We start from the raw sequence: 55,411 nt of genomic DNA on the forward strand, positions 1-55,411 counted from the left end.
CGATGGGGGAGGGTTGGGTGGGGGTGCACGTACGCGCTTCGCCGAACAGACACAGGAGACGCCGACGGCTGCGCCTCCCGCGCCGCATCCTCAACGTCGGCGCGAACACCCCCATCCCCGCCCCCTCCCCCATCGAGGGGGAAGGGAGACTATTTTCGCCCTCCCCACCCGCGACGAACTGAAGCGCGCGGCCCTGCTGTCGCTGATCACCACCGCCCTGTGCCTGATCTGGCCGCTGGGCGCGCTGGCGCAGGAGGCGACGCAAGGCGGATCTGCCATCAACATCGACCTGGGCAGCGGCGCGGGCCTGACGCAGCGGGTGGTGCAACTGGTCGGGCTGATGACGGTGCTGTCGCTGGCGCCGTCCATCGTCATCATGACCACCAGCTTCGTGCGGATCGTCGTGGTGCTATCCCTGCTGCGCACGGCGCTGGGGATGCAGCAGTCGCCGCCGAACGCCGTCCTGGTGTCGCTGGCCCTGTTCCTGAGCGCCATCGTCATGGGTCCGACGTGGCAGGACGCCTATGATTCGGGCATCCGACCGCTGATGGATCAGCAGATGGAGCTGCCTCAGGCCTTCGATGCAGCGTCAGAACCTGTAAAAACCTTCATGCTGGCTCAGGTGAAGCCGGACGACCTGTCGCTGTTCACCCGCCTGTCGCGCGTAGAGGCCCCTGCGGACCTGCAGGACCTGCCCCTGCGGGTGGTCACTCCGGCCTTCATGATCAGTGAGTTGAAGACCGCCTTCACGATCGGATTTCTTCTTTTTGTTCCGTTCCTTGTGATCGATCTGGTGGTCGCCAGCGTGCTGATGTCCATGGGCATGATGATGCTGCCTCCGGTGGTGGTCAGCCTGCCGTTCAAGCTGATCTTCTTCGTCTTGGTGGACGGGTGGAGACTGGTCGCAGGCAGCCTTGTCGAGAGCTTCCAGAGAGCGTCCGGCGCCGGATAAATCCCCAGCCTGCAAGGCCTGTGCGCCAATGCGGGCTTGCCAAGCCCCCCAAAACCGTCGTTGATCCCCCGGTCCTCGTCCGGCGCTTTTTTCCGGGCGACCACCACTGGGAAAATACCCTCATGACCACTCAAGCTGAACTGATCGCCGCCGTCGCCAAAGACGCGGGCGTGTCGCAAGCTGACGCCGGCAAGGTGCTGACCGCCATTGTCGAGAACATCCACAAGGCCCTGAAGTCGGGCGACGACGTCCGCATCTCGAACCTGGGCGTTTTCGACACCGCCGAGCGCGCCGAGCGCGAAGGCCGCAACCCGGCCACGGGCGCGACGATCAAGATCCCGGCCTCGAAGGCCGTGCGCTTCCGCGTGTCGAAGCCTCTGAAGGACGCCGTCAACGGCTAAGCCTTACAGGCGCGTTCGATCCTCCTTGCGGGGATAGACGCAAAAACCCCTCTCCCGCCGGGAGGGGGGTTTTTTTATTGGGCAATCGCTTCTCTCATCCGCTTATCCCGGCGGAAGCCGGGACCCAGTAAGAGCGCCGGACTGGTGATTTCCTTTATTGCGAAGAGGCTTGAAGCCAAAGCACTGGGTCCCGGCTTCCGCCGGGATGAGCGGGATTTTCGGACGGGCTGTTAACCGCAAAGGCTCAGTGCTTATTGGCCCGCGCCGCTCTTCGCCCTGAACTCCGCCTTGGTCTGGGCGATCCAGCCGGCGTAGGCGTCGGCCCCGGCGCTGAGGGCGGCGAAGTCCTGCGAGCGGCCCAAACCGTCGGCCCCGTCCAGCCCCGCCAGCGCCACTCGAATCGCGCCGGGCGAGCGCGCCCCTTCGGCGAAACGGGCGTAGTTCTTCGACAGACGGCTCAGGGCCCCGGCGTCCTGCGCCAGGGAATAGCCCGCGCCCGCACGAATCAGGCGCGTCTCCTCAACCTCGCTGAGCGGCACGGCCGTCTCCTTCCAACGATCGCCCAGACGCTGTTCGTAGAGGGCGGCGGCCGCCCCCCACTGTTGCTGCTTCCACAGGATATCGGCGCGCACGTCCCGCGCGGCGGGCGAGGCGTCCTTGCCCAGCACTTCCAGAGCGTGGTCGTAGCGCCCCAGCTCCATCAGGGCGCGGGCCTCCAGCGCGCGGCGCTCCAGGTTCATCGCCGTGGGCAGCAGGGTCGTGCGCGACGACCACAGGGCCTTCAGCGCCTCCTCCGGCTGGCGGTTCATCAGATAGACGGCGGCCAGATTGGTCGACACCTGCGCCTTGGCCACGCCGTCCAGCCGGTTCTCGGCCTGGTATTTCAGCAGCTCCGCCGCCTGATCCAGCAGGTCGACATCGATCAGGCGCCGCGCCAGACGCCGCACCATCTCGTCGCCGTCGGCGCCGACGGGCGTCAGCTCGCGGAAATCGAAGAACAGGGCCAGCGCCTGCACCGGCTGCAGGCCGTCGGCCGCGCCTTCCAGGAACAGGGCGCGGAAGGCGTTGTCGAGATCGGCCTGAAGCCGATCCCCACCCGGCAGGGTGACGATCTTCGGCCCCGCCGTCTTCAGCGTGGTCAGGGCCTCGCGATAGCGGCCCTGCGACAGATAGAGCTCGCCCAGGGTGCGGATCACCGCCAGCTCGGTCGCATCCCCGCGCCAGCGCCATTTCAGCGCCTCCAGCTGGGCGGCGGCCGCATCGGCCTTTAGCGTCCCCTTGGCCATCTCCAGCTTGATGACGCCCAGACGCGCGGGCGTGGCGATGCCGTCCAGCGGGGCGCGCGCCACGGCCTTGTATACGGCGAGGGCGCGCTCGGGCTTCTCATCCAGTTCGAACAGACGCGCCTGCACCAGACGGGCGGTCAGCTGATCCGGGGCCGAGACATTCGGCTGGCTGAAGACATAGGCCAGCAGTTCGCGCGCGGCGACCGCATCGCCGGTCTCGACCGCCGCCATGGCGTGGGCGGCGCCGAAGCGGGCGCGCCATTCAGGGGCGAAGCCGTCGACCACGCCCGCCCCCGCCGCAAACAGTCGCCGCGCATTGGTCCAGTCGCCCTGCTGGGCGGCGATGTAGCCCTGCCACACCTTGGTGGAAGGATCGCCCGCCAGCGCGCCGGAAGAGAAATCAGCCTCAGCCTCGGCGAAACGGCCGATGGAGGCGCGGGCGGCGCCGCGCAGGCCGCGCACCTCGGCCACGCCCTGCATGGCGGGCGTCTGTTTGATCAGGGCGTTCAGCACCCCGACCGCCTCGAACCCCAGCCCATGCCCGACCAGAAAACGCGCATAGGCCAGCCGCGCCTCGATCGGGGCGCGCGGATCTTCGACAGCCCGGCCGCTCTCGCGCTCGGCGGCGTCCTGAAGCGCACGGTGGCGGGCGGTGAAGCCGCCCTCGTCCGCATCGACGGACCAGTCGGCCAGAATCAGCGCCGGGCGCGACGCGGCGCGCGGGGCGTCGTCATTCCCGGCCGCCTTCTCCAGTCCGGCGGTGGGCGAGGACAGGGTCAGGCCGCGCGGGCGCGTCACCGTGACCAGATCGCCGTCGGCCGTGACGCTCAGATCATCGGTCGGCGTCTCGACCGCCAGCCCGTGAGCCGTGGGCAGGAAGCCCGCATCCACCGTGCGCCGCCCGGTCTTCAGCCCCTTGCCGGGCGCCAGGGCGGTGACGGCGGCGAAGCGGTCGCCGATCATCGGGTCGGTCAGCCAGACCGCGCGGGTCGCCCCGGCCATGCGCGCCATCAGCGACGCCTTGACCGTATCGTCGCGCTCGATGTCCACGCCGCTGGTCGCAGGCGCGGTTCCGCCTAGGGTCACGACCCAGGTCGAGCCGTCGGCGTGGGCGGCCACGGCCTGCCCCGGCTCGACCGGAATGCGCACGGCGGTGAAGTCGGGACCGGCGGCCCAGCGCGCGCCGCCCAGACCCTCGCCCTTCATCTCCATGCGGGCGGCGTGGTCGAAGACCGCCCAGACCGCCTCGCCGCGCCGGAAGACGGCGGCGCCGACCGGCCCGGTCCAGGCGAAGCGCAGCACCGTCTGCTGGCCCTTGATCTCGGCCGTCACCGGCAAGGCGCCGCCGATCGGCACGGGCGAACGACGCAGGCCGTCGCCGCGCGGGCCGGGCGCATAGAGGTTCAGCCAGACGGCGCCGTCGGCGCTGCCGCTGGTCGCGCCCGCGCCCTCGGCCAGGGTCAGGACCAGTTCGGTCGCTCCCTGCGCGGCGCGCGTCTCGATCTTTTCCAGCCCCTTGGGCGGATCGACGCGCAGACGGCTGACATCAGGGGCGGCGGTCGTGCCGATGCGGACGACGATGGTGCGTCCGTCCTGACGCACCCGCGCGCGCGATCCGACAGCCCCGGCGAATTCGATCCTGGTGAAGCCCGCATTGGCGCCGATGCGGATATCAACCGGCGCCCCGCTTTGGGCCAGAGACGGCGCGGGGGCCAGCGGCGCAAAGACGACGACGCCCGCCGCGGCGGCCGCCACGGTCGTCTGCAGAACGCGCTTCTTGGCGGAGGCCCCGGACATATTGCGCGCATGCTCGCGCGAAGGGCTTTAATCGCGGTTAACGGGGCCTGTTTCGCCGAACGGGGGGAACGCCCAGCATGGATAGGACAAAACACCCGCTTGCTTCCGTCCGCCCGAAGGCCGACACCGGCAGCCACTGTTCTTTTCAGGAACCCGTCCGTGTCCGAACCTGCCTATCCCCCGCTCAGCCCGCTCAAGACCGGTCTGCGCGGCCGTTGCCCCCGCTGCGGCGAAGGCCCGGTGTTCACGGGCTATCTAAAGCTGCGCGAATCCTGTCCGGAATGCGGTCTGGACTACAGCTTCGCCGATCCGGCGGACGGTCCAGCCTTCTTCGTCATGTGCGCGGTCGGCGTCGTCGGCATGATCGCCTTCATGATCTTCGAGTTCAGCCTGCACCCGCCGATCTGGGTCCACTTCGCCGTGACCTTCCCGATCCTGGCGGCCATGTGCCTGTGGGTGCTGCGGCCCTTCAAGGGCTGGATGGTGGCCGAGCAGTATTTCCACAAGGCGGAGGAAGCCACCTTCGTCAGCGTCGGCAAACATGGCGAAGGCTATGGCTGGCGCGGTCAGGCCGAACGCGCCGCCAAGGTCGCCGCCCGCGACAAGGACTAAGCGAATATATGGGTTCGGATTGAGTCAATCCGAACCCATAATGGCCTAAGCGGCGACCTCTTTTTTACGGCAGTCGGATCAGTCGGCGCGGAAGACCTGGCCGCCCTTCATCACAAAGCGCACGCGCTCCAATTCAGTGACGTCCGTCAGCGGGTCGCCGCTGACCGCGATCAGGTCGGCGGGCATGCCCGGCGCCAGACGACCGGCTTCGTTCTGGATGCGCAGGTGTTCGGCGGCGCCGACCGTGGCCGTCCGGATCGCCTCAAGCGGCGTCAGACCGGCGCGGACCAGCAGGGCGAACTCCTGGGCGTTGTCGCCGTGGGCCGAGACGCCCGAGTCGGTGCCGAAGGCGATCTTGACCCCGCCGCGATGGGCGCGACCGGCCATGGCCAGCATCTTGGGTCCGGCTTCCAGCGCCTTGGCCGTCTGGGCCGGGGTGAAGAAGTTGTCCGGGCTGGAGGCGATGCGCGCCACATAGTCGCCCGCCATCAGCGTCGGCACCAGCCAGGCGCCGTTCGCCTTGAACAGGCGGATGGACTCGTCATCCAGATAAGTGCCGTGCTCGATGGAGTCGCCGCCCGCCTTCAGGAAGGCGTTGACGCCGTCGCCGCCGTGGGCGTGCGCCGTGACCTGACGGCCCATGCGGTGCGCCACCTCGACGATCGAGGCCAACTCGTCCTCGGTGAACTGCTGGGCCAGACCGGCCGCCGTGTTCGACAGGACGCCGCCCGTGGCCGTGATCTTGATGATGTCGGCGCCAGAACGGACCTGCATCCGCACGGCGCGGCGGCAGTCTTCCGGACCCGAACAGATGCTCTCGGGCGACATCATGTGCATGATGTCCTCGCGATAGCCGTTGACGTCGCCGTGGCCGCCGTGGACCGAGACGGCCGAACCAGCGGCGATGATGCGCGGGCCCGGCACGTCGCCGCTGCGGATCGCATCGCGCAGGGCGAAGATGGCTTCATTGGTCGCGCCCAGATCGGCCACCGTGGTGAAACCGGCGTTCAGGGTGCGACGCGCATAGCGGGCGCCGACCATGGCCTGAGCCGCATTGGACTGGACCAGTCCGTCAAAGCGCCCGTTAGGGTTCGATTCCCCCGTCAGGTGGACGTGGCTGTCGATCAGGCCGGGCAGGACGAAGGCCGAGCGCAGGTCGACGACATTGCCCTCGCCGACGAAGCCGTCGCGGATCTCGACGATCTGGTTCCCTCTGATCACGAGAGTTTTATCGCGCAGCACCTGGCCGCTGGCCGGATCGGCCAAAAGCCGCCCCACTTGAACGAACTTAGTTGGCTGTTCGGCGGAAACCGCTGCTGGCGGCGGGGCCTGGCGCGCCTGGGCGCCGGTCGCGGCCAGAACGGCCGCGGTCACAATCAGGGCAAGCTTTTTCATTTATCCCTCCCGTTACTGAGGGGCGCAACATAACCGTTCCACGCTTCGCGCCAAGGCCAAGGTTGCGTTCCAAGGACGCTTCATGAAACAAGTCGATACAGTTGTTTAACCGTGCGAGGGGCGTCGCATGCGGCTTTCCAGACGAGGACTGATCCTGGGCGGTTCGGCCCTGTTGGCGGGGTGCTCTTCCGCCGCCTCGACTTCCAATCTTCATCTCGCCGGAGCCGTGGCTCCTGTTCTGCCCACCCTGCCCGACCGACCTGCTGCAGCCCATGTCCGCGTCGCCGAGACGGGAACGCTGATCGATCCGCATGGCGTCGTCCGCCCGGACCTGATCGAACGCGCCCGCGCTTCCATGGACGTGCACAGCCACAGGATTTCAAAGCGCGACCGGATGTATCTGGTCGATTTCCAGAAGTTCTCGGGCGAGGACCGCCTGTATGAGGTCGATCTGGAAGGCGGCTGGGTCACGGCCTATCGCACCAGCCACGGGCGCGGCTCGGACCCGGCGCATTCAGGCTTCGCCCAGCAGTTCTCGAACCGGCCCGACAGCCATATGTCGTCCATCGGCGCCTACGCCACGGCGGGCGCGAGCTGGGGCAGTCAGCAGGGGCCGAACGTCCTGCTGGACGGGCTGGAGTATTCCAACAATCTAGCGCGCGAGCGGGCCATCATCATCCACGGCGCCGACTACGCCGACCCCGCCTTCCTGGCGCGCCAGGGCAAGCTGGGCCGGTCCTACGGCTGCTTCTCGGTGTCCCACGCCGACCTGATCCCCCTGCGCGAACGCATGGGCGAGGGTCGGCTGCTGTTTGCGATGACCTGAAGCGGCCCGGGAAGTCGCCTGAGCCGCCTCAGCGCGGCTCCAGCGCCCGCCAGCCGATGTCGGTGCGGTGGAAACCGCCCGGCCAGTCGATCTTCGCAATCGCCTCATAGGCGCGCTCGCGCGCCTGCGCCACGTCGTCGCCATGGGCGCAGACGCTCAGCACCCGGCCGCCCGCCGCCGCCAGCGTTCCATCAGCCAGCAGCTTCGTCCCGGCGTGGAAGACCTGAACGTGCGGGCCGAAGTCCTGATCGGCGCCGCGAATGACCGAGCCTTCCAGCGGGCTGTCGGGATAGCCCTTGGCCGCCAGCACCACGCAGATCACCACGCCCGGCTTGAAGGCCGGCGCGGGCGCCTGGCTCAGGTCGCCGCGCGCGCAGGCCAGCAGCAGCGGCACCACATCGCCGTCGAACCGCATCATCAGCACCTGGCATTCCGGGTCGCCGAAGCGGGCGTTGAACTCGACCACCTTCGGGCCTTCGCTCGTCGCCATCAGCCCGACATAGAGGACGCCGCGATAGGGGGCGCCTTCCTCGGCCATCTTCTGAATGGTCGGCACGACCACGCGCGCGTTCGCCGCATCAGTGAAGTCCGCCGTGAAGACGGGCGCGGGCGAATAGGCGCCCATACCGCCGGTGTTGGGGCCCAGATCGCCGTCGAAGGCGCGCTTGTGGTCCTGGGCGCCGCCGAACAGCACGGCCCGCGTCCCGTCCGACAGGGCGAAGAGGGAGCCTTCCTCCCCGTCCATGAATTCCTCGATCACCACGCGCGATCCGGCCGCGCCGAACCGGCCGCCCAGCATGCGCTCGATCTCAGCCTCGGCGTCGGCGCGATCGGGGCTGATGGCCACGCCCTTGCCCGCCGCCAGACCATCGGCCTTGATGACATAGGGGGCCGAATACCGGTCCAGCGCCGCCTTGGCCGAGGCGACGTCCTCATAGACGCCATAGCCCGCCGTCGGAATGCCGTGGCGTTGCAGGAAGGCCTTGGAGAAGGCCTTGGACGTCTCCAGCTGCGCCGCCGCCTGCGTCGGGCCGAAACAGGGGATGCCCGCTTCGTGCAGACGATCGGCCAGACCCTCGGCCAGCGCCGATTCGGGGCCGACGACGACCAGATCGGCCTTCATCTCGCGCGCCAGAGCCGCCAGACCTTCGGCGTCGGTCGCCTTCAGCTCCGGGCGCATCTCGCCCAGCTTCGCCATGCCGGGATTACCAGGCGCAACGACAAGCCGCGCAACCAGCGGCGACTGGGCGATTTTCCAGGCCAGGGCGTGTTCACGCCCTCCCGATCCGACGAGCAGAATGTTCATGAGCGCGGAATGGCCGCACGCGCCGCCGGGGTCAAGCGCCGGAAGGAAACGACCCGCTCAGATCAGGGCGCCCAGGCGGGCATGGCCTTCAGCTGCTCCAGCGTCATGTTCGCCTCCAGATCATAGTCGGCGCCTTCCTTGACGGGCGTCAGACCGTCCAGCGGAATGCGGACCCAGCGCGGCCCGCCCTCGCCTTTCGGCTCGACGATCAGGCCGGTGATGACGCCCGAGGAATCCACGTCGACGCGCTGCACCTCGCCCAGATCGACGCCGCGCGGCGTGATGATATCGGCGCCTTCCAGCTGCGCCTCGGTCAGACCCAGCGCCTTGGGGCCGACAGGGGCCGAGGCGGCGTCGAACGTCGCTTCGTCCGGCTTTTCAGCGGATGGCGCCGGCGAACAGGCCGCCAGCAGCGCAGCGGCCGATGCGGCGGCGAACAGGGTCTTCATCATCACGCTCTCCTGTCTCTAGATCAGGGCCGAAACCACATAGACGCCCACGCCGATCATCAGGATCAGCCCCAGCGCCAGCCACGGGCTGAGCGCGGGATTGTTGCTGCGACGGGCCAGTTCACGCTCATCCGCCTCATCGGCGGGCGGGTCGTCTTCCGGCGCGGGATCGGGCGGCATGGTCATGACGGGCGAACGCGCGGCTGTGGCCGCCTGTTCCGCTTGCCCCATCTTTGCCGCCAGCCGTCTTTGCCCGCGCGGCGGCGGCGGCTAGGGTGGCGCCATGACCTCCGACGACGACTACGCCTTCGAGGGCGCGGCCCCGCAGCCCGCCCGCGACAACAATCCGCCGCTGTCGATCTCGGAGCTGAGCTTCGCGCTCAAACGCACGCTGGAGGAGCGCTTCGGCCATGTGCGGCTGCGCGGCGAGATCTCCAAGGTGAATCGCCACGCCTCGGGCCACGTCTATCTGACGCTGAAGGACGACAAATCGGCCATTGACGGCGTGATCTGGAAGGGCGTGGTGCGCGGTCTGGGCGTCCAGCCCGAGACGGGGCTGGAGGTCATCGTCACCGGCAAGATCACCTCCTATCCGGCGCGCTCCTCCTATCAGATCGTGATCGAGAGCATGGAGGCGGCGGGCGCGGGCGCCCTGCTGGCCCAGCTGGAGCGGCTGAAGGTCAAGCTGCGGGACGAAGGCCTGTTCGACCTGGCGAAAAAGAAGGCCCTGCCGACCTTCCCGGCGACCATCGGCGTCATCACCAGCCCGACCGGCGCGGTGATCCGCGACATCCTGCACCGCATCGCCGAGCGGTGGCCCTGCCGCGTCATCGTCTGGCCGGTGGTGGTCCAGGGCGACGCCGCCAGCGGTCAGGTCGCCAACGCCATCCGGGGCTTTGACCAGATGACGCCGGACGGCCCCATCCCCCGCCCCGACCTGCTGATCGTCGCGCGCGGCGGCGGCTCGGTCGAGGATCTGTGGTGCTTCAACGACGAGGCTCTGGCCCGCACGGTCGCGGCCGCCCGCATCCCCATCATCTCGGCCGTGGGGCACGAGACGGACACCACGCTGATCGACTTCGTGTCCGACCGCCGGGCGCCGACCCCGACCGGCGCGGCCGAAATCGCGACGCCGGTTCTGGCCGACCTGCGCTGGGCGCTCAGCGATCTGGAAGGACGGCTGTCGCGCGCCGGGGCGCGGATGCTGGAGGACCGCCGCACCCGCCTGCGCGCCGCCGCGCGCGGCCTGCCCGCCCGGCCCGAGGACCTGCTGGCTCTGCCGCAGCAGCGGCTGGACCTCGCCGCCAGCCGCCTCGGCTCCGGCCTGCACCGCAACGTCGCCGTGCATGAGCGGCAGCTGGCGGTCGCGTCCGGTCGACTGACGCCCGGCCTGCTGCGCGCCCGCGTCGAGCGCGGACAGGACCGCCTGCGCGGCGCCGCCGACCGTCTGGGCTCTGCGCTTCAGGCCGGCGTCGCCCGCAACGAGCGCCGCCTGTTGCAGACCGCGGGCCGCCTCAGCCCTGCGCCCCTGCATCGCCGCCTCGATCAGCGGCAGGCCCGGCTGGAAGCGCTCACCTTACGTCTGGACGGCGTCATGCCGCGTCGGCTGGAGCGCGCCGAGGATCGCCTCGCCGCCCTGTCCCGCGCCCTGACCACGCTGAATCCCAAGACGCCCAAGCCCGGCTTCGCCCGCATCGAAGACGCCGACGGCGCCATGATCGCCTCGGCCGCCGCCCTGTCGCCGGGGCAGGCGGTGCAGATCGTCTTCGGCGACGGCGCCAGAGGCGCGACCATCGACGGCGAGGGCGCCGCGCCGCGCCCGACGCCCGCGTCCAAACCCGCGCCACGCCCGAAGCCCTCGCCTGCGGGTCAGGGCGACCTGTTCTAACTTCCAATAACTCCGCTCATCCCGGCCCAATTCCGCTCATCCCGGCGGACGCCGGGACCCAGTGCTTTGGCTTCAACCTCCGCGCCTGGAAACTCAGCGCCAATCTTCAGAAAGCCGAGCGCGTCGCTCTCACTGGATTCCGGCGTCCGCCGGGATGAGCGGGTCTAGAAGGGCAGCGCTCTAACGGCTGGCGGTCTCGGCCAGCACCGCCTTCACCGCCTCGATATCCAGCGCCTCGACCGTCACCGTCTTGCCGTCGATCACCGAGGTCGTCGTCTGCGCCTTCAGCAGGGAGTTGAGGATGGCTTCCTCCGTCGCCTCGGCGACCGCGACGAACAGGGGCGACATCCGGTCATTGGGCCAGTCCGCGACCATCGCCTGCCCCGCCCGGCGCTCAGGCGTCCGCCGCACGCCCTCCGCCGTCGAGAAAGCGATCGCATAGTCCCCCGAGCCGTTCGAGAACGCCGCCCCCGTCCGCGCCAGACCGGCGAAGGCGCGGTTCGCCAGCCGCTCCAGATTGCGGTCCGACAGCGGCGCATCGGTCGCCACCACGATCATGATCGAGCCGTCGGCGCGCTCATTCTCCACCTCTTCGCGCAGGTAGTAACGGCCCAGCCGCACCCCGACCGGCGCCCCGTCGATGCTCAAGACCCCGCCATAGTTCGACTGGACCAGCACCCCGACGGTGAAGCCGCCCAGACTGTCCGGCAGTTTGCGCGAGCTGCTCCCGATGCCGCCCTTGAAGCCAAACGCAATGGTGCCCGTCCCGGCGCCGACCGCGCCCTGCTCGACCGGGCCTGTCGTCGCCGTCTCGATGGCCCGCACCACGTCGGCGGCCGTGACGACGCGCGCGCGAATGTCGTTCAGCCCGCCGTCGTTGGTCTCGCCCACCACGGCGTTGACCGAGCGGATGTCCTCATGCCCCGGCTGTTTCAGGGTCCAGTCCAGAACGCCGTCGATGCCCCGCGCCACTGACAGGGTGTTGGTCAGAACGATGGGCGTCTCGATCTCGCCCAGCTCCATGATCTGCGTCGCGCCCGCCAGCTTGCCGAAGCCGTTGACCACCGACAGCCCGGCCGGAACCTTGTCGCGGAACAGGGAGCCGCCGTGCGGCACGATGGCGGTGACGCCGGTGCGGACGCTGTCGCCCGAACGCAGCGTCACCTGCCCCACCTTCACCCCGGCCACGTCGGTGATGGCGTTCAGCGGCCCCGGCGACAATATGCCCGGCGCCCGGCCCAGCTCTCGGATAGTCGGGCGCTCAGCCGCCCCCTCCTGCGCCAGCGCGCCCGGCGCGGCGGCCAGAACGGCGGCGGAAACAGCGACGGCCAGAAGATCAACGGGCAAGCGGGACATGGAACTTCCGATTTTGTGAACGGCGGACGTTCAGATGACGGCGATTCGCCTCTCGTCCCGCACAGGCTTCACGCTATGATGGCAAGATGAACACGCAACCCACCCCTGCCGCCTCAGGCGAAGCGGCCACACTACACTATGGCGACGGCGAGTTCGCCGTGCTGTCCGCGGGCGCCTTTGTGCGCTGCGCCGTCAGCGGCGCGGCCATTCCCCTGACCGCCCTGCGCTATTGGTCGGTCGAGAAGCAGGAAGCCTATGTCGGGCCGAAGGAATATCTGGCGTCCGCCGCTGCCTGAGCCTTCTTCGCCGCCCCCTTCCCGCCGCCTTCAGCCCTGCCGGTCCCGATGTCCGCCCTGAGTTCGATCCACGTCCTGCTGGCCGACGACAACCCCAATATGCGCGCCATTGTCGCCGCCATGCTGAAGTCCGTCGGCGTGGGCCGCCTGACCGAAGCCGAGGACGGGGCGGCCGCGCTGGAACTGTTGCGTCAGGAGGCGGTCGACATCGCCATCGTCGACTTCCGCATGGAGCCGATGGACGGGGTGGCCTTCACCCGCGCGGTCCGCAATGAGGCCGACAGCGCCAACCCCTATCTGCCGGTGATCATGATGACCGGCCATTCCGAGAAGAGCCGCGTGACCGAGGCGCGCGACGCAGGCGTCACCGAATTCGTCGCCAAGCCGGTCAAGGCCCAGACCCTGCTGACACGCCTTGAGGCGGTGATCCTGCGTCCCCGCCCCTTCGTGCGCGCATCCGGCTATTTCGGGCCTGATCGCCGCCGCACCCGCACGGAGAACTACGCCGGACCGTTCCGCCGCGCCGACGATGGGATGGTCGACTAGGCGTCCTGCTGCCCGATCGCCGTCATCCTCGGGTCAAGCCCGAGGATGACGGCGTTATGGAATGAGGCGGCAGCGCCCTATGACCGCTCCGACGCCCGCAGCGCCTCATAGACCTGAGGCGGCCACCGCTTGTGCACCCAGAACCAGTCGACCGGATATTCACGCACCCGATCCTCAACGAAGCGGTTCGCCGCCTGCACGCCCGCCAGCACATCGGCGGCCTTGTCGCCCGTGTCGGGCACGGCGATCGGCTCATGCGCCGTGACGCGGAACCGAACGCCGGGCAGGCGCACCACCGACAGGGGCTGCATCACCGTGCCGAACTTCAACGCCATGCGCGCCGCGCCGGGCGAGGCGTTGACCGGCTGACCGAAGAACTCGACCTCCGGCCCCTGACTGTATTTCTGATCGACCAGCAGGGCGATGGACTCGCCGCGCTTCATCCCCGCCATCAGCTCGCGCGTGCCGTCGCCCTTGGGCGCGAACAGCTTGATGCCGTAGCGCTCGCGGCTCTGGCGGATCAGGGCGTCGACATAGGGGTTATTAGTCGCGCGATACGTCACCTGACACGGCACGCCAGCCGCCATGATGACCGCCGCCATGACCTCAAAGTTCGCCAGATGGCCCGAGATCAGCACGACCGGACGGCCACTGTCGCGGATGGCGTGCAGCCGCTCCATGCCGACCAGATCAATGCGCCCGCTCTCCGGCGTCAGCCGGTCCATCACGGCCAGTTCGGCGAAGGTGCGGCCCGTCTGTTCCCACTGGTCGACGGCCAGACGTTTGCGTTCGCCTTCGTCCATGTCGGGAAAGGCGATGCGCAGGTTGCGCATCACCGTCTTCTGCGTCCCGGTCAGCGGCCCCAGCGCGCGCAGCAGTCCGCCGCCGAACGCCGAAGCCCCCTCAACGCCCAGCAGACGCAGAAAGCCGAACAGCCCTTGAAACGCCGCCGCTTCCAGCCGCCAGTTCAGGTCGCGCCAGAAAGGAACCTCTCTATGTGCGCTATCGCCCTTCGGGCTGCTTGACCGCAGCTTGGAGGCGCTATCGCCCTTCGGGCTATTTGAGCGCGTTTGATCACCAGGCAATCGTCAGTCCGCCGTCCACCACAAGGGTCTGGCCGGTCACATAGGCCGACGCAGGGCTGCACAGATAGACCGCCGTGCCCGCGATTTCATCCGGCTGGCCGATCCTTTTCAGCGGCGCAGGGTCAGTGACGGTCTTCAGCAGCTCAGGATTTTCCCACAGATAGCGGGCGAAATCGGTCTGAACCAGACCCGGCGCGATACAGTTCACACGCACGTTCGACGGACCGAATTCCACCGCCAGATTGCGCGCCAGCTGCATGTCCGCCGCCTTGGAGATGTTGTAGGCGCCGATCAGGGCGTTGCCGCGCAGGCCGCCGATGGACGAGATCAGCAGGATCGCCCCGTCCTTGCGCTCCACCATCTCGGGCGCGACCATGCCGATCAGCCAGTGGTTGGAGATGACGTTGTTCTGAAGGATTTTTTCGAACTGCTCGTCGGCGATGCCGGCCATCGGCCCGGCGTAGGGATTGCTCGCCGCATTGCACACCAGAATGTCGATCTGGCCGAAGGCGGCGCGCGTGTCGTCCACCAGCCGCTGCAGGTCTTCCTTGGAGGCGATGTTGGCGGGAATGGCGATGGCGCGGCCTTCGCCGTGCTTCTCATTGATGGCGACGGCGACCTCTTCGCACGGCCCGGCCTTGCGCGAGGAGATGACGACGCGGGCGCCGTGTTCGGCCAGACGCTCGGCGATGGCCCTGCCGATTCCCTTGGAAGAGCCGGTGATGATGGCGACCTTGCCGCTCAGATCGAACAATTCCATGCGTTAACCTCCTTTTACCGTGCGTTTAACGGTGCAGACCCTAGCCGTTAGGCTTCGTTAACGTGATACTTGATCGATTCTATAGGGAAAGGCGGTTCTGACCGGCCCCATGCGAAAGATCACCGGCGGCTTCCTGTTCTTCGGCTACCTGTTCCTCGCCCTGACCATCGGGGCGACGATCTGGCGCGCCGGTCTGGGCGGCGGCGCAGGCGCGGCCGGAGTGCTGGGCGCGCTGGGGATCATGGCCGGAATCCACGCCATCGTCACCGGCATGGCCGACCGACGCGCCCTGCGTCTGGAGATCGGCAAGGTGCGCGAGGCCCACCGCCTGCTGGCCGATGCGATGGAGTCGACGCAAGGCGCCCTGACCGAACTGGCGCAGGCCATCGAGACCGGCGCCCTGTCGCGCACCGACGCCCTGACCGGCGAGGTGCGGATGCTGGAAGGTCTGGTCCAGCAGATGAGCGAATCCATCGAGGAACGGCTGGCCGCCTCCACTCTGACCGCCGACACCTTCGAGGGACGCCGTCAGGTCCAGTCGAACACCCTGCTGAAGACCGTCCACGACGCCCTCAGCGAGAACCGCGTCGATCTGTATCTGCAGCCCGTCGTGACCCTGCCCCAGCGGCGGACGGTCTTTTATGAGAGCTTCACCCGCCTGCGCGACCCGTCGAACCGGGTGATGATGCCCGCCGAATACCTGTCGGTCGCCGAGGGCGAGGGCCTGCTGCCCGCCATCGACAATCTGCTGCTGTTCCGCTGCGCCCAGATCGTGCGCCGACTGGCCGGACAGGACCGCAAGGTCGGCGTCTTCTGCAACATCTCGCTGGCGTCTCTGGGCGACGAGACCTTCTTCCCTCAGTTCCTCGACTTCCTGAGCCAGAATCGCGACCTGAAGGACGCCCTGATCTTCGAACTGGGTCAGGCGACGTTCGACGCGCGCGGCGCCATCGAGGCGCGCAACATGGCCAAGCTGGCCGATCTGGGCTTCCGCTTCTCCATCGACAAGGTGCAGACGCTGGATCTGGACTTCGCCGACCTGCAACGCTCGGACGTGCGCTTCATCAAGGTGGCCGCCGACCTGCTGATCGAGCAGTTGCTGGATCTGGACGGCGCCACCCCCCTGCCCAGCCAGCCGGACATCCGCGCCGGGGACTTCGCCCCCCTGACCCGCCGCCACGGCCTCGAACTGATCGCCGAAAAGGTCGAGAGCGAGAAACAGGTCGTCGACATCCTCGAACTGGATATCGCCATGGGTCAGGGCCACCTGTTCGGCGAGCCGCGCGCCATCAAGGAAGCCGTCCTGGCCGAAACCGACCCGCCCGCCGACTTCGTCCGCTCGACGCTGAAATCGGCCGAGCAACGGGTGCGCCTCTGATCCCTTTCTTCCCCACTTTGTGGGGAGGGGGACCACGAAGTGGTGGAGAGGCCAAGACAGCAGACCCATCCGCCCTTCCGTCTCGTCAGCTGCGCCGCCGATCCTCCTCCCCATTTTATGGGGAGGAGAGATACGACCGAAAACCGCCAGACACGGCGCACGCGGCCCGCGCAAATGCGCCCATGACCAACGCCGCCCTCGATTGGCCCCGCATCGACGCCGACCTGAACGCGCAGGGCTGGGCCATGACCGGCCCCCTGCTGACGCCCGCGACCTGCGAGGTGCTGCAGACCCTCTATGACCAGCCCGAACGGTTCCGCAGCCGCATCGTCATGCAGCGCCACGGCTTCGGTCAGGGCGAGTATCAGTATTTCGCCGATCCCCTGCCCGATCCCCTGCCGCGACTGCGCGCGCATCTCTACGAAGGCCTGGCGCCGATCGCGGACGACTGGGCGAGGCGCATGGGACGACCGGGCTTTCCCGCGCAACTGGAAGACCTGACCGCCCGCTGCCGCGCGGCGGGACAGACGCGGCCGACCTCGCTGATGCTGCGCTACGGCCCCGGCGACTACAACCGGCTGCATCAGGACCTGTACGGCGAACTGGTCTTCCCGCTGCAGGCCGCCATCCTGCTGAGCGACCCGTCCGAGTTCGAAGGCGGCGAGTTCGTTATGGTCGAGCAGAAGCCCCGCTCGCAGTCACAGGCCCATGTCGCGCCGCTGAAACAGGGGCAGGCGGTCATCTTCGCGGTGCGCGAACGCCCGGTCGCCGGAACGCGCGGCGACTACCGCGTCCAGATGCGCCACGGCGTCAGCACGGTGCGCGCGGGCAGACGCATGACGCTGGGCCTCATCTTCCACGACGCCGCCTGATTCTCTTCTAATGAGAGGGCTGTTGTCCTCCAGCCCTGCTCACCGGCAGGCAGCGAAATATGCACGCTGCCCATGACAGCCCAGGATCGCGCTCTCAGCCCGCTCCCATCCCGAAAAGACATCAGCCGTGATCAGTCGTCGCCCACCATCGAGGTCCACGGATCGACGCGGCCCGCCTCGACCTCGGCGACCTTCACCGCAGGCCAGCCGATGCTGCTGCTGGCCGACACGCGCCAGGCGGCCGACACGAAGTCGCGCAGTTCCGAGGCCCCGGCCGCCAGCCGCTCATTGACGAAGACGGCCCCGCGCGGGTCCGTGTCCTTGAACGCGCCCGACTTCTCCATCCGATAGAAGGGGATCACCGTCGCCAGCGTCGCATTCAGGTGCGAAGCCGTGCGGGCGCGCAGGTCGAAGCCCTCGACGTTCGGCGGCGTCATGGCCGCCTCCACCGCCTCAAGGCGCAGCGTCCGGCTGGTAAAAGCGCCCTCGAAATCGCCATGCGTGCGGCGCGACTTGGTGAAGCCCTCGGGGTTCGTCTCGCCCGCCCAGCCGTTGAAGTGGATGGTCGTATGGTGCGGCTGGGCCGCGTCGCCGACGAAGTGGCTCAGCACCCCGATGTCGCGCAGGATCAGCTGCTCGCGGCGTTCGCGGTCGGCGCGGTACCAGGCCTGCTTGGCCAGATCCGGCTCGCGCGCCTCTGCGGCGCTCAGCACGCGCCAATAGGCGAAGTCGCGCTCCAGATTCTGCCAGGCGTCCATGATGGCGTAGGGCAGGTATCCCGCCTTATCCACGTCCAGACCCGCGCGGATCAAGGCGGCGTCGTATTCCGATTTCAGGCGCGGCAGGTCGGCCATGGTCATGCCGCGCGCGTCCATCACCCGGCCCTGATCGTCCATGTCGACGAAGTGGGCGGTGTCGCGCTCGCGGTCGTGCGGCTGGCCCGCGCCCTTCCAGCGATCCGGTTCGCGCGAATATTCGCCGACGTCGGCGGCGGCCCCGGCCGTGCGCAGGAAGGACGGCAGGTCGCCCGGCAGGTGGCGCATCGCCGCCACGCCGATCACCCGGTGGCCAGAACTGCCCCAGGCCTCGACCTGAACAGCGGGCGCTGCGACCAGCATCAGGGCGGAGGCGGAAATCATCAGGCGTTTGACTTGTCGGTTCATGAGACGGCGCCGTGGGAAATTTCAGAAGGGGAAACGATGGCTTATCTCATTCCCGCGCCTGCCTCTACCCGCCCTTCGCGACAGCCGGAGTCCCGATCACGCCGCCGTTATCTTGGTGTCACAGCCAGCTTTTCTTGCCAATAAAGTGTTAGCGGCGACGATCAAGTCGTTAACGGCGCAGACACCCCCTCAAGTATAGAACTTGAATTCGATCAATACTGATATCATATAGTCGAGATAGTCTCAGCTCAACCTGAGATAGACTGGCCTCATTTGCGCCTTATCCACTGCCGATACCGCATCAGATCTCATTCGCCGCAATTGCGCCGCAATTCATCGTCAGAAACCGCCGGGCCGGAGCGTGTCGGGACCGGTGCTGCATGAAGTTTGATCGATGTTGAGCACGGCCGCCGCGCTTGCCATGCTGTGGACCATGGCCTTCTCCGGGTCCGGAGAGCCTGTCCCTTACGAAACGGCCGTCGCCCGCGACGCCGCAATCGTAGAAGCCGCCGCGACGGCCAATGGTTCCATCGAAACCGCCGAAACGGCGGACCTGTCGGCCGAACAGCTTGAGTTGATGGCCGGCGATCCCGACTGGCGCGCCTCGGCCCGCCTCTATCACGCAGGCGGCGGCGGAGCGACCGGCAACGATTCTCTGGGCTGCCGTCCGATTCCGATGCGCACCGTCGCAGTCGACCCGCGCGTCATCCCCCGCCGCACCAAACTGTTCATCCGTGAGACGGTCGGCCTGCGCCTGGACAACGGCGAGGTCCACGACGGCTACTGGTACGCCTCCGACACCGGCGGCGCGATCAAGGGCGCCAAGATCGACCTCTACACCGGCCACGGCCGCGCCTCGATGCGCCCGGCCATGAACCTGAACATGAAGACCCTGACCATCGCCGACGCCGGCGATTTCGACGGCTGCCCCCCGGCGTGGGAAACGGCCTCGAACTAAGGCTTCCAGCCTGACGACAAAAAGGGCGGCCGGATCGAACCGGCCGCCCTTTTTCGTTGCGCGCTAATCTTTCCTCCCCATGAAATGGGGAGGGGGACCGCGAAGCGGTGGAGGGGGCGACGCAAGCGTCTGCCGTCGAGCCGCCCCCTCCGTCACGTCGCCTTCGGCGCCGCGCCACCTCCCCATGCATGGGGAGGAAAAGCCGGATCAGAACTTCCGTTTGCCGCTGACCGTCTCGAAGAACAGGCGGAAGTCGCCCATCAGGCTCCACAGCGGATATTTGAACGTTGCGGGCCGGTTCTTCTCGAAAAAGAAATGCCCCACCCATGCGAAGCCGTAACCGACCAGCGGCATGGCCAGCAGCCACCAGGCGTTGCGCGTCGCCACAAAGGCCACGAAGGCCGCGATCACCAGCCCGGTGCCGACCACATGGATGCGCCGACACGTCCGGTTGGAGTGCTCATGGATGTAATAGGGGTAGAAGGCCTCGAACGAGGCGTACCGCCCTTGGGGTTGCTCGATGCTCATGGCCCCAGCCTGCCCCCGGATCGCGCCGGGAGCAAGGGCGGCGGCGCCCTCGTCATCCCGGAAACGGCGCAGCCGTTATCCGGGACCGCTTAAGAACACGGACGTCGGCCTACTGGGCGGTCCCGGCTCTGCGCCTCGCGACGCGAGGCTTCGGCCGGGATGACGCAACGCGATCAGGCCCGCTTGCCCTTCGGCCCCTTGGCGAACGGCTTGCCGCCCGCCTTGAAGTCCGGCTTGCCCTTGAAGCCCGCCTTGGGCGTGAAGGGCTTCTTGTCGCCCTTGTCCTTGAAGCCCGGCTTCTTGGCGAAGCCGCCCTCGCCCGGCGCCGCATCGGTGCGGGGCGCATAGGGCTTCTTCTTGAAGGGACGCTCGCCATCGGCGCTGCGGCCCGCGTCGCCGTCCGGGCTCCACGGCTTCTTCTTGAACGGCGGGCGGCCCTGACCGTCCTCGTCGCGGCGGAAGGGCTTCTTGGCGAAGGGGCGAGCCTCGCCGTCGCGCTCGAAGTTGCGGTTGCGGGCGCCCTTCATCGAACCGGGCGTCGGCGCCTCGGACGGGGTGATCTTCGCCTCTTCACGGCTCTGCGCCGCGGCGGCGCGGAAGGCGTCGGCGTGGGTCAGGGCGACCTCAAAGCGCGTCTCTTCGGGGAAGGTGCGGATCGAGCCGATCTGTTGCTTGGTGATGCCGCCGATGCGGCAGATCAGCGGGATCAGCCATTTGGGATCGGCGTTGCGGTTGCGGCCGATGTCCAGACGGAACCAGCTGACCTCGTCCGGCTGCAGGCGATCGCCCGGCCACGGCGCGGGGGCGTAGTCATCGCCGCCCGCCGCATCGCGATCCTTGCGCTGACGGCGCTGCGGGCCTTCGCCCGGATCGGTCAGGTCTTCCGGCGCGGGCAGGTTCTTGCGCAGCAGCACCAGCAGGGCGCGGGCCAGATCGTCCGGCGTGCGCTCCTTGACCAGCTTTTCGACCAAACCCGCATCCTCGTCCGCGCCTTCCTCGGCGAAGACGGGGGCGGCCAGCAGGCGCTGCTCGTCCTGAGCGCGGATTTCATCGGCGGTTGGAGCGCCCGACCAGACGGCCTCGACCCCGGCCGAGCCCAGCAGCATCTCGGCCTTGCGGCGACGGCTGTGCGGAACCAGCAGGACCGAAATCCCCTTCTTGCCCGCGCGCCCGGTGCGGCCCGAACGGTGCAGCATGGTCGCCTTATTGATCGGCAGTTCGGCGTGGATCACCAGCCCCAGATCGGGCAGGTCCAGACCGCGTGCGGCCACGTCGGTGGCGACGCAGACGCGGGCGCGGCGGTCGCGCAGCGCCTGCAGCGCCTCATTACGCTCGCGCTGGCCCATTTCGCCGGACAGCGACACCGAGGCGAAGCCGCGCTCGACCAGCGCCGCCTGCAGGTGACGCACCGAATCCCGCGTCGAGCAGAAAACCAGCACCCCCGGCGCCTCGAAATAGCGCAGGACGTTGACCACGGCGCGCTCGATCTCGTTCGGCGCGATCCGCATGGCGCGGTATTCGATGTCGTTGTGCGGCTGGCTGCGGTCGACGGTGTCGATGCGCACCGCATCCTTCTGATAGCGCTTGGCCATGATCGCGATGTCGCGGGCGATGGTGGCCGAGAACAGCAGGGTGCGGCGCTCTTCCGGCGCCTGGTCGAGGATGTATTCCAGATCCTCGCGGAAGCCCATGTCCAGCATTTCGTCGGCTTCATCCAGCACGACGACGCGGGCGGCCGACAGATCCAGCGCCCCGCGGTCGATGTGGTCCTTCAGACGGCCCGGCGTGCCGACGACGACGTGGGCGCCGTGGTTCAGGGCGCGGGCTTCCTTGCGCGCGTCCATGCCGCCGACGCAGGTGACGATCTTGGCGCCCGCCTCGGCGTACAGCCACTCCAGCTCGGCCGCGACCTGCAGCGCCAGTTCGCGCGTCGGGGCGATGGCCAGCATCAGCGGCGTATCCGGCTGACCGAACCGCTCGTCCTCGCCCAACAGGGTCGGCGCCGCCGCCAGACCGAAGGCCACCGTCTTGCCCGATCCGGTCTGGGCCGAAACCAGCAGGTCGCCTTCGCCATGGCCTTCCAGCACGGCCGCCTGGACCGGCGTGGGCTCGGCATAGCCCTTGTTCAGCAGGGCGCGGTCAAGCGCGGGATGGATCGCGGGAAAGGGCATGAAGGGCCTGGAAAATCAGATGAGGCGACCGTTAAACGGCCGCGCCCGGCGAGGCGTCGCAGCCTGCCGGGCGTCGGGGAAGGCGCTCCCTATACACGAATAAGGGCCGCGGTGGGGCCGAATCGATCTACGCGTTTCAAAAATCAACAATCCGCCAAAATACTTGAGATGCCCTCGCCGCCTTCGGATGCACCGCCTTTTGAAGCCTTCATGCAGCCGATCGTTGATCGGCTTAAGGCCCATGGGCGCTCGCTGACCAATGCCGAAATGCTTGAAGACATTTCCGAGCACATGGGCCTTTCCGACGAGATTTTGAATCTCAGGCACGGCAAGTGGAACCAGTTGGTCGTCGATCAGCGCCTTGGTTTCGCGCGAAGCTGGCTCAAGCTTGGCGGGGCCGTAACCAATAGCCAAAGGGGCGTCTGGAGTCTGACTCCAGCAGGCGCCGCCATGACGGCGTCCGAGATCGCAGCCATCCCCAAGCAGGTGCAGAAGGCTTACGCTGCGCAACGTGCGAACACGGTCACGGAAAAGCTCGACCCGCCACAGGTGCTACAGGAAGTTTCGCAAGAAGACTGGAAGGATCAGCTTCTTTCCGTCTTGCTCCAGTTGGATCCCTCCGCGTTCGAGCGGCTTTGCCAACGCCTCTTGCGTGAATCCGGCTTCACCCGCGTCGAAGTGACCGGCAAAACCGGCGATGGCGGAATAGACGGGACCGGCGTCCTGCGCATGAACCTGTTGTCGTTTCAGGTCATCTTTCAGTGCAAACGCTGGCAAGGGTCCGTCGGCGCATCGACGGTCCGCGACTTCAGAGGCGCCATGGTCGGCCGCGCGGACAAAGGCTTAATCATCACGACCGGCACATTCACAAGCGAAGCTCGAAGAGAGGCGACCCGCGACGGTGCTCCCGCAATCGACTTGGTCGATGGCGACACGCTCTGCGACCTGCTGAAGGAGCGCAGCCTTGGCGTATCCGTCCGCATGGTTGAGGAAATCACCGTCCACTCTTCGGCCTTCAACGCGATTTAGGCGGCGCACGCCGTGACGCTACGGATGGCGGCCGACTACGTGAGGCAGTCCAGCAGGTCACAGCAGCAGCAGCGATTTCTCGACCATCACAGCCATCGGCAGCACGGTTGACCAGATAGCCGGCACGCTACTGGCTATCCTGATCCAAGCCCCCTATCCCGCCTTCTCAGGCAGGTGGAAGAAGTCGACGAACCGCTCGAACGTCGCCCGGTCGCCCTCGATCGTCATGGCCCCCTCGGCTTCCAGAGCCGCCAGCGGAACCTTGCCGTAGACGGCAGCGGCCACGACCTGCGCGGGCGCGCGCACCACGACATCGCAGCCCTCGACTTCGCCGCGCATGGCGTCGATGACGCCGCCCGTCACGCTGACCACCATCCGGTCCTCGTCCAGCGCAAAGCCCAGCCGCATCTCGGCGCCCTGCGCGCGCGTCGCGTCGAACATCGTCCTGAACGACTGCATGATGGAGACGGCGCTGATCGGCAGGGTCGGGTCGTGCTGGGGCGAACGCGCGGCCCAGCGGCCCAGCACCATGAAGACCGGCTCGATCTCATAGCCCCAGTCGGTCAGCTCATAGACCTGGACCGAGGCGGGCGGCGGCAGCTTGCGGCGACGGACCACGCCCGAGGCCTCCAGCCCCTCCAGCCGCTGGGTCAGCACATTGGCCGACAGGCCGCACAGGTCTTTTCGCAGGTCGCTGAAACGGCGCGGCCCCATCATGAGTTCTCTGATGACCAGCAAGGCCCAGCGCTCGCCCACAAGGTCCAGCCCGTGCGCCGCACCGCAGGCGTCGTGATAGCGCCGGGACCGGGCTTCAGACTTTGTGGTTACTTTTTCTAACTTCATAGTTGACTAACATAACATCGAGGCGCAGAACGACCAACATCATAGGGCAGGCCGTCCGGGGAGGGAGGGCCGCGCAAAGGGAGGAACCCGCCGATGCCCAAGCTGATCTTCATCAACCTGCCGGTCGCCGACCTGCCGCGTTCAGTCGCCTTCCATGAGGCGGTCGGCGCAACCATGAACCCGCGCTTCTCGGATGAGACGGCGGCCTGCATGGTCTTTTCCGACACCATCCACGTCATGCTGCTGACGCATGAGAAGTTCTCCAGCTTCACCGACCGCGCCATCCCCGATGCGCACAGGACGGCCCAGATGCTGATCTGCGTGTCGGAGGACAGCCGCGAGGGCGTCGACGCCGTGATCGACCGCGCGGGCGCTGCGGGCGGCCAGACCGACCCCAATCCGGCCCAGGACTACGGCTTCATGTACGGCCGTAGCTACGCCGATCCCGACGGCCACATCTGGGAGGTCATGTGGATGGACCCCGAGGCCGTCGCCCAGGGGCCAGAGGCTTTCGCCGCCCAGATCGGCGGAGGCTGAGCCATGAGCAACAAGATCATCCCCTGCATCTGGTACGATCTGGGTCAGGCGAAGAAGGCGGCCGAATTCTATGTCTCGCTGGGCCTGCCCGACAGCCGCATCGACCGCGTCATCGCCAGCCCCGCCGACAATCCCTCCAGCCCCGCCGGGTCCGAACTGCTGGTCGAGTTCACCCTGGCCGGACGACGCTACGTCGGCCTGAACGGCGGCCCGGCCTTCCCCCAGACCCAGGCCGTGTCCTTCATGATCCTGACGGAGGATCAGACTGAAACCGACCGCCTGTGGGACGCCATCGTCGGCCATGGCGGAACCGAAAGCGCCTGCGGCTGGTGCAAGGACCGCTGGGGGGTGAACTGGCAGATCACGCCGCGCCGCCTGATGGCCTTCTACGATGATCCCGACCCCGCCCGCACCCGGGCGGCCTTCGAGGCCATGATGACGATGCACAAGATCGACATCGCCGCCCTGGACGCCGCCGCTGATGCGGCGTCCAAGGCTTCTTAGCGGGCCGCGGTCAGAAGGCTCCGCCTTCTCGACCCGACGCGGCCTGAGACCAGATACGGCCTGAATTGTCGCTTTCCACCAAGACTGAGGCTGTGCCTGCCCCGACGATCCGCCCCCGTCCCTCAAACAGCGAGCCGCCGCGCGGCGAGCGATAGGGCCAACCCTCAAAGGAGAACCACGATGAGCTACGTCACAGGCTTCCTGACCCCCGTAAAGGCCGAGAACAAGGCGCGCTACATCGAGTCCGCCCGCGTTTCATGGCCGCTGTTCAAGAGCTACGGCGCCCGGGCCCATGTCGAGAACTGGGGCGTCGACGTGCCCGACGGCAAGGTCACCAGCTTCCCCATGGCGGTGAAGCTGGAAGAGGGCGAGGTCGTCGTCTTCTCCTGGCTGATCTGGCCCGACAAGAAGACCGCCGACGACGCCTGGGCCAGAATGCAGGACGACCCGGCCATGGCGAACATGGACATGCCCTTCGACGGCCAGCGCATGATGTGGGGCGGCTTCGAAACCATCTTTGACGAGAAGAAATAGGGCCTTTCCCTCGGTCCGCTTTCCCGCCCCTCTATCCTCGCTCCCTCTCCCTGCCGTCATCCTCGGGCTTGACCCGAGGATCGAGCGCAAGGCGCGCTCATTCTTACTGATGTCGAGCAGGCAGATAACCCGATCCTCGGGTCAAGCCCGAGGATGACGGCGAGAAACGGGAAATGAAGCGTACCCCTTTCCCAAAAAGAAAAAGGGCGGCCCCGTCGGAGCCGCCCTTTGCTTTTTGTCGTCCGAGCCCCGGATCAGCTGTCCAGGAAGCTCCGCAGCTTCCGCGACCGCGAGGGGTGCTTCAGCTTGCGCAGGGCCTTGGCCTCGATCTGACGGATGCGCTCGCGCGTAACCGAGAACTGCTGGCCGACTTCTTCAAGGGTGTGGTCGGTGTTCATGCCGATGCCGAAGCGCATCCGCAGGACGCGTTCTTCGCGCGGGGTCAGCGAGGCCAGCACGCGGGTCGTCGTTTCGCGCAGGTTCGACTGGATGGCGGCGTCGATCGGCAGGACGGCGTTCTTGTCCTCGATGAAGTCGCCCAGATGGCTGTCTTCCTCGTCGCCGATCGGCGTTTCGAGGCTGATCGGCTCCTTGGCGATCTTCAGAACCTTGCGGACCTTTTCCAGCGGCATGGCCAGACGTTCGGCCAGTTCTTCCGGGGTCGCCTCGCGGCCGATCTCGTGCAGCATCTGGCGCTGGGTGCGGACGATCTTGTTGATCGTCTCGATCATGTGCACCGGGATGCGGATGGTGCGGGCCTGGTCGGCAATCGAGCGGGTGATGGCCTGACGGATCCACCAGGTGGCGTAGGTCGAGAACTTGTAGCCGCGGCGGTACTCGAACTTGTCGACCGCCTTCATCAGGCCGATGTTGCCCTCCTGGATCAGGTCCAGGAACTGCAGGCCGCGGTTGGTGTATTTCTTGGCGATGGAGATGACCAGGCGCAGGTTGGCCTCGACCATTTCCTTCTTGGCCTGACGGGCCTCGCGCTCGCCCTTCTGCACCATCTGGACGATGCGGCGATAGTCGTCGATCGGCACCCCGGCCTCAGAAGCCACGCTGGCGATCCGGCCGCGGATGTCGGCGATCTGGGCGGATTCATTCTCGCTGAACTTGGTCCAGCGGACGCCCATTTCCTTGATGCGCTCGGCCCAGTTCGGGTCCGTCTCCGAGCCGAAATAGGCCTTCAGGAATTCCGGGCGCGAAATGCCGTAGCCGTCGGCCAGACGCAGCAGGCGGCCTTCCTGACCGATCAGACGCTTGTTGATGGCATACAGCTGGTCGACCAGCGCCTCGATCCGGGCGTTGTTCAGCTTCATCGTCTTCAGGCGGTCCGAGATCGCCGTCGACAGGGCCTCATAGGTCTTCTGGTCCTTGGCGGTCAGGACCTCGCCCTTCAGGCGCGCCTCGACCAGCTTGTCCTGCAGCTTGCGGAAGTCGCTGAAGTCCGTGGCGATGGCGTCCAGCACCTCCATGACGCCGTCGCGCAGCTCGGCTTCCAGCGCCGAGATCGACATGGCGCCGCCGTCGTCGAAGTCCTCGTCGTCGTCCTCTTCGCCGTCGCCGTCCGGCTCGCCGGTCGGCTGGGCCGGGGCGGGCTGGTTATGCGGCAGGGACGAGGGGTTCAGGATGCCGTAGGTGGCGTCCAGATCGATCACTTCACGCAGAAGAATGCGATTGTTGGCCAGTTCGTCGCGCCACACCATGATGGCCTCGAACGTCAGGGCGCTTTCGCACAGCCCCGAGATCATGGCGTCGCGGCCCGCCTCGATGCGCTTGGCGATGGCGATTTCGCCCTCGCGGCTCAGCAGCTCGACCGTGCCCATTTCGCGTAAGTACATCCGCACGGGGTCGTCGGTGCGGTCATAGGCGGACTTGGCGGGCGTCTCGGCGACCGAGGTCTCGGCGGCGGCGGCCACGTCGGTGCCGGTCGCCTCGGCGGCGTCCTCTTCGGCTTCGACGACGTTGACGCCCATCTCCGACAGCATGGCCAGAATGTCTTCGATCTGGTCGGGCGTGACTTCCTCGGACGGCAGGACCTTGTTCAGCTCCTCCATCGTCACATAGCCGCGCGTCTTCGCCTGACGGATGAATTTCTTCACTCCGGCGTCGGTGAGATCGAGCAGGGGCCCGTCGGTGTTGGTTTCGGCGTCCTGCGTCTCGGTCTGCGCGCTCATTCAGTCTGTCTCCACGGCCGGCGGGGGGTGATCAGTCCCCTGCGGCGAAAATACAACGCCCGACAACTTCGTTCACGACGAAGAAGTCGAGTCTTCCCAAATCGTTCCGGTCTTGATGGCCCGTCGCAACGCATCGCGCTCGGCCTTCACCAGAGCGAAAGCCGAGGTGTCGAAAGCCTTGTGGGCCTCCGACTTTGCTGAAGCGAGCGCCTCGTCCAACGCCGCTGCGCGGGTCAGAGCGTCGAACGCCTGCGACCACCGGGTCCTCGCCTCGCCGAGGGGCTTGTCTGTAGCCAGGAATGGCGCGCCGGACTTCGCCGCCGCCTTCTCGACCTCGCGCAACATGGCGTCATGACCCGATTGGGCCAGATGGCGGCGCAGGGCGGCGGAGTCAAGGGTCCGGCCCGAGAAACGCAGCCGCACCATCTCCTGCGCCAGTCCGTCCAGCGCCGGATCGCCGAAGCCATAGCGCGCCACCGCCTCCATGTGATCGTCCAGCCGCTCCGGGTCGTCCAGCGCTCCGTGAGCGAGCGCGGCGGCGATCGGCTCGACCGACCGGAACAGGGCCTGCATGGCCTGCGCCCCCTCGACCGTCTGCCCCTGCAGCGGCGGCGGCCCGCGCCAGCGCCCGCCCGGCCCGGTCCGTCCGCCCGGCTGGGGAGGCCGCTGCTGTTGCTGACGCGGGAACAGGGCGTCGAAGCGGTCGAACAGGTCGCGGCGATACTGTTCGGCCAGATCCTTGTCCTGCACGGCGTTGGCCGCCTGACGCAGCCGCCCCTTCAGCCCCGCCTTGCGCTCGGGCGTGTCCAGCGGTTCGGCCTCGACCTCGCGGCGGAACAGCACCTCGGCGAAGGGCCGCGTCGTCGCCATCGCCTGACGCAGCGCCGGCGCCCCGCGATCGCGCAGGATGTCGTCCGGGTCCTGCCCCCCCTCCAGCAGGGCGAAGCGGAACGACTTGCCCGGCTTCAGCAGCGGCAGCGCCCGCTCGATCGAACGATAGGCGGCGCGCAGGCCCGCCGCGTCGCCGTCGAAGCTCAACACCGGCTCGGACGAGACGCGCCACAGACGCTCCATCTGCTCTTCGGTCAGGGCCGTGCCCATCGGCGCCACGGCCGGCAGCCCGGCCCGGTGGCAGGCGATGACGTCCATATAGCCTTCGACGACGATGATGCCCTGCTCGCCCCGGCTCTCGGCGCCCATGATCCGCCGCGCTTCGGGCAGGCCGTAAAGGGTCGAGCCCTTGTGAAACAGCGACGTCTCCGGCCCGTTCAGATATTTCGCCCGGTCATCCGGGTTCATCGCCCGCCCACCGAAGCTGACGATGCGGCCGCGCGCGTCCAGAATGGAGAACATCAGCCGGTCGCGGAAACGGTCATAGGGCTGGCCGCCCCCTTCCGGCGCGATCAGCAGCCCCGCCTCGACCAGATCGCCCGGCCGCGCCCCGCGCTGGACCAGCGCCTGCTTCAGCCCCTCGCGGTCGTTGGGCGCATAGCCGAGGCCGAAGCGCTCCCACTGGTCCTCCGGCAGGCCGCGCTTCTCCAGATAGTCGCGCGCCGCCTTGCCGACGCTGCGGCGCAGATTGGCGGCGAACCATTTCTGGGCCAGGTCCATCCAGTCGGCCAGACCCTGACGCTTCTGCTCGCGCTCGGCGGCCTGAGGGTCTTCGGCGGGCAACTGCATCCCCGCCTCGCCCGCCAGTCGGCTGACCGCCTCGACGAAGCTGAGCCGCTCCGTCTCCTGCAGGAAGCTGATGATGTCGCCGTGCTTGCCCGAGCTGAAGTCGTGGAAGAAGCCCTTGTCGTCATTGACGAAGAAGCTGGGCGACTTCTCCTTCGAGAAGGGGCTCAGGCCGACGAACTCGCGTCCCTGACGCTTGAGCTTCACCGTCCGCCCGATCACGTCGGACGGCCGAAGGCGCGCCTTCAGTTCCTCGATGAAGCGCTCGTCGAACCGCAAAATAGACCCCTACAAACCCCCTCTTTCACAGGAGGGAGGGTCACCTACCCTAGAACAGCGGCGACCACCACGCCAGCGCAGCCCTTTCCGCAGCGCTACGTCTGGGCTTTAAGTCGTCCCAGCCTAGCCGGAGCCGTTGAGACCATGCGCCATCTTCGCCTGCTGATCCTGATGCTGCTGCCCGCCGTCTTCCTGACGCTGGGCGCCTGCCAGACCATTCCGCGCCCGGACTTCCAGGCCGCCGATCTGGCCGCCGCCAGCCCGCCGTGGCGCTATGACTTCCGCACCGAGGACGAGCGCTCCCGCTTCGTGCGCGAGACGATCAACGCCCAGAACGCCGCCCGCGACGGCAGCTTCGATATTCTGGCCCTGTCCGGCGGCGGGGCCAACGGCGCCTATGGGGCGGGCGTCATGGTCGGCTGGAGCCAGGCCGGAACCCGGCCCGACTTCGAGGTCGTGACGGGGGTGTCGACCGGCGCCCTGATCGCCCCCTTCGTCTTTGCGGGCCAGCGCTTCGATCCGGCGCTGGAGCACGCCTATACCGGCGGCCAGACCGATGAACTGCTGAAGACGCGCGGCCTCTACGCCCTGATGCTGCCCGGGGTGTTCAAGCCCGAGCCCCTGACCAATCTGGTGCTGAACAACATCTCGCCCGAGCTGCTGGCGGCCATCGCCGACGAGCATCGCAAGGGCCGCCGCCTCTATGTCTCGACCACCAGTCTGGACACCCAGACCCAGGTCGTCTGGGACATGGGCGCCATCGCCCAGCGCAACGACGACGCCTCGCGCCTGCTGTTCGTCAATGTGCTGATCGCCTCGGCCAGCATTCCCGGCGCCTTCCCGCCCGTCCTGCTGGACGTCGAGCATCAGGGCCGCCGCATTCAGGAACTGCACGTCGACGGCGGCACCGTCTCCAGCTTCCTGGTCGTGCCGCAGGCCCTGCTGCTCGACACGCCTGAAAACCGTCCGCTGGGCAACGCCCGCGTCTGGATCGTCGTCAACGGCAAGTGGGATCCCCGTTTCGAGGTCGCCCGCATCTCGGCGGTCAGCATCGCCACCCGCAGTTTCGACACCATGATGAAGGCCCTGCAGCGCGCCGACCTGACCGCCATCACCCAGTTCGCGCACCGCCACAACATGAGCCTGTCGGTCGCCGCCATACCCGACGACGCCGAGGCCAATACCCTGGACTTCACCCAGGCCCACATGACCGAACTGTTCCAGACCGGCGAGAACGAAGCCCGGGCCGGACGCGCCTTCGACCAGCGCGTCGAGCCGTCACAGGGCCGCTCCAACCGCCGCCGCCCGGCCGAACCTGCGTCCGCCGACGCGCCCAAAAGTTAATCCGCCATTAACCATATTGTCGACAATGCGACGATAACCATCTGATTGCGAACAATATTTTCGCGTAACAGCGGAACTGTCCACAAGGCTTGTGGATTGATTCAAAGCCTCTGAAACAGGGGCTGTGTTCCTGACGGCGTCGCCGCGGATTGCGTGCGGCGCCGGTCGCAGACGGGCATCGCCCGGATTGGTTTCGTCATGTTCATCGCCATCGCCCGCCCGGCGGTGGAGCCCAAAGGCCCCGACGCCGTCGCCGTCCCCGGCTCTCCCGCTGTTCCCCTGTCCCAGCCGCGCGCGCTGCACGCCCGCCTGCTGAACAACGCCGCCCTGCGCCGCCGCCGCGGGCAGTTGCGACGGCAGGAGAACCGCAGCGAAGACGCCGACTACTGGCTGCACGCCGCCCTCGCCGCCATCGGCAAGGCCGCCGAACTGCGCCGCGCGCAGGCCGTCCCCCTGCCCTGAAGACGGGGGCCTTAAGCCTCAGCGCAACTCGGGCAGGCGCCGCGCCAGCGATTCCTTCAGCTTGCGCCCGCGGTCGGACAGGCTCTTGCCGCGACGGCGCTCGCGCGTCTCGAAATCGGGCGCCCAGCGGTCATGCATGGCGGCCATCAGGGTCGGGTGGCGGTCGTACTGGTGCACGATGGCGCTGACCCCGCCGTCCGGATTGACGATGGAGCCGTCCTTCAGCGACAGGCTGTCGCCGGGCGTCAGACCCACGGTGGCGATCCGGCCGTAGTTGGCCCTCGCCTCCCCTTCGACCAGTCCTAGATGCAGGGCGATGTTGCAGGCCGCCTGATCGGCGCCGAACGCCCCGCCGATTTCCGAGCGCGGAATGGCCGCCAGCATCAGCAGGGTGCGGCAGAAGCGGATCATGCAGTCACGCGGCCCCATGACGGTGCCGACGCAGACGCACGGCCTGTCGGCCAGCGCCCGCGCCACGTCCTCGCCGCCGACCCCGCGCAGATATTTCATGTTGAAGGCGTGGCCCTTCAGCCCGCCGTCATATTCGACATAGAACTCAGGCCCGGCGGGCGGCGGATCAAACGGCGGCGCCTGAAACACCACATCGCGCACATCGGTCATCAGCACATGGCGCGCCCATGGACGCTGGCTCATCACCACGTCGAAGGCGGCGAAACGCTGCATCACCGGATGCGGGCGCCACGCCCCGGCGCAGGCGACTGCCGGGGGAACGCTGTCCACCCCATGTTCGGCCAGAAAGGCCAGAAGCTCCGGCTGCTGATCCGTGACCAGCACCACCGGCCCGGCGTAGACCGCACGCAGCGAACGGACGAAAATCGCTATGTCCGCCGCCTCATAGCCGGTGGCGTACCCTAGAATCAGATCCTGTTCGTCCGCCGCAAAGGTCGCAGAGGCCCCCCTCTCGCCTGCGATCGCGGCGGCGACCCAACCCAGATAGGCCGATTTCGCCGCCGGTGAAGCCATTTACGCCCTCATGGAATCCACGAAACGCTTGAACAGATAGAGGCTGTCGGTCGGGCCCGACGAGGCTTCCGGGTGATGCTGCACGCTGAACACGGGCTTGCCCTTCAGCGCGATGCCGCAGTTCGTACCATCAAACAGCGACACATGTGTTTCAACCACGCCTTCGGGCAGGCTGTCGCGGTCGACGGCGAACTCGTGGTTCATCGAGACGATCTCGACCTTGTCCGTGGTCAGATCCTTGACCGGATGGTTGGCGCCATGGTGGCCCTGTTCCATCTTCAGCGTCTTGGCGCCCAGGGCGATGGCCAGCATCTGGTGGCCCAGGCAGATGCCCATCAGCGGCTTGCCGCTGTCCAGCAGCTTCTTGATCTCAGGCACGGCGTATTGGCCGGTCGCGGCCGGATCGCCCGGGCCGTTGGACAGGACGACGCCGTCGGGATTGCGCGCCAGAATCTCTTGCGCCGTGGTCGAGGCGGGCACCACCGTGATCTTCACCCCGGTCGAGGCCAGGGCGCGCAGGATGTTGCGCTTGACGCCATAGTCGACGACCACCACCGAACGGTCGCCGGCCTCGGCCTGAACATAGCCGTTGGGCCAGTCCCAGGCGCCCTCGGTCCATTCAAAGGCCTGGGTGGTCGAGGCGTCCTTGGCCAGATCCAGCCCGACCAGACCCTTCCAGTCGCGCGCCTGCGCCGTCAGGGCCTCCAGATCGAACTGGCCGTCGGGATCATGGGCGATGACGGCGTGGGGCGCGCCCTTTTCACGGATCAGCTGGGTCAGGGCGCGGGTGTCCACCCCCGCCAGACCGATGACGCCGCGCGACTTCATCCAGCCGTCCAGCCCGCCCGTGGCGCGCCAGTTGGCCGGCTCGGTCGGCACGTCGCGCAGAATGACGCCCCGGGCGGCGCGCTCGGGCGCCTCGCCGATCTGTTCGACGTCTTCCAGATTCACGCCGACGTTGCCGATGTGCGGGAAGGTGAAGGCCAGGATCTGGCTCATGTACGAAGGGTCGGTCAGGATTTCCTGATAGCCCGACATGGCGGTGTTGAAGACCACCTCGCCGACGGCCGAACCGGTCGCGCCGACGCCGATCCCCGACAGGACCGTTCCATCTGCGAGCACGAGGACGCCTGTGGCGCCGGACAGGATGTGAGTCGTCATGGCGCAGGGCTCCTAGCAGTGAATACGGGCGGACAAACGGCGGCGTGACTAAAGAGATGCAGGGTCCGGGTCAACACGTCACCTGATTAAGTGTTCTGGAAGCGCCCCTGCCCCTTGCGAACCCACAGCCAGGCCAGGCTGGTGACGGCGAAGAAACCGACGCTGGGCCAGATATAGCCCCCCGCCGCCGCCGCGACCGCAAAGGCCGAGAACATCGCCCCGCCGCAGGCCAGCATCCGCCAGCCCAGCTTGCGCGTCAGCTTCCACAGCGTGACCGAACACAGGGCGTAAAGGCACAGCGTCAGCACCGAGGTCACGCCGATCAGCACGCCGAACTGCTGGCCCAGCGTCGGCTGGGCGCTGGCGATCACCATGGCGCTCATGATGGCGCCGTTGATCAGGGGGTTGGACAGGGGCGTCTTGCCCTTCTTGGCCCCGCCGAACCAGCGCGGCAGCCAGCCCGCCTCGGCCGAGGCGCGCGCCGTCTCTCCGCCCATCATGGTCCAGCCCGCGATGGTGCCGGTCGCCTTGATGACGGCGCAGGCCGCCACCAGCCCGGCCACCGAGGCCCCCATGACCCGCGCCACCAGATCGGCATAGGGGCTGGTCGAATGGGCCAGAACGTCGGCCGGAATGACGCCGAACACCGCCACGCTGGCCGCCACATAGACGACGAAGGCCAGCAGCACCCCGCCCAGCGAGGCGCGCCCCACATCGGTCGCCGGATTCTTCACCTGACTGGACAGGGCCGCCGCGCTCTCGACGCCCAGAAAGGCCCAGAAGATCACGGCCAGCGACGCCGGAACCGTCTTCATCAGCGGCTCTCCCGCCGGGCTCCACGACGCGGTGAAGGTGTCGCCACTGAAGGCGATGGCCCCGGCGATGATGGCCAGAGCGATCGGGATCAGCCCCAGCACCAGGGTGATCGCCCCGAACCGCGCCGCCGTCTTCGACCCGGCCGCATAGGCCGCCGTGGTCAGCCAGATCAGCGCCAGATTACTGAGCGCCCCCCACATCGGCTCCTTCAGCGCCGGAAAGAAGAAGGCCAGATAGCCGGTCCCCGCCACCGCCACGGCGACGTTGCCGGTCAGGCAGGCCGCCCAATAGGCCAGCCCCGTCTGATAGCCCAGAAACCGCCCCAGCCCGCGCCGGGCGAAATCCGACAGGCCGTCGGCCTCCGGCTGCATCCGCCCCAGCCCGCCGAACACCAGCGCCAGCGTCACCGCACCGATGCCGCAGACGATCCAGCCGATGATGCTGCTGCTGCCGGTCGGCGCCAGGGTGGCGGGCAGCAGATAGACGCCCGATCCGATCATATTGCCCGCCACCACGAGGGCGGCCAGGCCCCAGCCGATGCGGTGCGAGGGTTCAGGCAGGATGTCGACTTGGCTCATGCCCGCCGCATAGACCGAAATGTCGCAGCCGTCGCCATGAAGATTCTTTCCACACCGCCCCCTTCCCTCCGCTCATCCCGGCGGACGCGGGGATCCAGTCTTTTGGCTTCAGGCGCACCCTGAGGGCGTCACCTGCTTTCGCCCGGCCGCAGCGGAAGAGGCTCTTACTGAATCCCGGCGTCCGGCGGGATGAGCGGCACAGGGAACCATGCTAATGCCCCCGGCCAGAAGTTCTGGAGTTCCCCCATGCCCGTCACCACGGTCGGCCTCGATGCCGACGACACCCTCTGGCACAATGAGACCATCTTCCGCCTGAGCCAGAAGCGCTTCTCCGAACTTCTGGCCGACCACGCCGAAGAGCCGGTGATGATGGAGCGTCTGGCCGCCGTCGAGCGCCGCAACCTGCGTCTCTACGGCTACGGGGTGAAGGGCTTCACCCTGTCGATGCTGGAGACGGCGATGGAGCTGTGCGACGGCTCGGCCCCGCCCCACATCGTGCGCGAGATCCTGGCCGCCGGTCGCGAGATGCTGACCCACCCCGTCGAGACCCTGCCCGGCGTCGACGAGACCCTGGCCGAACTGGCAGAGAACTACCGCCTCGTGCTCGTGACCAAGGGCGACCTGATGGACCAGGAGCGCAAGCTGGCGGCCTCGGGTCTGGGCGAACTGTTCGCCGCCGTCGAGATCGTGTCGGAGAAGGACCGCTCGACCTATGACCGCGTCTTCGCCCGCCACGGCTCGGGCGCGGCCGAGGCGGTGATGGCCGGCAACTCCATGAAGTCCGACGTCCTGCCCGCCATCGAGGCGGGGGCGTGGGCGGCGCACATCCCCTACCACATCACCTGGGCCCACGAACTGGCCGACGCCCCCGAAGGCGAGCCCCGCTACGTCAGCCTCAGCCGCATCGGCGAACTCCCCGACTGGATCGCCGCCATCGATCAATAGGCCACCCTCTCCCGGCGGGAGAGGGCTTGAGCGCACGGCGGCGTAGCCGTCGTTCTGGCGCGAAAGGGTGAGGGGTTTGTCCCATCAGTCGGCGTCAGCCGCCGCGCGACGGCCCTTGGCCGACTTCATCCGGGAACCCTCCCCCCTTGGCTGCTCTGCGTCGCCCCCCAAGAAATCGCGCCCGCCCCATTCTGGCCCTTGCTCACCGGCCCCTCCCTCTCTAAACGGGCCGCTTAACCGACAACCCGAACGGATCGGCCGCGAGCGCGCTCGCGCCCGTCCGTCTGCGCGCGTGGAGACCGCCGCCCTGACCAGTCATGAAGAAAAGGACGCCATGGTGCGCGCCGCGCTCATTGAGCAGGGCGACAGCGGGATCACCCCGCGCCATACGCTGTTCTACTTCTACGGCGAGGAAGAGGCGCACGGCGACCTGTGCGAGGTGGCCCGCCGTGCGGGCTTCCTGACGCGGGGCCAGGGCGACATGACCGTCCTGGAGACCACCATGCCGGTCGACGAGGCGTCGTTTTCGCCTGTGTCGGCCATGATGCAAACCTGGGCCGCGGCCTTCCAGCTCGACTACGACGGCTGGGAGTGCGCGGTCGTGACGAACTGAGACGAACGCCGATGCCCAAGCGCACAGACATCAAGTCCATCCTGATCATCGGCGCCGGTCCGATCGTCATCGGCCAGGCGTGCGAGTTCGACTATTCGGGCGTTCAGGCCTGTAAGGCGCTGAAGGCCGAGGGCTACCGGGTCATCCTGGTCAACTCGAACCCCGCCACCATCATGACCGACCCGGAGGTGGCCGACGCCACCTATATCGAGCCGATCACGCCCGAGATGGTCGAGAAGATCATCGCCAAGGAGAAGCCGGACGCCCTCTTGCCCACCATGGGCGGCCAGACGGCGCTGAACACGGCCCTGGCTTTGAACGCTTCGGGCGCCCTGGCCCGACACGGCGTCGAGATGATCGGCGCCAAGGCCGAGGTCATCGACAAGGCCGAGGACCGTCAGAAATTCCGCGACGCGATGGACAAGCTGGGTCTGGAATCGCCCCGCTCGCGCGCCATCCACCACATTGAAGAAGCCGACGACGCCCTGGCCTTCGTGGGCCTGCCCGCCATCATCCGCCCGTCCTTCACGCTCGCGGGCACCGGCGGCGGCATCGCCTACAACGTCGAGGAATTCCACGAGATCGTGGAGCGGGGCCTGGACCTGTCGCCGACCACCGAAGTGCTGATCGAAGAGTCGGTGCTGGGCTGGAAGGAATATGAGATGGAGGTCGTCCGCGATCATGCGGACAACTGCATCATCATCTGCTCGATCGAGAACATCGACCCGATGGGCGTCCACACCGGCGACAGCATCACCGTCGCCCCGGCCATGACCCTGACGGACAAGGAATATCAGATGATGCGCGCGGCCTCGATCGCCGTGCTGCGCGAGATCGGAGTCGAGACGGGCGGCTCGAACGTCCAGTTCGCGGTCAACCCCAAGGACGGTCGTCTGGTCGTCATCGAGATGAACCCGCGCGTGTCGCGCTCCTCGGCGCTGGCGTCCAAGGCCACCGGCTTCCCGATCGCCAAGATCGCCGCCAAGCTGGCCGTCGGCTATACGCTGGACGAGCTGAAGAACGACATCACCATGGTGACCCCGGCCAGCTTCGAGCCGGCCATCGACTATGTCGTCACCAAGATCCCGCGCTTCGCCTTCGAGAAATATCCGGGCTCGGAGCCGTCGCTGACCACGGCGATGAAGTCGGTCGGCGAGGTCATGGCCATCGGCCGCACCTTCCAGGAATCCATGCAGAAGGCCCTGCGCGGGCTGGAAACGGGCCTGAACGGCTTCGACGACATTGAGATCGACGGCGTGGCCGGCGCCGAGGACGACGCCGCGATCAAGGCCGCCGTCATCCGCGCGCTCGGCCTGCCGACGCCGGACCGCATCCGCGTCATCGCCCAGGCCTTCCGCCACGGCCTGACGGTGGAAGAGGTTCAGGCCGCCTGCGCCTATGAGCCGTGGTTCCTGCGCCAGATCGCCGACCTGATCCGCACCGAAGGCCACGTCCGCGTTCAGGGCCTGCCCACCGACGCGACCGACTTCCGCAAGCTGAAGGCCAAGGGCTTCTCCGACGCCCGTCTGGGCGCCCTGACCGGCAAGACCGAGGGCGAGGTCCGCAAGGCCCGCCGCGCGCTGGCCGTGCGCCCGGTGTTCAAGCGCATCGACACCTGCGCCGCCGAGTTCGCCTCCGCCACCGCCTATATGTATTCGACCTATGAGACCGGCGCGCTCGGTCAGGTTCCGGCCTGCGAGGCCGAGGTGTCGGATCGCAAGAAGGCCGTCATTCTGGGCGGCGGTCCGAACCGCATCGGTCAGGGCATCGAGTTCGACTACTGCTGCTGCCACGCGGCCTTCGCCTTCGACGACATCGGCGTCGAGAGCATCATGGTCAACTGCAACCCCGAGACGGTCTCGACCGACTACGACACCTCCGACCGCCTGTATTTCGAGCCGCTGACGGCCGAAGACGTGCTGGAGCTGATCGACGTCGAACGCTCCAAGGGCGAACTGATCGGCGTGGTCGTCCAGTTCGGCGGCCAGACCCCGCTGAAGCTGGCCCATGCGCTTCAGGAAGACGGCGTGCCGATCCTGGGCACCAGCGTCGACAGCATCGACCTGGCCGAGGACCGCGAGCGCTTCCAGCAGATGCTTCAGGCCATCGGCCTGCAACAGCCGCCCAACGCCCTGGCCCGCTCGGCCGAGGAAGCCGCCGTCAAGGCCGAGGAGGTCGGCTATCCGATCGTCCTGCGCCCGTCCTATGTGCTGGGCGGCCGCGGCATGATGATCGTCCACGATCGTGAAGGTCTGGACCGCTACGTCGGCGAGGCCATGCGCGTCTCGGGCGACGATCCCGTGCTGATCGACCACTATCTGAACCGCGCCACCGAGGTGGACGTCGACGCCCTGTGCGACGACGAAACCGTCTTCGTCGCGGGCGTGCTTGAGCATATCGAGGAAGCCGGCGTCCACTCGGGCGACAGCGCCTGCTCCATGCCGCCCTTCTCCCTGCGCCCGGAAACCGTGGCCGAGCTGAAGCGCCAGACCACCGCCATGGCCAAGGCCCTGAAGGTGCGCGGCCTGATGAACGTGCAGTTCGCCATCGAGGAGCCGCACAGCGAGAACCCGCGCATCTTCGTCCTCGAAGTGAACCCACGCGCCAGCCGCACGGCGCCCTTCGTGGCCAAGACCATCGGCCAGCCGGTCGCCGCCATCGCCGCCAAGGTCATGGCCGGGGTTCCGCTGTCGTCCTTCGGTCTGGTCGACAAGGATCTGGACCACATCGCGGTCAAGGAAGCCGTCTTCCCGTTCGCGCGCTTCGCCGGGGTCGACACCATCCTGGGCCCGGAAATGCGCTCGACCGGCGAGGTCATGGGCCTGGACTGGAAGCGTGAGGGCGAGGCCGATCTGGCTCCCGCCTTCGCCCGCGCCTTCGCCAAGTCCCAGACCGGCGGCGGCACCATCCTGCCGACCGAGGGCACGGCCTTCGTCTCGGTGCGCGACGCCGACAAGCCCTTCATCGTCGAGGCGGTGAAGACCCTGCTGACGCAGGGCTTCGCTGTCATCGCCACCGGCGGCACCCACACCTATCTGACCGAACAGGGCCTTGAGGTCGGTCTGGTCAAGAAGGTGCTGGAAGGCCGTCCGAACATCGTCGACGCCATGAAGAACGGCGAGGTCCAGCTGGTCTTCAACACCACGGACGGCAAGCAGGCCCTGGCCGACAGCTTCTCGATCCGCCGCACGGCGCTGATGATGAAGATCCCCTACTACACCACGGCGTCCGGCTCCCTGGCTGCCGCCCAGGCCATCGCCGCCGTCCGCCACGGCGAACTGGATGTCCGCCCGATCCAGTCCTACAACTGAGATCAGGCTTCGAACTGAAGAAAGGCCCCCGCCGAGCAATGGTCGGGGGCCTTTTCCTTTCCTCCCCATTCCATGGGGAGGGGGACCGCGAAGCGGTGGAGGGGTCGCTTCACGCACGTCGCCCTGCCGCCCTCTACGTGCCGCCCTCCTCTGCCTCCCGCCTCTCGCCCTACACCTCCCGCCGTCATCCTCGGGCTTGACCCGAGGATCCAGGGCAGCGACGCGCGCATCCTTTCCAACGCCACGCAGACGGACGGCTGGATCCTCGGGTCAAGCCCGAGGATGACGGCGGATAAATGAACACCCTTCCCCGGTTGCCCCCTCCCCCCCAGCGGCTAAGGTCGCATCTGACAACGGAGGGGACATCACCATGAAGAAAACCACGCTCACCGCCATTCTGGCCGCCGTTCTGGCCGCCGGTTCCGCGCCCGCCATCGCCCAGAACGCCAATGACGCCGCCGCGCTGAAGGCCGCGGTCAAGGCGGACTACGACGCCAACCTCGGCGCCCTGTTCGACCATTTCCACCGCAATCCCGAACTGTCCGGCCTCGAAGTCCAGACCTCGGCCCGCATGGCGCAGGAGCTGCGCGCGCTCGGCTATGACGTCACCACCGGCGTCGGCGGCACCGGCGTGGTCGCCGTCCTGCGCAACGGCGCCGGGCCCACGGTCATGATCCGCGCCGACATGGACGGCCTGCCGGTCGAGGAACAGTCGGGCCTGTCCAACGCCTCCACCGCCCGTCAGGTCGACAGCGACGGCGTAGAGAAGCCCGTCATGCACGCCTGCGGTCATGATGTTCACATCACCGCCCTGATCGGCACGGCCCGGCAGATGCAGGCGCGCAAGGCCAACTGGTCCGGCACCCTGGTCCTGGTCGCCCAACCGGCCGAGGAGCGTATCTTCGGCGCCCGCGCCATGGTGCAGGACGGCCTCTATTCGCGCTTCCCCAAGCCGGACTACGCCCTGGCCTTCCACGTCTCGTCCGACACGCCGACGGGCCGCATCGGCGTGCCGCTGGGCATCACCTCGTCCAGCGCGGACAGCGTGGACATCGCCGTCCACGGCGTCGCCACCCACGGCGCCTCGCCGCACATGGGGGTCGACCCCATCTTCGTCGCCTCGCACATCGTGGTGGCGCTGCAATCCCTGCGCAGCCGCGAGATCAGCCCGCTGGAAGGCGCCGTGGTCACGGTCGGCGCCATCAAGGGCGGCATCAAGCACAACATCATTTCCGACCGCGTCGACATGCAGCTGACCGTCCGCGCCGACAGCCCCGAGGCGCGCGCCAAGCTGCTGGACGGCATCGACCGCATCTCGGCCAACACCGCCCGCGCCCTGGGCGTGCCCGAGGATAGGCTGCCGACCGTCGTCCGCTCGCCGCTGGAGAACACCCCGCCCACCATTAACGACGCCGAGACCGCCGCACGCGTCCGCGAGGCCCTGACCGCCGCCCTGGGCGAAGGGGTGCTGATCGACAATCCGCGCACCGGCATGGGCGCCGAGGACTTCGCCGAGTTCGTCACCCCCGAACTGGGGGTGAAGGGCGTCTACTTCCGCGTCGGCGGCACCCCGGCCGATCAGGTCAAGAACGCGCCGGGCCACCACTCGGGCCTGTTCCGCATCACGCCCGAGCCCGCCGTCACCCTGGGGGTCGAAGGTTCGGTGCTGGCCGCCGAGGCCCTGATGCCGAAACGGTAAAGGCCAGTGAACCGGGCGGCGTCTGGCTCGTTCAGGGGAAGACATCCCCCTCTCCCAAGGAGACGCCGCCCATGTTCCTGCCCAGCATTCCTGCCCTTGTCGGCAGCGTCCTGTTGTCCCGCCGCGGCCGCACCGTCGTCGGCCGCCACGCGGGCAAGATCGCCCTGGCCGCCCTTGCGTGGCAGCTGTGGAAGAACCGCCCCGGCGCCAGCGAAGACGCGCCTGCGGTGAAGGCCGCCCCCTCCTCGCGCCGTCGTTCACGCCGCCGCGCACGCTAAAACCTGCGCTCCAGCATCCGGCCGTGACCGCCCACGCGGCGGCGCGCGCGAAGGACACCGGCCATGATCACCGTTCACCACCTGAACGATTCCCGCTCCCAGCGGGTGCTGTGGCTTCTGGAGGAACTGGGTCTCGACTATGAGATCCGGCGCTATCAGCGCGACCCGGCCACCCTGCTGGCGCCCGCCGCGCTCAGGGCCGTTCATCCGCTGGGCAAGTCGCCCGTGCTGGACGACGGCGACATCCGCGTCGCCGAGACAGGTGCGGTATTCGAGCATCTGCTGGACGCCCATGACCCGCAGGGCCGCCTGCGTCCGGCGCGGGGCACGGCGGACGGGCGGCGGTTCGCCTATTGGCTGCACTATGCGGAAGGGTCCGCCATGCCGCCCCTGCTGATGAAGCTGGTGTTCAGCCAGCTGCCCAGACGGGCGCCGGGTCTGGTGCGCCCTGTCGTCAACGCCGTGGCGGCAAAGACCCAGAGCAGCTTCATCGACCCCCAGCTGAAGACCCACGCCGACTGGCAGGAGGCCGAACTGGCCGCCACCGGCTGGTTCGCCGGCCCGGATTTCAGCGCCGCCGACATCATGATGAGCTTTCCGCTGGAAGCCGCCGCCAGCCGCTCTATCGACCGCGCCGCCTATCCCAACATCGACCGCTTCCTCAGCGCCATCCACGCCCGCCCCGCCTATCAGCGGGCGCTGGAGCGCGGCGGCGAATACGCCTACGCCTGACCGGCCAACGCATAATGACGGCAACCGCCGGGCCTGCGGCGCGTTAACACTTTCATGCGCCTGTCTGTCGCCCAAGTGATCGCGGCCCTGTTTGCGGCCGTCTGTTTCGTCATCGCCTTCATCGCGACCGGGGTCGCGGTGGTGTCCGGCGTCTTCATGCTTATGGCGCTGGCCTGTCTGGGCTTTATCGCCCTCAGCGCGCTGCGACGGGCGTTCGGCCGCGACCGCCTGCGCCGTGATCCGTCCGCCTCGATCCGCCCGCCGGTTCAGCCTCCGGCGTCCTGAGCCGCGGCGTCGGGAAACGCCTGCGCGCTTGCGCCGCGCAGGATGACAGTGTTTCGCTATCTTGAGTTTGGGCGTCGGGCGCCCTACCTTCCTTGGCCGGTCACGCAACGCCCCCGTGGCCGCAGCGGTACCGGAACGTCTCTCACCTGTCTTCGGGCGTAGCAAGAAACTCACGACACAATGGAAAAAGTGCCGATGACGGCCGAGGGATATCGCTCCCTCGACGATCAACTCAAGCAATTGAAATCGGTGGAACGACCCAGCGTGATCGCCGCCATCGCGGAAGCCCGCGAACATGGCGATCTGTCTGAAAACGCCGAATACCACGCCGCCAAGGAGCGACAGGGCTGGATCGAGGGCTCGATCGCCGAGATCGAGGACAAGCTGTCCCGCGCCCAGGTGATCGACGTGTCCAAACTGTCCGGCGACCAGGTCAAGTTCGGCGCCACCGTCACCTTCGTCGACGAGGACACCGAGGAAGAGGGCGTCTATCAGATCGTCGGCGAACACGAAGCCGACGTGAAGCAGGGCAAGATCTCCATCGCCTCGCCGATCGCCCGCGCCCTGATCTCGAAAGAGGTCGGCGACGTGGTCGAGGTCAACACGCCCGGCGGGGTGAAGGCCTATGAGATCCTCAAGGTCGAGTGGAAGTAACCTCCGCCGACATCGAGGCTGAAGGCAGGGCGCGCGGCACAGCCGCGCGCCCTCTTTCCATCTGGGTCGTGTCCGACGGCCGCACCGGCATCCAGAACCAGGCCCTTGGGCTGGCCGAGGCCGTCGCCCGCCTGACCCCCGCCGATATCGCCGTAAACACCGTCCGCTGGCGCCCCGCCTTCGACCGCTGGCCTTCTAGCCTGAAGACTCCCGCCATGCTGGCGCCGGGGTCGTTCGATCCTCGCGCCGTGACCCAATGGCCCGACCTGTGGATCGCCACCGGCCGTGCCAGCCTGCCCCTGTCGGCCCGCGTGCGCGACTGGAGCGGCGGCCAGACCTTCGTCGTCCAGACCCAGGACCCGCGCTGGCGCAACGACCGTTATGACCTGATCGTCGCCCCCGCCCATGACGGCCTCAGCGGCCCCAACGTCCTGTCCATCACCGGCAGCCCCCACCGCATCACGCCGCAGCGTCTGGCCGAGGCCGCGCCCGCCTTCGCCGCGCGCATCGCCCTCCTGCCCCATCCGCGCGTGACGGTGATGGTGGGCGGGGCCTCCGCCGCCTTCGACCTGCCGCCCGCCCACGCCGCCCATCTGGCCGACCGGATCGCCGAGGCCGTCGCCGCCGCCAACGGCGCCCTGCTGCTGACCTATTCGCGCCGCACGCCGCAGGCGGCTAGGGCCGTGATGACCGACCACCTGTCGGCCCTGCCCGGCTGGATCTGGGACGGTACGGGCGACAACCCCCTGTTCGCCATGCTGGACGGCGCCGACCACATCCTCGTCACCGAGGACAGCGCCAACATGGCCGCCGAGGCCGCCTCGACCGGCAAGCCCGTCCACATCCTGCCCATGGTCGCCAAAAAGGCGCCGGGCAAGTTCGCCCGCCTGCACGCCGACCTTCAGGCCCGCGGCGCCGCCCGCCCCTTCGACGGCGCCCTGACGCCGTGGACCTATGCGCCGCTGAACGAGACGGACCGCGCCGCCCGCGCCGTTCTGGCGGCCATGCAGGCGCGCTGAAAACCGCCGCCGGGCCGTAAAGGTGGCGAAACGGCGCCATCGTCCCCATATGGAACGCTCAAGACAAAATGCAGCGCACGAACCGACGGCGGAAACGCCGGGCGGCGGGCTGCGTCTTGATCTCTCCTCGCTCCGTCACGGAAAGGACGCGCTGAATTGATCGTTGAAAACTTCATCCGCCTCTACACCCAGGATTTCAGCCGCATGGCTGGCCGCGCCGAGTTGGGGCAGGATGTCGATGAAGCCCTGACCCGCCGCCTGCGGGAAGCCGACGCCCACGCCAAGGTCATGGACCAGCACAAGGGCAAGGGGCATCTGACCGCCCTTGTCGCCCGCATCCGCGAAGACGCCGCCCTGTTCAACGGCCGCGTCATGCGCGACGGCTCCGACCCGGCCGAAGCCGCCGCGCGGCGTCAGGCCTTCCTGTCCAGCGTCGCCGACAGGCTGGAAAAACTGCGCAGGAACCGCGCCCTGGACGCCCGTCAGGAAGCCCTGGCCTGATCCCTTCGCGCCTATGTTCCGGCGGCGCATCCGCAACGCGCCGCCGGAGCATCTTCCGAAATGTCGCAGCGGCATCGCGCTTTGCGGAATCAGCGCCTAAATAGGCCCATGACCCAAGCCAACGCCCAAGCTCGCACCGTCCGCGTCGCCATCATCGGTTCCGGCCCCGCCGGCTGGACCGCCGCCATCTACGCCGCCCGCGCCTCGCTGAACCCGGTGATCATCGCCGGCCTGCAGCCCGGCGGCCAGCTGACCATCACCACGGACGTCGAGAACTATCCCGGCTTCGCCGAGACCATTCAGGGCCCCTGGCTGATGCAGCAGATGCAGGCCCAGGCCGAGCACGTCGGCACAGAGGTCATCCACGACATCGTCACCAGGGCCGACCTGTCCCAGCGCCCCTTCCGCCTGACGCTGGATTCAGGGACTGAACTGCTGGCCGAGACGGTCATCATCTCCACCGGCGCCCAGGCCAAATGGCTGGGTCTGGATTCCGAGGCCGCCTATCAGGGCTTCGGCGTCTCAGCCTGCGCCACCTGCGACGGCTTCTTCTATCGCGGCAAGCAGGTGGTCGTGGTCGGCGGCGGCAACACCGCCGTCGAGGAAGCCCTGTTCCTGACCAACTTCGCCGAGACCGTCACCGTGGTTCACCGCCGCGACGAGTTCCGCGCCGAGAAGATCCTTCAGGACCGCCTGTTCGCCCATCCCAAGGTCCGCGTGATCTGGGATTCGGCGGTCGAGGAAATCGTCGGCGTCGTCGACGGCGTGGCCCGCAACGTCACCGGCGTGCGCCTGAAGAACGTCAAGTCCGGCGACATCAGCGAAATCCCCGCCGACGGCGTCTTCATCGCCATCGGCCACGCGCCCTCGTCCGAACTGTTCGCCGGTCAGCTTGAAATCAAGTCGGGCGGCTATCTGGTCGTCAAACCCGGCACGGCCGCCACCGCCATCGAGGGCGTCTGGGCCGCCGGCGACGTCACCGACGACGTCTACCGCCAGGCCGTCACCGCGGCGGGCATGGGCTGCATGGCCGCCCTCGAAGCCGCCCGCTTCCTCGCCGAAGAAGACCACAAGGCCGCCCACCACCCCATCAGCCACAAGGAAGCCGAGAAGATCGGCGCCTGGTAAGGTCCAGAAGGCGCTTCAACGCGCCTCCGCCTGCCCCCTCACCCCTTCGGCTTGCCGACCTCTTCGACGGCCATCGGCGTTACGCCGGCAGGCGGCGGAGCCGTCACCATCACGCTGGGCGCGGCGCCGGTTTCAAAGGCTTTCAGCCGGGCGTTGATGGCGGCGATCTCGTCCTTGCCGGCCTGACGACGGCCGCCCAGGCTGGCGATGCCGACCACGCGGGTCTGGCCGTCGATCTCGACCGTCCGCAACTCGCCTGAGCGGGCGCCGTCCAGCGCCGCCTCGACGCTGTCGGCGGCTGTAGCCAGCAGTTCATCGGCTTCCGGCAGGCGGGCGCGGGCGAAGCGGGCCTCGTCGATGCCCGGCTCGCGGCCCGCATAGGTCTGGGCGAAGGCGGCGCTTTCTCCGGCCGCACCCTTCCAGCGATAGAAGATGTGCGCCCCGACCTGAGTGATCTTGGACAGGGTCGGCGCCCACCACGGATGCACATAGTCGGCGTGGTAATGGGTGGCCGTGCCCACGCGCATCGCCACATGGCCGCCCAGGGCGCGCGCCGCGACCCGTTCGGCCCGATCCCACGCCCAGCCCACCGGCCCGCGCGCCAGCGACCCATCGCAGGTGAAGCTGAACTGGCAGCCCGTGGTCCGCTCGGCGCCCTGATAGACGACGCCGCAGACGCTGGCCGGATAGTTCGGATCGCGCACCCGGTTCAGCACGACCTGGGCCACGCCTTCCTGCCCCTCGGTCGGCTCCAGCGCAGCCTCATAATAGACCGCCTGCGTCAGGCAGCGCAGGGCGCGGCGACGCGACGCCTCGTCCGCGGGGCGGAAGACAAAGGGCTGGGCAGGCTGCAGCGCCCCGATGGCGTCGGGCATGGCCGCGTTCAGTTGCTGGGCCGCCAGACCGACCGCGCCCTGATCCAGAGAGGGCTTGCCGCCCAGCGTCAGGCTCTCCCATCCCGGCGTCAGGCCGTAAAGCTCAGGCAGGCCCAGCGCCGGATCATGGCGTCGCGCGATCGCCAGTTGCCCGGCGTCCAGCCGCGCCATCACCGCCGCCATGCCCTGCGCGCCCAGATCGCCGCCGGTGGCGCGGGCCAGGGCCTCGGCCGTGCGGTCGATATCGGGACGCGGGCTGGAGCTGGCCGACATCGCCACGCCCATGGCCGCCAGCGTCACGGCCATGGCGGCGGGCGCCGCGGCCATGGCCCGGCGTCCGGTCGTCTTCAGCAGATGCAGGCGGCTGGCGTTCATTCCGCGTCCGTATAGCGGCGCAGGGCCGCGCCGGAAATCACTGATCTGCTTGACCGCTCAATCCGGCGCTTTTCAGACGCGAAGATTACCGTTCCGTGAGGCGGAACCGGCAGCGCCTATCGCTCGCCCAGCGTCGAGCGCAGCATCCAGGCGGCCTTTTCATGCGCCGTCAGCCGCTCGGTCATCAGATCGACCGAGGCCTCGTCGCCCGCCTCATCGGCGGCCTCAAGGGCGGCGCGGGCGGTGGCCAGGACGACGCCGTGGTCCTTGACCAGTTCCTGCAGCATGGCGGTGGAATCCTTCTCAGGATCACCATCCTTGATCGAGGTCAGGTTGGCGAAGGCCGACGCGCTTTGCGGGGCCAGTTCGCCCAGGGCGCGGATGCGTTCGGCGATGTCGTCCAGCGCGCCCCAGATATCGCGATACTGCTCTTCCAGCAGATTATGCAGGCTGAAGAATTCCGGCCCGCGCACGTTCCAGTGGTAACCGTGCGTCTTCAGATAAAGGGCGTAGCTGTCGGCCAGAACCTTGGACAGTTCGCGCGCGACCGCTTCGCGTTCCTTGGATTTAAGGCCGGTGTCGATGGCGTTCATGACGGCTCCCGTTTGCAGTGCTGTGTGAAGATCGCCCTTGCACTTAGGTCGCCGGACGCCTGTTCCAAGGGGCAGGCGGCGACCCGTCGCAGGACTCTTCGCCTCTACAACGCCCTGGCCGCACGAGCGTTGCGATAAACAATCCTATCATGGGCGCCCTTGCCCGCCTTCATCCGGGCCGGGACGAAAATCACCCTTCACCCGACGCGGGCGGGGCCAAAACAAAAGGGCTGCGCAGCCATCGCCGCCCAGCCCTTCGTCTGATCCTGCTGTCGCCGCCCCTTCTCCACCGGAGAAAAAGGCGGCCTGACCTCAGCGCTGGCGCGCCTTGCGGGCGGCGTAGCGGGCGTCGCGCGCCGCCTTCTGCTCTTCCTTGGTCAGTTGCTTGCGCTCCTTGCGGGCCGCGCGCTTGGCGGCGTCCACCTCTTCCTGAGCGGCCATTTCGGCGGCCAGACGGGCGGCTTCCTTCTCGGCCTTCTCGCGGCGCACCTCGGCCTTGGCCAGTTCGTGCTGCTGGCGGATGGCCTCCTTCTCGGCGGCGCGCTTTTCGGCCAGTTTCTCGAACTCGGGATCCTGAACCGTCGGCTTCGGCTTGAACCGGGCCAGCAGGGCTTGTTTGGCGTCTTTCTGGGCGGACAGGCGGTCGTTAAAGCCGGTGTTCTTGAGGTCGCGCATGCTGAGAGGCGGGTGTCCTTTACAGGGGATGAAGATAACGAAAAGGGCCGATCGCCAGGGCGACGGCCGCAAGCCGGAGCGCAGGACGTGTTCCGACACGCTCGGCCCGGCGGGAGGGCAAAGCCGAATTTCACGCCGAAATCAAGCTCCACAGCCTGATTTCATGGGTTTTGACGCCGTTCTGGCCCGTTTCGCCCCCGATCAGGCCGCAGGCGACGGGCGCGACCGGGGCGGCTCAGTCCGGTTTCTGCGCGTGTCCGACGGCCGCGCCCGCCGCACCGCCGACGGCGGCGCCGACCGGTCCGCCGACCACGGCCCCGGCGACCGCGCCGGTGGCGGCCTTCTGTTCGACGGTATGGCCGCAGGCGGTCAGTGCGACGGCCCCGGCGCCGGCCAGCCCCATCAGGGCGAGGCGGATAGCAGTGCGGGTCATAGGCTCAACTCCTTGAAATAGCAGAGCTTGCAACGCGGGAATCGACGCCCGGTTCCCATCTGTGGCGCGACTCTGTCATCCAAGATGTCGCACCCCGCCCAATAGCTTATTCACCCCCCGAGCCGGTCAGCGCCAATCTTCGCACAGCATATCAATACAGTCATCGCAAGATGATCTGAACCGCAATTTCGTCACGATTTAAACGATCAGAAATAAAGACTTTAAGCGCTTTTCCCTATGCTCGAAGAATTATGTTTCTGGCGAATCAGTCACAATGAGGCCATAAACAGATGGATAAAGGCCCGCCTTCGAGGGCCGGCGTCAGTCGGCGTTCACCCGAACCCGCTCAAGCGCGACGCGTCCTTGTCGCCGGGGTTCGGATCTACGGGGGCGGCATCCTCGCCCTGTTGTACAGGACTACGCCTTTGTCTTTCTCCTCGCAGACGCGCGCGCTGATGCACGCCGCCCGCTCATTCCGCCTGCGCCCGACGACGGCTGCGGCGGCGTTCGGCGGCGTTGTCGGCCTCGCTGTCGGAGGGGCCTATCTGGGCGGTCTGGCCGCCCAGGCCTCGACCGTGCGCAATCAGGCCGAGCGCCTGCAGGGCGCAGGCGCCGGGGGCTATACCCAGGAAGCCCTGGCCGAAGCGGCCGGCGGACTGGACGCCAGCGCCCTGGCCATCGCCCACCGCCACGACCCCTATTCCGTCGCCGGGTCCGCGCAGCGCGACCGCCAGTCGGAGCTGCTGACCGCCCGTCTGGAACAGCTTCAGGGCAAGGACGGCCTGCGCCGCGACGGTAACGGCGCGACCCGCGTCTCCGCCGCACGCCCCTTCCGCCTCGACGGCGCGCTGGACCAGTCGCGCGACCTCGAATGCCTGACGCAAGCCGTCTATTATGAAGCGCGCGGCGAGGGCCGCGACGGCATGAAGGCCGTGGCCCAGGTGGTGCTGAACCGCGCCCGTCACCCCGCATTCCCCAAGACCGTCTGCGGCGTCGTCTATCAGGGCGCCAACCGCGGTTCGGGCTGCCAGTTCAGCTTCACCTGCAACGGCGCCATGCGCGGCGCCGTCAACCGCAGCGCCTGGAACCGCGCCCGCGAAGTGGCGACCAAGGCCCTGTCCGGCCACGTCTTCGGCGCCGTCGGCAACGCCACCCACTTCCACACCACCGCCGTCTCGCCGTCATGGCGCAACAATCTGATCCGCGTGAATCAGGTCGGCGATCACCTCTTCTACCGCTTCGGCGGCCGCACCGGCGCCAGTCAGGCCTTCGCCTACAACCCGCGCCCGTCCGGCCCGGCCGAGGCCGCGCCCCGTCTGGTGCAGGCCAGCCTCGACCCCGTCGAGGCCGCGCGCAACGTCCCGGGCGCCGTCGCCTATACCGCCGTGCTGGCGCGCGAAGCCGTCGCCGCCGGCGACAAGACCCCGGCGACGCCTCAGCCCGCTTCAACCGCGCCTGCGGCCGCCCGCCCGGCTCAAACCGCGCCCGTCGCCGCCGCGCCGCGCGCTGCCGCCGCCCAGCCCGCCACGGTCAAGACCGCGGCCGCGGCTCCGGCCGCTCCGATCGCCATCGCCGCCGAGGCCTGACCCCGCGTCAGGCCTCGTCCAGCCCGATATCCAGCTGCGGAACCGAGTGAGTCAGGGCGCCCACGGAGATGACGTCCACACCCGTCGCCGCGATGCCCGCGACCGTGTTCAGGTTCACCCCGCCTGACGCCTCCAGCACCACCGGCGCGGCGGCCGCGCGCACGCGCCGCACCGCCTCGGCCATGTCCGACAGGCTGAAGTTGTCCAGCATGATGACGTCCGGCCGCTCGGCCAGCACCTCGTCCAGCTGATCCAGCCCGTCGACCTCGACCTCGACCTTCATCAGGTGCGGGGCGAAGGCTTTGGCGCGACGCACCGCCTCGCCCGCCCCGCCGCAGACGGCGACGTGGTTGTCCTTGATCAGGATGGCGTCATCCAGCCCGAAGCGATGGTTCAGCCCGCCGCCGCACGCCACCGCGTGCTTCTCCAGCGCGCGCAGGCCCGGCGTGGTCTTGCGCGTATCAGCGATGCGCGCGTGCGTCCCCGCGACCGCCTGCACATAGGTCCGCGTCAGGGTGGCGATGCCGCACATCCGGCCCAGCAGGTTCAGCGCCGTCCGCTCGGCCGACAGCAGAGCCCGCGCGTTGGCCTCGACCGTGACCAGAACCGTCCCTGCCTCGAACGCCTCGCCGTCCGCGACCTTGACCGTCACCGTCGCCTGCGGGTCCAGCGCGTGGACGGCGATCCGCACCACCGCCCCGCCCGCCATCACCCCGGCCTGACGCGCTGAAAACACGGCCTTGAAGCGGGCGTCCTCGGGGATGCAGGCCTGCGCCGTCACATCGCCTGTGCGGCCTAGATCCTCGGCCAGCGCCATGCGCACCACGGGCTCGATCAGCAGGTCCGGCAGGGTTCGGGTCACGGAAACGTCCTTCTTACTGTCTTCTTGTCTTCGTCATTCCCGGGCCTGTCCCGGGAATCCAGACGCGCCGAGGCCGATGTTCAAAGCGGCGGCGTCCGACATTCACGCTGAGAGTTTCTCGATCCCCGGGACAAGCCCGGGAATGACGGCGGCGGCGGCGCCTGAGCGTGAGGCGTTAAGTTCAACCGGCCCACGCATCCGCGTATGCTCGGCCCTCGGCAGGCTGTCGGGGAAGTCGCGGCGATAGTGGCCGCCCCGGCTCTCGCGCCGGTTCAGCGCCCCCTCGGCGACCAGCCGCGCCGCCGTCAGACAGGACGGCGCCGGATAGGCCTTCGCCAGCTCGTCGATCAGGGCCAGCAGCGCCGTCAGTCCCGCCTCGTCCCGCACCACGCCCGCATGGCGCGTCATGGCCGCGCGCAGGGTCGCCAGCGTCTCGGGCGGCAGATCCGTCATCGCCTGCACCGCCGCCAGCGGCCGCCGCTCGGGCTGGGCCTCAGCCGCCGCCGCCCGCCCCGCGCGCCGCCCGAAGGCGCCCGCCTCCAGCAGGGAGTTGGACGCCAGCCGGTTGGCCCCATGCACCCCCGTCGCCGCGCACTCGCCGATGGCGAACAGGCCGGGGACGCTCGTGCGGCTCTCGTCGTCGGCGACGATCCCGCCCATGTGATAGTGGGCCGCCGCCGCCACCGGAATCGGGCTGACACGCGGGTCCAGCCCGGCTCGCATACAGGCGGCGAAGACGGCCGGAAACTCATGCGGAAAGGCCTCGCCCACCGCCTTGGTCGCATCAAGAAAGGCGCCGCGCCCCTCGACCCGCGCCGCTTGCACCGCCCGCGCCACAATGTCCCTCGGCGCCAGATCGGCGTCGGGATGGTCGCCCAGCAGGAAGCCGCCCTGCCCATCAACCAACCGCGCCCCTTCGCCGCGCAGGGCCTCGGTCGCCAGCGGCGCCGGGTCCAGCCCCACGTCGATGGCTGTGGGGTGGAACTGCACGAACTCGGGGTCCAGAATCTCGGCCCCGGCCTGCCAGGCCAGCGCCAGCCCCTCGCCGCGCAGGGCCGACGGATTGGTCGTCGCCTCGAACAGGCCGCCGATCCCCCCGGTCGCCAGCACCACGGCAGACGCAAACACCTCGTCCAAACGGCCCCCGCGCCGCTCGATCACCGCGCCGCGCACCCGACCGTCGACATCGCGGATCAGGCCGCGCAGCCGCCCGTCTTCCCATATCTCAATGGCCTTCGTCGCCCGCGCGGCGGCGACCACGGCCGACAGGATCGCCCGCCCCGCGCCGTCGCCGCCCACCCGCGCCACGCGCGGCAGGCTGTGCGCCGCCTCCAGACTGACGGAAAAGCCGCCGCCGTCATCCCGGTCGAAGGGCGCGCCCAGCGCCGCCAGCCACTCGACCGTTTCACGTCCCCGCTCCGTCAGGGCGCGCGCCGCCTCGGCCTCGACCAGACCGGCGCCCGCGCCCTCGGTGTCTCTGGCGTGCAGGGCCGCGCTGTCCTGCGGCGACAGGGCCGCCGCCATCCCACCCTGCGCCCAGGCGGAGGAGCAGGCGCTCAACAACGGCTCGGGCGTCACCACCAGCACCCGCGCGCCCGCCGCTTCGGCCTCCAGCGCCGCCGACAGGCCCGCCAGTCCGCCGCCGATGATCAGAGGCCCGTCATGCCGGATGCGCGCCATTCGCCTAACGGCCCCCCACGCCGAAGAAACGCAGTCCCATCTCCAGCGCCGGTTCGACCGCCCCGCCCGTCAGCGGCAGCAGGGCGCCGATCGCCGCCGCCGCGCAGACAACAGCCGTCAGCAGATAAAGCGCCAGACTGCGCCTCGCCTCGGGCCAGCTCAACTGTCCCCACGCCGCACGCCAGACGCCCCGCTTCAGATGGCCGAACACCGCCAACCCCAGAAAGACCGCCAGGATGAACCGCCCCGTCGACACGCCCCACCACACGGCCAGACCGCCGATCAGCAGCAGCGCGACCTGCTCCAGCCGCGGATGCACCCGCGACAGCACCGGCCCCAGCGCCTTTGACCCGTCCAGCGGCGGCGCGGGCAGCAGGTTCAGCAGATTGATCATGGCGATGAAGAAAGCTCCCATCAGCCATTCCTGCGACTGCATCGCCAGTCCGCCCCCCACGAAGGGGATCATGGCCAGCAGCCCGAACGCCGGCCCCGCCAGCGACACCAGCACCCCGTGCCACTCGCTCTTCGGCTCGCGCTGGCCCTTCGCCAGTCCGCCCAGGAAGGGAATGATGTAGATGCGCGCCGGCCCCATGCCGACCCGGTTCATCGCCAGCACATGGCCGTACTCGTGCACGAACAGGCCGAACAGCACCGCCCCCGCCACGACCCAGCTGCCGGTCAGAAACCACAGGAACCCCGCCATAAGCAGGGTCGAGACCACCGCCCAGACCGGATGCTGGCCCTTGTCCTCCTGCGGCGTTTCATGGCGCGCGCTGTAGCGCGGCGTCGCGCGCGCGGGCGCAGGGGCCGCCTCTTCCGGACGCGGGTCCCAGGGTCCGGGCCTGCGGCCGCCGGGGGGAAGGGTGTTGTCTGTGTCGCTCATGGATTCGAACTGGGCGCGCGGCGACGGCCCCGCAACGGGCCGCGGCGGCGCTGGGCCGTCAGATCAGCTCCACATCGACATGATGCCGCGCCTTGACCAGGTCATAGCGCGCCGGCTTCGACGGCGGCGGCAGGTCGATCATCCGCTGCACCGCCAGGCGCGCCTTCTCCAGCATGTCTTCGGGAACCGTCACCTCGAACTGCATGTGCAGCAGGCAGTCGCGGATGTTCTCCAGCGTGATGCGCTTCATGTGCGGGCACAGGTTGCACGGCCCGACGAACTCCACCTCGGGCACGTCGCCCTTGATGTTGGAGGCCATCGAGCATTCGGTGATCAGCACCACCCGCTTGGGCCGACGCTTTTCAACATACTCCGTCATGGCCGCGGTCGAACCGGCGAAGTCGGCGGCGCGCAGGATCTCTTCGGGGCATTCGGGGTGAGCCAGCACCTCGGCGTCCGGCCAGGCGTCGCGCATGTCGGCGATGTCCTGCGTGGTGAAGCGCTTGTGCACCTCGCAGTGTCCCGCCCAGGCGATGATGCCCACCGTCGTCTGCGCCGCCACATTGCGCGCCAGATATTCGTCGGGGATCAGGATGACCTTGTCGACGCCCCATTCCTTGGCCGCCCATTCGACGACCTGGACGGCGTTGGCGCTGGTGCAGCAGATGTCGGTCTCGGCCTTCACATCGGCCGTGGTGTTCACATAGGTGACGACCGGCAGGCCCGGATGCCGCTCCTTGATCAGCCGCACGTCCGCCCCCGTGATCGAGGACGCCAGCGAACAACCCGCGCGCAGGTCGGGGATCAGCACCGTCTTGTCCGGCGACAGGATCTTGGACGTCTCGGCCATGAAGTGAACGCCCGCCTGAACGATCACCCTGGCCTTCGAATTGGCGGCCTCCTTGGCCAGCCCCAGGCTGTCGCCGACATAGTCGCCGACCCCGTGAAAAATCTCGGGCGTCATATAGTTATGGGCCAGGATGACCGCGTCGCGCTCGCGCTTCAGCCGGTTGATCTCGCTGATCAGCCGCGCCTGCTCGGGCCACTCCAGCGGGGTGACGTGGTCCTTGACCTTGTCCCACACCGGGGCGGTTTCTTCCGCCAGTTCCTGCGACAGACCGAAAGCGCCGTCCGCCATCATCCCTACTCCCTCAACGACCGTCTGCGCGGCCCCGACTTATGCTCAAAGTTAGCATAAGCAGGCGCAATGTAGGCTGTTCCGCACACGGCGCAAGGGAAATCGGCTCAGTCTTCCAGGGTGAACAGGGCGTCCAGCGGCACGCCCAGCGCCTGCGCCAGCGTCAGGGCGACCAGCACCGACGGGGTGAAGACCC

Annotated in this window: 54 protein-coding genes (1 of these 54 cut by a window edge); 28 read left to right on the forward strand and 26 right to left on the reverse strand. The window is 68.2% G+C overall.

Features of this window, described 5'->3' with window-relative positions:
* Positions 1 to 151: 151 nt before the first annotated feature.
* Positions 152 to 952, forward strand: coding sequence for a flagellar type III secretion system pore protein FliP (gene fliP, locus ABE454_RS10945; protein WP_346531928.1), 801 nt, complete (start codon positions 152 to 154; stop codon positions 950 to 952).
* 122 nt (positions 953 to 1,074) lie between these two features.
* A complete protein-coding gene (locus tag ABE454_RS10950; RefSeq protein WP_003170475.1) occupies positions 1,075 to 1,353 on the forward strand; it encodes an HU family DNA-binding protein in 279 nt (92 codons plus the stop codon).
* Positions 1,354 to 1,604: 251 nt separating this feature from the next.
* On the opposite strand, the gene ABE454_RS10955 is transcribed toward ABE454_RS10950, so the two are convergent.
* Positions 1,605 to 4,436 (reverse strand): tetratricopeptide repeat protein, encoded by a 2,832-nt coding sequence (locus ABE454_RS10955; RefSeq protein ID WP_346531619.1) that lies wholly within the window; start codon positions 4,434 to 4,436, stop codon positions 1,605 to 1,607.
* Positions 4,437 to 4,676: 240 nt separating this feature from the next.
* Here ABE454_RS10955 and ABE454_RS10960 point away from each other — a divergent pair, with 240 nt between their 5' ends.
* A complete protein-coding gene (locus ABE454_RS10960; RefSeq protein WP_346531930.1) occupies positions 4,677 to 5,048 on the forward strand; it encodes a DUF983 domain-containing protein in 372 nt (123 codons plus the stop codon).
* Between the two features lie 78 nt (positions 5,049 to 5,126).
* On the opposite strand, the gene ABE454_RS10965 is transcribed toward ABE454_RS10960, so the two are convergent.
* Positions 5,127 to 6,443, reverse strand: coding sequence for a metal-dependent hydrolase family protein (locus ABE454_RS10965; RefSeq protein WP_346531620.1), 1,317 nt, complete (start codon positions 6,441 to 6,443; stop codon positions 5,127 to 5,129).
* A 127-nt stretch (positions 6,444 to 6,570) separates the two neighbouring features.
* On the opposite strand from ABE454_RS10965, the gene ABE454_RS10970 reads away from it, so the two are divergent.
* Positions 6,571 to 7,269 carry a murein L,D-transpeptidase catalytic domain-containing protein gene (locus ABE454_RS10970; protein ID WP_346531622.1) on the forward strand — a complete coding sequence of 233 codons (699 nt, stop codon included), beginning with the start codon at positions 6,571 to 6,573 and terminating at the stop codon, positions 7,267 to 7,269.
* Positions 7,270 to 7,297: 28 nt separating this feature from the next.
* Here ABE454_RS10970 and purD read toward each other — a convergent pair whose 3' ends face one another.
* The 3 genes from purD to ABE454_RS10985 form a co-directional block, all read right to left on the reverse strand.
* Positions 7,298 to 8,575 carry a phosphoribosylamine--glycine ligase gene (gene purD / locus ABE454_RS10975; protein WP_346531623.1) on the reverse strand — a complete coding sequence of 426 codons (1,278 nt, stop codon included), beginning with the start codon at positions 8,573 to 8,575 and terminating at the stop codon, positions 7,298 to 7,300.
* A gap of 62 nt (positions 8,576 to 8,637) precedes the next feature.
* Positions 8,638 to 9,027, reverse strand: coding sequence for a PRC-barrel domain-containing protein (locus ABE454_RS10980; RefSeq protein ID WP_346531625.1), 390 nt, complete (start codon positions 9,025 to 9,027; stop codon positions 8,638 to 8,640).
* 15 nt (positions 9,028 to 9,042) lie between these two features.
* The gene (locus ABE454_RS10985; RefSeq protein ID WP_346531627.1) at positions 9,043 to 9,255 is read right to left on the reverse strand and encodes a hypothetical protein; all 213 of its coding nucleotides are present in this window, start codon (positions 9,253 to 9,255) and stop codon (positions 9,043 to 9,045) included.
* Between the two features lie 52 nt (positions 9,256 to 9,307).
* Here ABE454_RS10985 and xseA point away from each other — a divergent pair, with 52 nt between their 5' ends.
* The gene (gene xseA / locus ABE454_RS10990; RefSeq protein ID WP_346531629.1) at positions 9,308 to 10,912 is read left to right on the forward strand and encodes an exodeoxyribonuclease VII large subunit; all 1,605 of its coding nucleotides are present in this window, start codon (positions 9,308 to 9,310) and stop codon (positions 10,910 to 10,912) included.
* A 180-nt stretch (positions 10,913 to 11,092) separates the two neighbouring features.
* On the opposite strand, the gene ABE454_RS10995 is transcribed toward xseA, so the two are convergent.
* The gene (locus tag ABE454_RS10995; RefSeq protein WP_346531631.1) at positions 11,093 to 12,268 is read right to left on the reverse strand and encodes a P1 family peptidase; all 1,176 of its coding nucleotides are present in this window, start codon (positions 12,266 to 12,268) and stop codon (positions 11,093 to 11,095) included.
* An 86-nt stretch (positions 12,269 to 12,354) separates the two neighbouring features.
* Between ABE454_RS10995 and ABE454_RS11000 the strand changes: the two genes are divergently transcribed.
* Positions 12,355 to 12,564 carry a DUF2093 domain-containing protein gene (locus ABE454_RS11000; protein ID WP_346531633.1) on the forward strand — a complete coding sequence of 70 codons (210 nt, stop codon included), beginning with the start codon at positions 12,355 to 12,357 and terminating at the stop codon, positions 12,562 to 12,564.
* A 48-nt stretch (positions 12,565 to 12,612) separates the two neighbouring features.
* Positions 12,613 to 13,110, forward strand: a complete 498-nt coding sequence (locus ABE454_RS11005) for a response regulator (protein WP_346531635.1) — start codon at positions 12,613 to 12,615, stop codon at positions 13,108 to 13,110.
* Between the two features lie 77 nt (positions 13,111 to 13,187).
* Here ABE454_RS11005 and ABE454_RS11010 read toward each other — a convergent pair whose 3' ends face one another.
* Together ABE454_RS11010 and ABE454_RS11015 are read right to left on the reverse strand one after the other, a co-directional pair.
* The gene (locus ABE454_RS11010) at positions 13,188 to 14,141 is read right to left on the reverse strand and encodes a lysophospholipid acyltransferase family protein (protein WP_346531932.1); all 954 of its coding nucleotides are present in this window, start codon (positions 14,139 to 14,141) and stop codon (positions 13,188 to 13,190) included.
* A gap of 43 nt (positions 14,142 to 14,184) precedes the next feature.
* Positions 14,185 to 14,955 carry an SDR family NAD(P)-dependent oxidoreductase gene (locus ABE454_RS11015; protein WP_346531636.1) on the reverse strand — a complete coding sequence of 257 codons (771 nt, stop codon included), beginning with the start codon at positions 14,953 to 14,955 and terminating at the stop codon, positions 14,185 to 14,187.
* 109 nt (positions 14,956 to 15,064) lie between these two features.
* Here ABE454_RS11015 and ABE454_RS11020 point away from each other — a divergent pair, with 109 nt between their 5' ends.
* Together ABE454_RS11020 and ABE454_RS11025 are read left to right on the forward strand one after the other, a co-directional pair.
* Positions 15,065 to 16,333 carry an EAL domain-containing protein gene (locus ABE454_RS11020; protein WP_346531638.1) on the forward strand — a complete coding sequence of 423 codons (1,269 nt, stop codon included), beginning with the start codon at positions 15,065 to 15,067 and terminating at the stop codon, positions 16,331 to 16,333.
* Between the two features lie 182 nt (positions 16,334 to 16,515).
* Positions 16,516 to 17,205, forward strand: coding sequence for a 2OG-Fe(II) oxygenase (locus ABE454_RS11025; RefSeq protein WP_346531639.1), 690 nt, complete (start codon positions 16,516 to 16,518; stop codon positions 17,203 to 17,205).
* Between the two features lie 131 nt (positions 17,206 to 17,336).
* On the opposite strand, the gene ABE454_RS11030 is transcribed toward ABE454_RS11025, so the two are convergent.
* Positions 17,337 to 18,368 carry a S1/P1 Nuclease gene (locus tag ABE454_RS11030; protein WP_346531641.1) on the reverse strand — a complete coding sequence of 344 codons (1,032 nt, stop codon included), beginning with the start codon at positions 18,366 to 18,368 and terminating at the stop codon, positions 17,337 to 17,339.
* A 394-nt stretch (positions 18,369 to 18,762) separates the two neighbouring features.
* On the opposite strand from ABE454_RS11030, the gene ABE454_RS11035 reads away from it, so the two are divergent.
* Positions 18,763 to 19,326, forward strand: a complete 564-nt coding sequence (locus ABE454_RS11035) for a 3D domain-containing protein (RefSeq protein WP_346531643.1) — start codon at positions 18,763 to 18,765, stop codon at positions 19,324 to 19,326.
* A 207-nt stretch (positions 19,327 to 19,533) separates the two neighbouring features.
* On the opposite strand, the gene ABE454_RS11040 is transcribed toward ABE454_RS11035, so the two are convergent.
* Both ABE454_RS11040 and ABE454_RS11045 read right to left on the reverse strand, forming a co-directional pair.
* Complete coding sequence (locus ABE454_RS11040) at positions 19,534 to 19,854, reverse strand: Mpo1-like protein (protein WP_346531644.1); 321 nt, start codon at positions 19,852 to 19,854, stop codon at positions 19,534 to 19,536.
* A 173-nt stretch (positions 19,855 to 20,027) separates the two neighbouring features.
* Complete coding sequence (locus ABE454_RS11045) at positions 20,028 to 22,025, reverse strand: DEAD/DEAH box helicase (RefSeq protein WP_346531646.1); 1,998 nt, start codon at positions 22,023 to 22,025, stop codon at positions 20,028 to 20,030.
* A 210-nt stretch (positions 22,026 to 22,235) separates the two neighbouring features.
* On the opposite strand from ABE454_RS11045, the gene ABE454_RS11050 reads away from it, so the two are divergent.
* On the forward strand, positions 22,236 to 23,054 hold the full coding sequence (locus ABE454_RS11050; protein ID WP_346531647.1) for a restriction endonuclease: 819 nt from the start codon (positions 22,236 to 22,238) through the stop codon (positions 23,052 to 23,054).
* Positions 23,055 to 23,207: 153 nt separating this feature from the next.
* Here the strand turns inward: ABE454_RS11050 and ABE454_RS11055 are convergent, their stop codons facing one another.
* Positions 23,208 to 23,897: a winged helix-turn-helix transcriptional regulator gene (locus ABE454_RS11055; protein WP_346531649.1), complete on the reverse strand. Its 690-nt coding sequence runs from the start codon at positions 23,895 to 23,897 to the stop codon at positions 23,208 to 23,210.
* Positions 23,898 to 23,990: 93 nt separating this feature from the next.
* Between ABE454_RS11055 and ABE454_RS11060 the strand changes: the two genes are divergently transcribed.
* The 3 genes from ABE454_RS11060 (at position 23,991) to ABE454_RS11070 (ending at position 25,472) form a co-directional block, all read left to right on the forward strand.
* A complete protein-coding gene (locus ABE454_RS11060; RefSeq protein ID WP_346531650.1) occupies positions 23,991 to 24,434 on the forward strand; it encodes a VOC family protein in 444 nt (147 codons plus the stop codon).
* Positions 24,435 to 24,437: 3 nt separating this feature from the next.
* Complete coding sequence (locus ABE454_RS11065; protein WP_346531651.1) at positions 24,438 to 24,938, forward strand: VOC family protein; 501 nt, start codon at positions 24,438 to 24,440, stop codon at positions 24,936 to 24,938.
* 180 nt (positions 24,939 to 25,118) lie between these two features.
* A complete protein-coding gene (locus ABE454_RS11070) occupies positions 25,119 to 25,472 on the forward strand; it encodes a DUF1428 domain-containing protein (RefSeq protein WP_346531653.1) in 354 nt (117 codons plus the stop codon).
* Positions 25,473 to 25,726: 254 nt separating this feature from the next.
* On the opposite strand, the gene rpoD is transcribed toward ABE454_RS11070, so the two are convergent.
* Both rpoD and dnaG read right to left on the reverse strand, forming a co-directional pair.
* The gene (gene rpoD, locus ABE454_RS11075) at positions 25,727 to 27,649 is read right to left on the reverse strand and encodes an RNA polymerase sigma factor RpoD (RefSeq protein WP_346531655.1); all 1,923 of its coding nucleotides are present in this window, start codon (positions 27,647 to 27,649) and stop codon (positions 25,727 to 25,729) included.
* A gap of 72 nt (positions 27,650 to 27,721) precedes the next feature.
* Complete coding sequence (gene dnaG, locus ABE454_RS11080; protein WP_346531657.1) at positions 27,722 to 29,605, reverse strand: DNA primase; 1,884 nt, start codon at positions 29,603 to 29,605, stop codon at positions 27,722 to 27,724.
* Between the two features lie 144 nt (positions 29,606 to 29,749).
* Between dnaG and ABE454_RS11085 the strand changes: the two genes are divergently transcribed.
* Positions 29,750 to 30,949, forward strand: coding sequence for a patatin-like phospholipase family protein (locus tag ABE454_RS11085; RefSeq protein WP_346531658.1), 1,200 nt, complete (start codon positions 29,750 to 29,752; stop codon positions 30,947 to 30,949).
* Between the two features lie 153 nt (positions 30,950 to 31,102).
* Positions 31,103 to 31,411, forward strand: a complete 309-nt coding sequence (locus ABE454_RS11090) for a hypothetical protein (RefSeq protein ID WP_346531660.1) — start codon at positions 31,103 to 31,105, stop codon at positions 31,409 to 31,411.
* Between the two features lie 18 nt (positions 31,412 to 31,429).
* On the opposite strand, the gene ABE454_RS11095 is transcribed toward ABE454_RS11090, so the two are convergent.
* The 3 genes from ABE454_RS11095 to ABE454_RS11105 form a co-directional block, all read right to left on the reverse strand.
* Positions 31,430 to 32,395 (reverse strand): hypothetical protein, encoded by a 966-nt coding sequence (locus tag ABE454_RS11095; protein WP_346531661.1) that lies wholly within the window; start codon positions 32,393 to 32,395, stop codon positions 31,430 to 31,432.
* Positions 32,396 to 33,556 (reverse strand): glutamine-hydrolyzing carbamoyl-phosphate synthase small subunit, encoded by a 1,161-nt coding sequence (carA, locus tag ABE454_RS11100; RefSeq protein ID WP_346531663.1) that lies wholly within the window; start codon positions 33,554 to 33,556, stop codon positions 32,396 to 32,398. It lies immediately after the preceding gene.
* Between the two features lie 86 nt (positions 33,557 to 33,642).
* Positions 33,643 to 34,950 carry an amino acid permease gene (locus tag ABE454_RS11105; RefSeq protein ID WP_346531664.1) on the reverse strand — a complete coding sequence of 436 codons (1,308 nt, stop codon included), beginning with the start codon at positions 34,948 to 34,950 and terminating at the stop codon, positions 33,643 to 33,645.
* A 246-nt stretch (positions 34,951 to 35,196) separates the two neighbouring features.
* Between ABE454_RS11105 and ABE454_RS11110 the strand changes: the two genes are divergently transcribed.
* From ABE454_RS11110 to trxB, 11 genes are all read left to right on the forward strand, one after another.
* A complete protein-coding gene (locus tag ABE454_RS11110; RefSeq protein WP_346531666.1) occupies positions 35,197 to 35,895 on the forward strand; it encodes an HAD family hydrolase in 699 nt (232 codons plus the stop codon).
* Between the two features lie 292 nt (positions 35,896 to 36,187).
* Entirely contained in the window at positions 36,188 to 36,508 is a 321-nt protein-coding gene (locus ABE454_RS11115) for a ribonuclease E inhibitor RraB (protein ID WP_125900554.1), read from the forward strand.
* A gap of 11 nt (positions 36,509 to 36,519) precedes the next feature.
* Positions 36,520 to 39,819 carry a carbamoyl-phosphate synthase large subunit gene (gene carB, locus ABE454_RS11120; RefSeq protein ID WP_346531667.1) on the forward strand — a complete coding sequence of 1,100 codons (3,300 nt, stop codon included), beginning with the start codon at positions 36,520 to 36,522 and terminating at the stop codon, positions 39,817 to 39,819.
* Between the two features lie 370 nt (positions 39,820 to 40,189).
* Positions 40,190 to 41,518 (forward strand): amidohydrolase, encoded by a 1,329-nt coding sequence (locus ABE454_RS11125; protein WP_346531668.1) that lies wholly within the window; start codon positions 40,190 to 40,192, stop codon positions 41,516 to 41,518.
* Between the two features lie 71 nt (positions 41,519 to 41,589).
* The gene (locus tag ABE454_RS11130) at positions 41,590 to 41,796 is read left to right on the forward strand and encodes a cysteine protease (RefSeq protein WP_346531670.1); all 207 of its coding nucleotides are present in this window, start codon (positions 41,590 to 41,592) and stop codon (positions 41,794 to 41,796) included.
* Positions 41,797 to 41,859: 63 nt separating this feature from the next.
* Positions 41,860 to 42,528 (forward strand): glutathione S-transferase, encoded by a 669-nt coding sequence (locus ABE454_RS11135; RefSeq protein WP_346531671.1) that lies wholly within the window; start codon positions 41,860 to 41,862, stop codon positions 42,526 to 42,528.
* A gap of 54 nt (positions 42,529 to 42,582) precedes the next feature.
* Positions 42,583 to 42,813, forward strand: a complete 231-nt coding sequence (locus tag ABE454_RS11140; protein WP_346531673.1) for a hypothetical protein — start codon at positions 42,583 to 42,585, stop codon at positions 42,811 to 42,813.
* Between the two features lie 180 nt (positions 42,814 to 42,993).
* Positions 42,994 to 43,467, forward strand: a complete 474-nt coding sequence (gene greA / locus ABE454_RS11145; RefSeq protein ID WP_313416173.1) for a transcription elongation factor GreA — start codon at positions 42,994 to 42,996, stop codon at positions 43,465 to 43,467.
* A complete protein-coding gene (locus ABE454_RS11150) occupies positions 43,458 to 44,486 on the forward strand; it encodes a mitochondrial fission ELM1 family protein (protein ID WP_346531675.1) in 1,029 nt (342 codons plus the stop codon). Before greA ends, ABE454_RS11150 begins: the two co-directional genes overlap by 10 nt.
* Positions 44,487 to 44,642: 156 nt before the next feature.
* Positions 44,643 to 44,987 carry a hypothetical protein gene (locus ABE454_RS11155; RefSeq protein ID WP_346531677.1) on the forward strand — a complete coding sequence of 115 codons (345 nt, stop codon included), beginning with the start codon at positions 44,643 to 44,645 and terminating at the stop codon, positions 44,985 to 44,987.
* Between the two features lie 108 nt (positions 44,988 to 45,095).
* Positions 45,096 to 46,115 (forward strand): thioredoxin-disulfide reductase, encoded by a 1,020-nt coding sequence (gene trxB, locus ABE454_RS11160; protein ID WP_346531679.1) that lies wholly within the window; start codon positions 45,096 to 45,098, stop codon positions 46,113 to 46,115.
* A 38-nt stretch (positions 46,116 to 46,153) separates the two neighbouring features.
* Here trxB and ABE454_RS11165 read toward each other — a convergent pair whose 3' ends face one another.
* From ABE454_RS11165 to ABE454_RS11180, 4 genes are all read right to left on the reverse strand, one after another.
* Positions 46,154 to 47,365, reverse strand: coding sequence for a cell wall hydrolase (locus ABE454_RS11165; protein WP_346531681.1), 1,212 nt, complete (start codon positions 47,363 to 47,365; stop codon positions 46,154 to 46,156).
* Positions 47,366 to 47,481: 116 nt separating this feature from the next.
* The gene (locus tag ABE454_RS11170) at positions 47,482 to 47,958 is read right to left on the reverse strand and encodes a Dps family protein (protein ID WP_346531683.1); all 477 of its coding nucleotides are present in this window, start codon (positions 47,956 to 47,958) and stop codon (positions 47,482 to 47,484) included.
* A gap of 312 nt (positions 47,959 to 48,270) precedes the next feature.
* Positions 48,271 to 48,633, reverse strand: a complete 363-nt coding sequence (locus ABE454_RS11175) for a DUF6481 family protein (RefSeq protein ID WP_346531685.1) — start codon at positions 48,631 to 48,633, stop codon at positions 48,271 to 48,273.
* A 235-nt stretch (positions 48,634 to 48,868) separates the two neighbouring features.
* Entirely contained in the window at positions 48,869 to 49,066 is a 198-nt protein-coding gene (locus ABE454_RS11180; protein WP_346531687.1) for a hypothetical protein, read from the reverse strand.
* Between the two features lie 425 nt (positions 49,067 to 49,491).
* Between ABE454_RS11180 and ABE454_RS11185 the strand changes: the two genes are divergently transcribed.
* Complete coding sequence (locus ABE454_RS11185; protein WP_346531689.1) at positions 49,492 to 50,652, forward strand: cell wall hydrolase; 1,161 nt, start codon at positions 49,492 to 49,494, stop codon at positions 50,650 to 50,652.
* A 7-nt stretch (positions 50,653 to 50,659) separates the two neighbouring features.
* Here the strand turns inward: ABE454_RS11185 and nadC are convergent, their stop codons facing one another.
* The 5 genes from nadC to ABE454_RS11210 all read right to left on the reverse strand — a co-directional run.
* The gene (gene nadC / locus ABE454_RS11190; protein WP_346531933.1) at positions 50,660 to 51,469 is read right to left on the reverse strand and encodes a carboxylating nicotinate-nucleotide diphosphorylase; all 810 of its coding nucleotides are present in this window, start codon (positions 51,467 to 51,469) and stop codon (positions 50,660 to 50,662) included.
* Positions 51,470 to 51,616: 147 nt separating this feature from the next.
* Positions 51,617 to 53,194 carry an L-aspartate oxidase gene (locus ABE454_RS11195; protein WP_346531691.1) on the reverse strand — a complete coding sequence of 526 codons (1,578 nt, stop codon included), beginning with the start codon at positions 53,192 to 53,194 and terminating at the stop codon, positions 51,617 to 51,619.
* Positions 53,195 to 53,198: 4 nt separating this feature from the next.
* Positions 53,199 to 54,077 carry a metalloprotease gene (locus ABE454_RS11200; protein WP_346531693.1) on the reverse strand — a complete coding sequence of 293 codons (879 nt, stop codon included), beginning with the start codon at positions 54,075 to 54,077 and terminating at the stop codon, positions 53,199 to 53,201.
* Between the two features lie 58 nt (positions 54,078 to 54,135).
* The gene (gene nadA, locus ABE454_RS11205) at positions 54,136 to 55,215 is read right to left on the reverse strand and encodes a quinolinate synthase NadA (protein ID WP_346531695.1); all 1,080 of its coding nucleotides are present in this window, start codon (positions 55,213 to 55,215) and stop codon (positions 54,136 to 54,138) included.
* A 107-nt stretch (positions 55,216 to 55,322) separates the two neighbouring features.
* Positions 55,323 to 55,411 carry the 3' end of a helix-turn-helix transcriptional regulator gene (locus ABE454_RS11210; RefSeq protein WP_046652219.1) on the reverse strand. Its footprint extends 121 nt past the window's final position, so 89 of the gene's 210 nt are visible here — the last part of the coding sequence; the start codon falls outside the window, past its right edge — the gene reads right to left on this strand; the stop codon is at positions 55,323 to 55,325.

The organism is Brevundimonas diminuta (genome assembly GCF_039673845.1).
Classification (GTDB): Bacteria; Pseudomonadota; Alphaproteobacteria; order Caulobacterales; family Caulobacteraceae; genus Brevundimonas; species Brevundimonas diminuta_E.

What these genes read in the sequence shown, in the direction of transcription:
- ABE454_RS11110 (WP_346531666.1), top strand. Translation starts at nt 35,197, where the DNA reads ATGCCCGTCACCACGGTCGGCCTCGATGCCGACGACACCCTCTGGCAC.
- ABE454_RS11060 (WP_346531650.1), top strand. Translation starts at nt 23,991, where the DNA reads ATGCCCAAGCTGATCTTCATCAACCTGCCGGTCGCCGACCTGCCGCGT.
- ABE454_RS11005 (WP_346531635.1), top strand. Translation starts at nt 12,613, where the DNA reads ATGTCCGCCCTGAGTTCGATCCACGTCCTGCTGGCCGACGACAACCCC.
- ABE454_RS10955 (WP_346531619.1), bottom strand. Translation starts at nt 4,436, where the DNA reads ATGTCCGGGGCCTCCGCCAAGAAGCGCGTTCTGCAGACGACCGTGGCG.
- ABE454_RS10995 (WP_346531631.1), bottom strand. Translation starts at nt 12,268, where the DNA reads ATGTCCCGCTTGCCCGTTGATCTTCTGGCCGTCGCTGTTTCCGCCGCC.
- ABE454_RS11105 (WP_346531664.1), bottom strand. Translation starts at nt 34,950, where the DNA reads ATGAGCCAAGTCGACATCCTGCCTGAACCCTCGCACCGCATCGGCTGG.
- ABE454_RS11175 (WP_346531685.1), bottom strand. Translation starts at nt 48,633, where the DNA reads ATGCGCGACCTCAAGAACACCGGCTTTAACGACCGCCTGTCCGCCCAG.
- ABE454_RS11030 (WP_346531641.1), bottom strand. Translation starts at nt 18,368, where the DNA reads ATGAACCGACAAGTCAAACGCCTGATGATTTCCGCCTCCGCCCTGATG.
- ABE454_RS11050 (WP_346531647.1), top strand. Translation starts at nt 22,236, where the DNA reads ATGCAGCCGATCGTTGATCGGCTTAAGGCCCATGGGCGCTCGCTGACC.
- greA (WP_313416173.1), top strand. Translation starts at nt 42,994, where the DNA reads ATGGAAAAAGTGCCGATGACGGCCGAGGGATATCGCTCCCTCGACGAT.
- ABE454_RS11055 (WP_346531649.1), bottom strand. Translation starts at nt 23,897, where the DNA reads ATGAAGTTAGAAAAAGTAACCACAAAGTCTGAAGCCCGGTCCCGGCGC.
- ABE454_RS11035 (WP_346531643.1), top strand. Translation starts at nt 18,763, where the DNA reads ATGTTGAGCACGGCCGCCGCGCTTGCCATGCTGTGGACCATGGCCTTC.
- ABE454_RS10985 (WP_346531627.1), bottom strand. Translation starts at nt 9,255, where the DNA reads ATGGGGCAAGCGGAACAGGCGGCCACAGCCGCGCGTTCGCCCGTCATG.
- ABE454_RS11180 (WP_346531687.1), bottom strand. Translation starts at nt 49,066, where the DNA reads ATGACCCGCACTGCTATCCGCCTCGCCCTGATGGGGCTGGCCGGCGCC.
- ABE454_RS10950 (WP_003170475.1), top strand. Translation starts at nt 1,075, where the DNA reads ATGACCACTCAAGCTGAACTGATCGCCGCCGTCGCCAAAGACGCGGGC.
- ABE454_RS10965 (WP_346531620.1), bottom strand. Translation starts at nt 6,443, where the DNA reads ATGAAAAAGCTTGCCCTGATTGTGACCGCGGCCGTTCTGGCCGCGACC.
- xseA (WP_346531629.1), top strand. Translation starts at nt 9,308, where the DNA reads ATGACCTCCGACGACGACTACGCCTTCGAGGGCGCGGCCCCGCAGCCC.
- trxB (WP_346531679.1), top strand. Translation starts at nt 45,096, where the DNA reads ATGACCCAAGCCAACGCCCAAGCTCGCACCGTCCGCGTCGCCATCATC.
- ABE454_RS11000 (WP_346531633.1), top strand. Translation starts at nt 12,355, where the DNA reads ATGAACACGCAACCCACCCCTGCCGCCTCAGGCGAAGCGGCCACACTA.
- ABE454_RS11130 (WP_346531670.1), top strand. Translation starts at nt 41,590, where the DNA reads ATGTTCCTGCCCAGCATTCCTGCCCTTGTCGGCAGCGTCCTGTTGTCC.
- ABE454_RS11015 (WP_346531636.1), bottom strand. Translation starts at nt 14,955, where the DNA reads ATGGAATTGTTCGATCTGAGCGGCAAGGTCGCCATCATCACCGGCTCT.
- nadC (WP_346531933.1), bottom strand. Translation starts at nt 51,469, where the DNA reads ATGGCGCTGGCCGAGGATCTAGGCCGCACAGGCGATGTGACGGCGCAG.
- ABE454_RS11020 (WP_346531638.1), top strand. Translation starts at nt 15,065, where the DNA reads ATGCGAAAGATCACCGGCGGCTTCCTGTTCTTCGGCTACCTGTTCCTC.
- ABE454_RS11165 (WP_346531681.1), bottom strand. Translation starts at nt 47,365, where the DNA reads ATGAACGCCAGCCGCCTGCATCTGCTGAAGACGACCGGACGCCGGGCC.
- ABE454_RS11200 (WP_346531693.1), bottom strand. Translation starts at nt 54,077, where the DNA reads ATGAGCGACACAGACAACACCCTTCCCCCCGGCGGCCGCAGGCCCGGA.
- ABE454_RS11095 (WP_346531661.1), bottom strand. Translation starts at nt 32,395, where the DNA reads ATGGCTTCACCGGCGGCGAAATCGGCCTATCTGGGTTGGGTCGCCGCC.
- carB (WP_346531667.1), top strand. Translation starts at nt 36,520, where the DNA reads ATGCCCAAGCGCACAGACATCAAGTCCATCCTGATCATCGGCGCCGGT.
- ABE454_RS11140 (WP_346531673.1), top strand. Translation starts at nt 42,583, where the DNA reads ATGCGCCTGTCTGTCGCCCAAGTGATCGCGGCCCTGTTTGCGGCCGTC.
- carA (WP_346531663.1), bottom strand. Translation starts at nt 33,556, where the DNA reads ATGACGACTCACATCCTGTCCGGCGCCACAGGCGTCCTCGTGCTCGCA.
- ABE454_RS11065 (WP_346531651.1), top strand. Translation starts at nt 24,438, where the DNA reads ATGAGCAACAAGATCATCCCCTGCATCTGGTACGATCTGGGTCAGGCG.
- ABE454_RS11195 (WP_346531691.1), bottom strand. Translation starts at nt 53,194, where the DNA reads ATGGCGCGCATCCGGCATGACGGGCCTCTGATCATCGGCGGCGGACTG.
- ABE454_RS11125 (WP_346531668.1), top strand. Translation starts at nt 40,190, where the DNA reads ATGAAGAAAACCACGCTCACCGCCATTCTGGCCGCCGTTCTGGCCGCC.
- rpoD (WP_346531655.1), bottom strand. Translation starts at nt 27,649, where the DNA reads ATGAGCGCGCAGACCGAGACGCAGGACGCCGAAACCAACACCGACGGG.
- nadA (WP_346531695.1), bottom strand. Translation starts at nt 55,215, where the DNA reads ATGGCGGACGGCGCTTTCGGTCTGTCGCAGGAACTGGCGGAAGAAACC.
- ABE454_RS11085 (WP_346531658.1), top strand. Translation starts at nt 29,750, where the DNA reads ATGCGCCATCTTCGCCTGCTGATCCTGATGCTGCTGCCCGCCGTCTTC.
- purD (WP_346531623.1), bottom strand. Translation starts at nt 8,575, where the DNA reads ATGAACATTCTGCTCGTCGGATCGGGAGGGCGTGAACACGCCCTGGCC.
- ABE454_RS10980 (WP_346531625.1), bottom strand. Translation starts at nt 9,027, where the DNA reads ATGATGAAGACCCTGTTCGCCGCCGCATCGGCCGCTGCGCTGCTGGCG.
- ABE454_RS10970 (WP_346531622.1), top strand. Translation starts at nt 6,571, where the DNA reads ATGCGGCTTTCCAGACGAGGACTGATCCTGGGCGGTTCGGCCCTGTTG.
- ABE454_RS11025 (WP_346531639.1), top strand. Translation starts at nt 16,516, where the DNA reads ATGACCAACGCCGCCCTCGATTGGCCCCGCATCGACGCCGACCTGAAC.
- ABE454_RS11040 (WP_346531644.1), bottom strand. Translation starts at nt 19,854, where the DNA reads ATGAGCATCGAGCAACCCCAAGGGCGGTACGCCTCGTTCGAGGCCTTC.
- ABE454_RS11070 (WP_346531653.1), top strand. Translation starts at nt 25,119, where the DNA reads ATGAGCTACGTCACAGGCTTCCTGACCCCCGTAAAGGCCGAGAACAAG.
- ABE454_RS11135 (WP_346531671.1), top strand. Translation starts at nt 41,860, where the DNA reads ATGATCACCGTTCACCACCTGAACGATTCCCGCTCCCAGCGGGTGCTG.
- ABE454_RS11170 (WP_346531683.1), bottom strand. Translation starts at nt 47,958, where the DNA reads ATGAACGCCATCGACACCGGCCTTAAATCCAAGGAACGCGAAGCGGTC.
- ABE454_RS11045 (WP_346531646.1), bottom strand. Translation starts at nt 22,025, where the DNA reads ATGCCCTTTCCCGCGATCCATCCCGCGCTTGACCGCGCCCTGCTGAAC.